We start from the raw sequence: 57,671 nt of genomic DNA, 5'->3' as shown, positions 1-57,671 counted from the left end.
GAGACGGACATCACCGGCGGACAGGATGTCGGCTCACGCGCCACCCTGGCGTACATCGATCAGTTCGAATTCGATAGCGGCGTGCGCCTCGGCATCTCCGTGGGCGCGCAGCTGCGAGACGAAGCCAACCCCGAGCAGGAATACACGACCACATCGGGTCAAGGTCGACTGGAGGCCTGCCAGCTGACCTCCTTCGACGCCAACGCTCTGCCCACGGATACGGACGGGCGCTGCGACGATGGCATCGCCGACGTCAGCAACGACGCCTTGCAGGACTTGATCGACGCCAACCCCGACTTCAACTCCGTGAGCGATGTTCCCTTCGCCTACATTCCCCGGGATCATCGCTATCGCCAAAACTCGACCAGCGATGAGCGAGAGGCCATCTTTGGCGTCCTGCAGTTCCAGCCGGTCGATCGCGTAGACATCACCTTCGACTACCAATACTCCGAGCGTGATCAGCGAGAGCTGCGCCGGGACCTGCAGTGGGGCAGCACGCAGGAAGACCTCTCCTTCCTCCTCTCCGACCCGACCACCGGCGTCGTCTCCTCCTCCGTGTCAGAAACGGTGATCCACTCCTTCACCACCGACTTCCAGCGCCTGGAGGAGTACGAGGGGTACGGCATCAACCTGGACTTCAGCATCACCGATCGGCTGAACCTGCGCCTGGACTACGGCCTGTCCGAGACCACGCGCACGGAGACGGACTTTGAACTTCGCCTGGGCGCCACGGACAACAACCTCCTCGGCGGCAATCGCGACGATTTCACCGTTCAGCTGGACACTAACCAAGGCGGATCTGCCGCCATCGCCACCATCCTCGATGACGGGGGCAACGGCTTCGAGGTAACGGACCCGAGCTACTTCAACGCACGCGACCGAGCACGACTGCGGGCCCGTCAAATCACGCGCAACAACAAGCTCGACGCCTTCCGCGCCGATCTCTCCTGGGATGCCTTCGCCGGCCCCATCCGCACGGTAAAGGCAGGCGCGCGCTTCTCTACGCAGACCTATCTGGAACTCGGCGGCTTACGCAATGCGCCGGGCGAGAGCCTGTTCGAGGATGAGGACCTCACCACGCCTAACGGCGGCGCGGACAATGCCATCACCGACGCGGTCCTCGCCAACGTGCTGGGCTGCGCGAACGGCAGCTTCCCCGAATCGAACTTCCTGTCGAACGTTCGCGACGGCAACCTCATCACCAACGCCAGCAGCGGCACCTCCGTCAACGAGTTCGCCACCTTCAACTTCGACTGTGCCGCGAACGCCTTCTTGGTCAACTACGGAGGCTTGGCCGGTGTCCAGCTGCAGGACGGCATCACCTCCGGCACTAACGATGTCACGGAAGACACGCTCGCCGTGTATCTGCAGGCGGACTTCGAAACGGAGATTGGCAGTCTGCCCGTGCGAGGCAATCTCGGCGCGCGTCTGGTCAACACGGACATTACCTCCGTCGGCTACCGCGCGCCAATCACCGTCGAGGAGATCGATGGCGTTGGCTTTGTGATCACCCAGGCGGATCCTGGTGAGGCTGGTTTTGAAACCGACGTGCAGACCAACAGCTACACGGAGATTCTCCCCAGCCTGACCATGATCGCGGATCTCAACGACAACCTGGTCCTGCGCAGCGGGATCTTCCGCGGCATGTCGCGCCCAGATCCCAATGCCTTTGGCAATGGCCGTGCGATCCAGGACAACGATGTGGGTAACGCTTTCTCCTCGCTGTCGGAGGCCGTGAACGGCATCAGTGCGACCGGTAACCCGCAGCTGCGGCCCATCCTGTCGACCAACGTGGACCTGGGCGTGGAGTGGTATCCGAACGAGAACTCCATGGTGGCTGCCCTGGCCTACTGGAAGCGCTTCAACGGCGCCTTCGAGAACGTGGCTCAGCTCGAGACCTTCAACCTCGATGGCAACCAGGTGCAGGGCTTCGTTGAGACGACGCAGATCAGTGATGAGAAGAGCACCATCCGAGGCTTCGAACTGACGCTCGTGCACTCCTTTGATTACCTGCCGGGATTCTTGAGCGGCTTCGGCGGCCGATTCAGCTACAACTACGCCGATTCCGGCTTCGAATTCGAAGACCAGAACGGCGGCGACGGGGTCGAGATCACGGTGGATCAGGATACCGGTGAGGTCACCGAGAGCGCCTTGGTCGGCATCATCCCTCCAGCCAATCTCTTCGGTCTGTCCAACCATGTGACGTCTACGCAGCTGTTCTGGAGCAATGATCGCTGGTTCGTCCAGGCGCTTTACAACACGCGCTCGGGCTACTTCCAGCAGTTCATCCGCGACGCCTTTGGTCGGGTCCGCTACACCCAGGCCAACCAACGGCTGGACCTACGCCTGCGCTACAACCTGACGGACAACCTCAGGGTGAGCGTGGAGGCAAAAAACATCCTCGATGAGGCGCGCTTCGACGATCGCGCCATCGAGGGCAACACGTTCCAGGCGCTCAGCTACGGGCCGCGACTATTCTTCGGCCTGCGCGGCAAGTTCTAAGCGCCGTCCATCTATGCCGAGGCGAGAGCACACGCTCAACGTTAGCTTTGGCACCGAGCAGCAGCCGACGCTGCTCGGTGCCCTCTTTCGGGAAACACAAATGCGTTACTTGCTTGCTAGCCTGGCGCTGGCGTTCGTGATTCCGTCGGTCGCTCATGCGGAACATCCATCGGATCGCTTCGACCTACGGTTTTGGAAGCTGACCCTGCCCCTAGACGACAACCAGGACGGCAAGGTAGACGAGATCGGCGTCAGGTCCCTGCAAAAGTTCTCCCATGCAAACTTTTTCTATCTCGATGCAAACGGTCATCTGGTGTTCACTGCGCCGAACAAGGCGATCACGACATCCGGCTCCACCAACACGCGCAGCGAGCTACGCCAGATGTTTCGAGGACGCAACACGAGCATCGGCACCCATGACCCGAAGAACAACTTCGCGCTAAAGGCTCACCGCAACTCGAGGTCCTTCGCTGATATCGGTGGTCAGTTGGAAGCCACCTTGAAAGTGCTGCACGTGGCCAAGAACGCCGGGCACAGGGGTAAGCGCCCCGCCTACTCCGTAGTCGTCGGCCAAATCCACGCCGACAAGGACCGGGAGGTCATCAGCAAGGGCAAGGGCTTCGGGTGGGGCAACGAGCCGATCAAGATCTACTACAAGAAGTGGCCTCACCACGAGACCGGTTCCGTGTTCTGGACTTACGAACGCAACCTGGCGAAGGACAACCCCGACCGGACGGACATCGCCTACCCCGTGTGGGGCAACACGTGGGAGAACCCCGAGGACCCTGTTGAGGCGGGCATCGCCCTGGGGCAATGGTTCAACTACAACATCAATGTGCACCGTAACGTCATGCACCTGACCTTCAGGACGGCCGATCCGTCACAAACGGTCACCTACAAGATCGACCTCTCAAATAATGTCGATGCCTACGGTGAAGTCGACGAGAAAGACAACCCCAAAGGCTACTCAGGCGACGCCTTGTACTTCAAAGCCGGCGCCTACAACCAGTGCAGCACGGTGGACGATACCGCCATGTGGTACGCGGCTTGCGCCGGCACGGGCGACTGGGACACCGATAGGGCGAACGGCGACTACGCCTCGGTGGCGTTTCGTCGCATTCAAATCACCGGCTCAGTCGACCCGAAGCGACTGGCCAGCAGGCAGTAGTGGCGACCTGATGAAACGCCTAGTCTTGCGCGGCAGCGCGATCGCCGGCTTACTCGCACTCGCAGGATGCGGTGGCGGTGGGTTGTCGGACGCGGGCGGAGAAATCGTGACCGCACCGGTAACGCCCGCCCCGACGCCCATCGCCAGCTCGTGCGCCGGCACCCATCTAATCAATGTCGCCGCCGCCACGGACGATGGACAAAGCCTGCCCGGCAACGGCCCCGAGCACGCGATAGACGATGATCTCGACCCAGCCTCGCGCTGGGTATCGCCCGGTGATGCCAAGTCGATCACGCTGGATTTGGGCGCGCAGCACTTGGTCAGGGAGATCGGCATTGCCTGGTTCGAGGGCGACCAACGCTCGGCTTCCTTCAGCGTCTCCGCCTCGCAGGACGGCGCCGATTTCGAGCCACTCCTAGCGGATCAGCAATCCACCGGCACCACGCAGCGCTTCGAACGGTACGACACCCCAGACACCCCGGCGCGATACCTGCGGATCGAGAATTTCGGCAACTCCCTGAACACGGACAACGCGATCATCGAGGGCACCGCCTTTGGCTGCACCCTAGAGACACCGACGGCCGCGTTCGAGGCGAGCAACGTGACGGCCGCCGACTTTGCACTCGATCCGATGCATCCGCCAGGCACAAACTTCGCTTTGCTGAGCTGGAAGCTAGATACGCCAGCGGATCTCGACGGCAACGGCATCGGCGACACAGCGAGCGAAAGGGATCTGGACAACGGCTTCTCAGATGGGTTTCTCTTCACCGGCCCCGATGGCGGGATGGTCTTCCGCTCGACGATCGAAGGTGAGAAGACCTCCGCCAACACGCGTTTCACTCGCTCGGAACTACGGGAGATGCTCCGCCGGGGAAACGCGGGCATCAGCACCCGCGGCGTGAACCGCAACAACTGGCTACTGGGGTACCAGCCCGACCCGGGCCTGGCCGTGGGCGGTCGTAACGGTGTCCTGCGGGCCACGCTGGCCGTGAATCACGTGACGGAGACGGGCGACCGCAACCAGGTGGGCCGCGTGATCATCGGGCAGATCCACGCCGAGGATGATGAGCCCCTGCGTCTCTACTATCGCAAGTTCCCAGAGAACGAACGCGGCTTCGTCTACTTCGCGCACGAGATCCGCAGCGCCGACGACATCTACTTTGCGGTACTTGGCCCTATCAATGGTGACCTCGACGAGGCGCCATCCGACGATGAGAATCCCGACAACGGCATTGCGTTAGACGAAATCTTCTCTTACGAGGTCGTGCAGCGCGGCGCACGGATCGATGTCTTGCTGAGGCGTGGTGACCTCGCCGGGCCGATCATAGGCCACAACGTCGTCGATATGCGGGAACAGTCAAGCGGCTATGACGTTCCGCAGGAGTGGATGTACTTCAAGGCCGGGGCTTACACGCAGAACAGCACAGGAGATGGAGCCGACTTTGATCAGGTGACGTTCTACGAACTCGAGAACTCCCACGACTAAAAAGCAGGGAGTTTGTGAGGGTCGCTCTCGCGCCTACCCCCTTCCTGCTACCAGCAGCGAATCAAGCGCTGTCCTATCAGCATCTCGCCTCGATCGCGGCCGCTAGGCAGCGCCTACACACCTAGCGCTTCGACGCGCGCTGGCGCGAGGTCTTGCGCTTTCGCAGCGCACTACTAGCCTTCTTGGGCCGGGTCTTCTCCAGCGCATTCAGCAATGGCAGATCGATGATCTCCAGACGACCATCGAGCTCCTTTGCGCTCTCCACGAAAGAGGCCGTTCCGCCGAGGCCGTCCGCTTCGCTAGTGCTATCCCAGACTGCGAGGTAAGCGAGCTGCACCGGTTTGTGCATCGTCGTCTTATCACCGTCCCGGACACGATCAGGTGCTTCGGCGCGGGCGCTATCGAGACGCCAGTCGTTACTGCGCAGGTATACGTGCGCATGCGCCGGTGGCTCGCCCAACGCATCGCTTTGCACGCGTAGTTCCGTCCTCTCATGCCGGCGTACGCGATCGAACAGCGCTGGCCAGCCAGCCTCGCCGGGCAACCTCACGGAATCCTTCAAGAAGGGGCCGACGTCCTTTGGAATTAGCAGCTGGACGTGGCCTCCCAGCTTGAGACAGTGATCGGCGAACAGCAAATCGCAGCCCGCCGCGCCGCCGCAGATACCGAGGCTCCCGGGGCCGAATTTCCAGTCGTTGAGCTGCTCGAGAATCGACGCAGACACTGGCTCGACGAGACTCTCGGGAAATCGCGGCTTCCTACGCGTGGGGCGGTCGATCATATGCCCGGCAAACGCGACTACCTGCGCTCGCTTGACCGCAGCGGGCGGACGCCGTTCCTCGAGGAGCATTATCAGCTTCCTCGCGAGTTCCCCGTTCAGATTGAGAGACTCGTACAAGCGCAGCTGCGTCACCATCGACTCGACCATGAACCAGGTCAGCTCCGAACCGGTGCTAGCTTCCTGGTACTCGGTAATGGCCTCATCCTCGTCGCCCTCGAGCAGGGCGCACTCTCCGAGCGTCGAGTGCGCCCACAGGCCAGCTTGGTCGGCACGGTGGAGATCGCGGCGCGCTGCCGTCCGCACCGCACCGAGCACATCCGTTCGCTCAAGAGGAGATGGTTTGGATCCTACCAGCCCAATCAAATCGTGCAGCGACACGACGTTCAAGCCACACCAGTGCTGCTGCATATCTTGCTCGTAAGCCTTGTGGTACGCACGGTAGGCTTGCCGAGCGAGGCCCACATGCTTGCATGCCGTCACCCTGCGATCTTCCACGCTATCCTTGCGAGCTTCCCCGTCGGCACGTGCTTCAGGTTCCCACTCACGGCGCCAAAGGTCTTTGTAGATGCGACCGAAACGAATGCCCGCGGACGTCGAGATATCCGGGTCGAGTTCGACCGCGATCTTCAGGTGTTCCACCGCCCGTTGAGGCTGATGCAGCCGGTTGAGCACCTGGGCAAGCTCGACGCGTGCATCGAAGTGTGAGGAGTCTTCACTTACTACCGTCTCGAACAAGTTGCGGGCCGCATCGTTGCGCCCCAGTGCCACCAGTTCGCGACCCGCCGCGCAGGTCTGTTCGAGAAAGCTCCGCCGATCCGGTGCATCACGAGCAAGGGTCAAGATATCTCCTACGCGTCCCTCCTTGCCTGCAATGCGAACGCGGCTGCGCCAATCGTTCATCACCATGCCGAAGTGCTTGCCACGCGCGCTCGTTATCTTGGACCAATCGACGGGGCCGAGACCCGGGAGCTATTTGTAGACGGGACTGCCGATGCCGTTGTCGTCGGCGCTCATCGCGCCGTGCAGTGCCACCGAGAGTTTGTCCAGTTCCTCGTTGATAGCCCGCGTGCGCCCCCTGCGACTCCATCGCTCGGTCTCACCGGCCAGCCCAAAGAGGGTGCCGTCGTAGGTGAAGGTGCGATCGGGGGCCTGGGTTGCGGCGCGAGGACGAGCGTGGCAAGTCCCACGGGAGGAGGAGCAACGTGTTCAGGGGCGAAAAGGTGCCGCGAATTCATCAACGAACTTCTAACTCAGGACACTAGAGCGCCGGTGCAACCGGTTGCGCCATTACTTCCAGCATCGCCATGTCGCGTCGCAACAAGGGGCGTAGTGCCAATCGGTGACACATCCGGCGACCGATCCTCGCCATGTTCGAACAGTGGCCCGAAACCGCCGGCCAACCGCCCGTATCCGACTGCTCTGGAGATACCGATGTCGATGCTCACTCTGCCCATCACCTGGTTTGCTCGCCTAACGCTCGCCCTGCTCGGCTGGAAGCTACTCGAGATCCCTGCCGAACGACCTCGGACCTACGTCGCGATCATGGGACACCACACCTCACACTGGGACGTGGCCATCGGCCTTCTCGGCTATTGGGCCCTCCGCGTCCCGTTCCGCGTACTGGTGAAGAAGGAGATGATCGACGCGCCAGTGTTGGGACCGCTGGTACGCGCCCTGGGCGGTATTCCGGTCGATCGCGCCAACCCTGGCAGTTTGGTCAACCACTGCGTAAACGCGCTGCATAGCGGCGAGATGGAGGCGCTAGTGTTAGCGCCCTCCGGCACGCGATCGCACCGTCCCGGATGGAAGATGGGATTTTACGCCATGGCACGCCGCGCCAAGGTGCCGCTGATGCTCAACTATTTGGACTACGAAAAGCGTGAGGTAGGCCTTGGAGAGCCCATCTGGCTGAGCGGCGATGTGGATAGGGACATGGCGCGTATTCGATGCTTCTACGCTCAGCAGACACCCAAGTTCCCCGAGCGATTCACACCAATTCGCCCGCTCGCGACCTCCTTTGATACTCAGCCCGCCGCCCAAGACGAGCAGGACGTGACCGCAGGCACTGTGCCGGCGCTCTAGGCGCGCCATCAATTGCAGCCCCACGACCCGCAGACACACCATGTCGACGCCTCGCCCCACCAACGCTTCGTCCCAGCAGATCCTCGCGGCGTCAACGCTCGCGATCATCCTCAGCACCGTTGGGCAAAACAGCGTGCTCGGCGTATTCCTGGAGCAGCAGTCCAACGCCCTCGGCATCACGGAGCTGCACTTCTGTCTCCTACTCGCGGCGAGCACCCTTCTCGCGGCCGCTGGCATGCGCTGGCTACAGCCCTACATCGCCAGCTGGCGCACGTCCACCCTGGCAGCACTCACTGCGCTGGCGAGTGCGGGCTCGTTGATGCTGTGGGGGGTGATCGCCGCCGCGAAGCTCGCGCTCGGGATCTGGGGGGCACTGCTGCTACTAACCTTGTGCTTCACGGGGATCCGATTGTTCCTGAGGGGCATGTTCAAGATCCTCGGCGCCACGGTGGTCAACGAGCAGGCAGCCAGCACGAAAAGAGCCAAGACCATGGCGCTCAGCAATGCGCTTGCCGGTATCGTCTTCGCCGCCCTGCCGCTGCTGACGCACGGCTTGCTCGAACGCGTCGGCTTCGAGCTCACTATGGTCGTCTTTGCGGTGGCAAGCGTGGTGGTGGGGGTGCTGATCTTCCGCGTGACCTCTATGCCACGCGAAGAGGCAGCTGAAGCGCTGACTGACGTTGCTGCCGAGCAAGGGCCGTCGATTCCCTTGGATGCCGCAAAGCGTTCACCCCAGTTCTGGATCTACGCCTTCGGGGTACCTCTCAGTACCCTCATTACGAGCTCCGCCTCGTTGATGATCTTGCCAATCGCCCACTACGCCGGCGTGAGCCCACCCTACGCATACGCCATCTACCTACCGGCCATGTTCGTGGGATTTCCGTGCGTCTACTTCGCCACTCGCACAATGCACCATCACCGGGTCATTTTCATTGCCCACCAGCTGGCGCTCGTCATCACAACGCTCGGTTTCTTGTTCATCGCCACTCCCCTGGGGTTTTGGGCGACCAGCATCGGATTCGGCGCCGCCGCCGGGCTATACACGGCCATGGCGAGCAACCTGTGGCCAACGGTGTACGGTACGCACTACGCCAAGGCCTACTACGGCTACGCCACTGCGATCGATCTGGGGGCGTCCGCGCTTGGGCCGGTGTTGTTTGGCGTGGTGCACCACTTCTGGGGCGTCCAAGTGGCACTTCTCCTCGTGCTTCCCCTGCCCCTGCTGGGGGTTCTCCTGATGGGAGTCACCCACCTTACGGCGACTCGCGCTCGCCAAGTGTCCACGGGCACGGTTGGCGCCCGGCGCCCTGTCGACGCGCCAGGCTGAGGGCGGGCCGCGCGACCGTTCGTCGCCCCGCAGCGCCCACGCCTGAACCGTCCGCGCTGCACAACACGACCAAGGAGACAACCCAGGCACCGCGGACGCCTGACTAGCGTGATGCAAACCACGCGCAACTTACGCACTAGACCGGCGAACCTGCTCTGGGCCGCGTGTCAGCACCCGGCACCTCGCCGGTCACGCAACCCCAAGCGGTGACTCAGCCGCCAAGCGCTCGGGTCAAGCGAGACCCCGGGATGCCGTACCAGCTCGCTCGCCAAAAGGAGACCGACATGCTACTTCCAAGACCTCTATCCGCCGGCCTGCTTAGCGCCGTTTTGGCCCTGTCCTCCCAGGCCTTCGCAACGGACCCCGTCGTGTGCATCGATGAGAACGACTTTGCGGGCCCACCCGTAGCGCCGGCGCCGCAAGCGCTCAATACGGGTTTACCGCGCACAGTCTACGAAGGTGGGACACCACCGGGCCTCGATCCCAACCGACCGGTACTCGTGTTCGTGCATGGCCTCAACGGTAGTGGCAACGGTTGGTACGGCGAGACCAACTACTACGGACGTAACGACATGTACGACACAGTCTACGCCGCCGGCTACAAGGCCTTTATCGTCGATCTCTACGACGTTGGCGCACAGGCAGAGACCTCCATCACCAACGGCAGCCTGCTGAAGAGCCAAATCGACTTCATCCGCAACTACTGGGGCGTCTCGGAAGTTAACGTCATCGGCCATAGCAAAGGTGGGCCAGACGCCAACTTCGCCGCCATACAAGGCGCCGCCATCGACACCATCGTCAGTCTCAGCGCCCCCCACTACGGCTCGCCCCTCGCCGATCTCGCTCAGACCGACTGGCTGGAATGGCTATCGGATCTCATCGGCTTTAATGATGCTGGCACCAAGTTTCTGCAAACCGGCTGCATGAGTCTCGCCCGCAGCTACCTAGATCGAAGCCCAGTGAACAATGATCTCCACCTCTACACGGTAGCGGGCACCGGCTGGGGGCCGTTCCTGAGCGCCCAAGAGTTCGGCGGTCTCTACCTGTACACCGTCTGCCCAGGAGGCGAGAACGACGGCGTGGTGTGCGTAGAGCACGCTCGCCACCCCCTGTCCCGCGACGCCAACGGTGCCACCTCCGGTCAACATCGCCTAGTGTGGGATCTCAGCGGCCCGGACTACGAGGTGGACCACGACAAGATCCGCCGGGGCAGCGGTTTCTTCGACTTCTTTTGGTTCTGGGAGCCGAATGACTGTTACGTGCCGATCTTCGACTCGATCGAGCCGTACGCAGGCGTCTTCCACGGATTCGGTCCGGACGACCCCGAGCGGGCGCTGAATGCCAAGGCGCCAAGCGCTGACCTCGTCGCCACGCCCCCAACAGCCCCCCCGTTCAATGCAGATGGGGAGCTATCAACCCTGATCCGCGGTGGCGCACTCGAAGCTGGCGTCACTGAGATCGAGTTCCCGGTCGAAACCGACGTTCGCGCCATGGACGTGCGCGTGCTTTCCGGTCGTGGCAGCACACGCATGGAGCTCATCGCACCGAACGGAGACGTACACCGCCTCTCGGCCGCTCGCGCCAGTAACGATGCCCTGTTCAACCATGCCTTGGTCAGCGGCACGCGCCTCGCCGCCAATGCCATGGCGAGAGCCGCAGGGACCTGGCGTCTGCGCTTTACCGCAAACGAACGCGATGCCTACGCCCTACTGGCGCGTCTCGACAGCCCGCTACAACTCGCCCTGAGCGCGCCCAAGGAGGCATCCTTCAACGTACCCACAGAAGTGGCTGTTTCCCTCTCCGGGCAGATCCGCAACGTCGATGTAGCCGCTCGCGTGCGACGCACCTCGACCGCAGGCGCCGCCGAAGAAGTGGGGCGCTTTGGCGCCAGCACGGCACAGCCCCTCGCGCTACCCCTTCGCGAGCCTGGCGTGTACAACGTGGCGTTGACTATCACCGGCACGACGATCGACGGTAAGCCGTTCGAACGCTCTCGCGTGCTGAGCTACGCGGTACAAGACCCACAGCGCCCACTCCCCCAAGCTTGCCAGTAGGACAGATCCCGGCCATCAGCGGCTGCCCGTCAGCGGGCAGCCGCTCTACCCGCCGCCTCGCAACTACTGACCCACTTCGGTGTCGCGGAAGGGTATCGCTGCGGTGCTTACGCTCCTGCGTCCGCTACCGCTGTTGAGCGTTCTGCTAGTGGCCGTGACGAACCCTACGGCCACACGCCCTGGGCGCTGGGGACGACCCCACGCGAACGATCGCTGGCTTGAGCTGGCACGCTGCTCCGGGACGGATCCTGCCCCCTGAAAGGAGGACGGGTACCGCGCCCACTGAGCCGCACATGCTCTCCGGCTGGACCGCAGTGCTAGAATTGCAGACCTTCTCCCGAACAGGAGCTTCTCGCCCCCCAGCGCGCCCTAGCGGCACCGTGGGTGGGGTACAGGCAGCAGCACTAGCACAGGCGCTACTACGTATGAGAAACAGCCAAGCAAGAGCCTCTCAGTTGCGGGCCGCCGGCCTGCCGGCGGGCCTTTTCGCCTTGATCATTGCCACTCCAGCGCAGGCCTACATCGGCCCAGGGGCCGGCCTAGGGGCCGTGGCGATCGTCATTGCGTTGCTGCTCGGGTGCGTATTTCTGGTCGCGGGACTTGTCTGGTATCCGCTGAAGCGCTTCATTCGCGGGCGGCGGGGCCCGCAGGGCGAGCCGAGTCCGGCGAAGCGAGTCGAATGACCCTGGAAGCCAGCGTATTGCTACCCTCGTCGATCGTGCGACGCGGCCTCCGGCGCTGGCACATCATGACCTTCGCCCAGACCGTTACTCCCACTCCCCGCCGGACACGCCACTTAACGAAAAATGACACTGTCTCTCTCGAAGAAGCTCAAGCGCTCCACGCCGAGCGGGAAACACGGTCAATTACGGAGGGCATAGCCTCTTGAGCAAGGACAGCACGCGCGACGACAAGTCGAACCGCTTTGCCAAGTACTACTTTCTGGTGTCAGCCACGGTAATCGGGCTGGGGGCGTCGTATCTGTATGGCGCCCTTTCCTATCGACTCGATCTGTTTCCGACGCCGCTCGTCAGGTCGGTATTCCGCGAAACCAGAAACTTGATAGCTCCCGGATACAACATCCTGGAGATGAGGAGCCGTCACGCAACGCCCATCGACACACCCCACCCCGATCGGCTCGCGCCCGGGCTGCTACTGATCGTTGCAGCCGTCGCCGACGAGAGAGATGCGTCGGTGCGGGTGATCGATCGCGACGGCAACACGATTCACGAGTGGATGCCCCGCTGGCAAGAGGTCTGGGGCGACCGCGATGAGGTGTTCCCGGAAGAGCGACGACCGCGAGGGAGCAATGGCATGAACATACACGGCATCGAGATGCTCCCCGATGCAAGCTTCGTGGCGAACTTCGAACACCTCAGCACCTTTCGCATGGACATTTGCGGGAAGGTCAGCTGGGCGCTGGACAACCTCGGCCATCACTCCGTCTCGTACTCGCCGCAGGGGCACGTCTGGGTAGGAGCCGAGCGTTACATCGCAGAGGGTGACACCGGATATCCGAACCATAGCGCTCCCCTGAACTCCTACAAGATCGAGAAGATCAGCCTCGACGGGGAGATTCTCGAGCAGATCGAGATCATTGACGTGCTGCGCCAAAACGGCCTTGATGGTTTGCTGTACCTCTCCAATCTGCACAATGTGCAAACAACGGTAGAGGGCGATACGCTGCACGCCAACGATGTTGAGGAGTTTCCACAAGGATGGCAGAGCGCGACGTTTGTCCCAGGAGACCTCATGGTGTCCTTGCGCAACATCAACGCAGTGATGGTCTTCGATCCCGACACGCTGAAGATCAAGTTCCTCTCCATCGGCCAGTTGCTCCGCCAACACGATCCTGACTTCTTGCCAGGAGACCGAATCTCGGTGTTCGACAATCGGAACCTCAGCCCGTCGCAGGGCTCGTCACCGGCTGCCAGTCGCATCGTCGAACTCAATACGCGAGACGGCACGAGCAAGGTCGTGCTGGAGGGGGAAGGCGATGGCCGATTCTTCACCGCAATCATGGGCGTCCATCAGCGCCTGGCCAACGGCAACATCCTGGTCACCGCCAGTGGAGAAGGTCGCGTCATAGAGTTTGCCGCAGACGGCACCATGGTCTGGCGCTTCAGCAACCGAATCGCCGATGAGACCAATGGTCGCGTCTACACGGCCATTGCGCTCCCCGAGCACATGGACGCGGAGTTCTTCAGGAAACGGCACGCGACGTGCCAGGACTGAGCAGGAGTGACGGTCGCCATGAGGTCAGCCCCGGTTACACCCACGCCCGGCTCTGCCCTCGCTGCGCTGACCCAGCGCGATTGCGCGCCGGCTCGATAGCGGTTAGCAGCATGGCCGGCGCAGTCACGTGCGCTGGCCCGCCGCCGTGCTGACAATGCTCGAGCTCAACTCACGGCATTCACCGCGTCGGATTCTAATCGCCTCAATGATTGGCAAACGGCATGGCACCCACCGTCGACCTACTTAAGTCTCGCCTAATGTCGGCGCTGGTTCGAGGGGGTGGCGCCGGGCTCGCCGTTCTTATCTCTATCGTCCTCGCTAGGTTAATGGGTGCAGAAGGTTTCGGTGAGTACTCCGTGGCCTTCGCTCTCGCAACCGTATTGTCCGCGTTCTCGCTGCTGGGGGTACCAACGCTCCTGGTACGTGAAACTGCCACCTATGCAACGGGCGAGCGATGGGGTGACCTCCAGGGCCTCTGGTACCTCGCGCCGGCCGTCACCTTGGCTGCATCGCTCGCGCTCGCCGGCATCGTCTTGGGCGTGATCAGTTGGAAGCCAGCACTGTTCCCTGGCGCGGCGCCAGCGACCGTTGCACTGGCGATGCTCCTCGTGCCTGTCATGGCATCGCTCGCCCTCTTGTCCGCCTCTATTCGCGGCATGGGTCAGGTGGTGCTGGGTATGATTCCGGAGCAGCTGGTGCGGCCGATCTGCATGCTTCTGGGGGTAAGTGCTATTGCTATGCTGTCGGGCAGTAGCGAACTGACACCAACGACGAGCCTCACGATGTACGTGATGGCCACCGCGCTTGCCATCATCATCAGCCTTGGAATTCTCATACACATCACCCCGCGAGCTGCTTTCCATGGTCAAGCGAGCTATATCGAGTCAAGACGCTGGTTAGGGAGCCTCGGCCCGCTCGGATTCCTAACCGTTTGCCAGGTGCTACTCGGGCAGACTGATATCCTGATCCTCAGCGCCTTCGTGGAGCCGAAGCAACTGGGCTTGTACCGCGTTGCCTGGCAAGGTGCCGCCATCGTGAGCCTCATCCTGTTGGCGGTAGGGCTGGCCGTGGAGCCTGAAGTCGCAAGGCTGCACGCGCAAGGAAAACGGGCCGAGGTGCAGCGCCTGGTGCTGAGGACCGGGCGGCTGACGGCGGCGATCGCGGCCGCCGTTCTGCTCGTTTTCGTCCTGTTCGGAAAGTGGTTGCTGAGTACGGTCTTCGGCGCGGAGTACGTTGCCGCGCATCCGCTGCTGGTCATACTCGCTGCTGGCCAGTTCGCGTTCACACTGGCGCCCTTTTCCGCCATCGTTCTCAACATGACGAGGAACGAACGTAAGACCGCGAAGATCACAGGGGTGGCAACGGTGCTGAGTATCCTGCTAAGTGTTGCTCTAACCTCCCAGTTCGGGGCCTACGGCGCAGCGGTCAGCACCAGCGTCTCAAGATTTCTATGGAAGCTTGCCCTGGCGCGGGCGGCTAAGCGTCACGCGGACATCTCAACAATCATACTCACGCCGCTGCGTGAGCGGTGAAACGCGCTGCGGGCGTTGCTGGCGGCAACCTTGGGCCGACGACGCTGACCGTGTGTCCGTGGCGCCGCAGCCTGCGACGTGATGCAAAGCCAACGCTGATTTCGCCGAAACGACCAGCCAGGCGCAGGTCCACCATCCTCTTGTGCGAAGGCGAATCCCGCTGGCGCGGGCTGACGGGACACTTGCCTGCCACCAAGGCCCGGTTTTGCCGTTGAGTGGGGATCCGCTCAAGCGAGTAACGTCGCTGCTCTATCGCTTCGGGTTCGTCTCCCTTTCGCTGCGACTGTCGATCCTCTTTCAGGGCTGCGCTAGTCCGCCACCGCGCGCCGCGGCATTGTCTCTCGCAATAGCGACGAGCCGATCAAAGTCACCACTGTGCAACGACTCGAGTCCAGGGTCGTTGCGCAATCGCCGCTCATCGGCGAAACCCGCTTCGACGGCTTGGCCAAGAAGCGTCTTCGCGCTTTCCTCTTGCCCCATCGCAACCCGCGTCAACGCGTGGTCAAACAGCATTTTCGCCGTGTCGGGATGGCGCGCACCGTTAACCCGTCGACTACGCAACACCGCCTCCTCGTAAAGCAGATCCGCGTCGTAGAGACGGCCTAGGCCAGCGTATGCATTCGCCAAACCATGCCTAGCACGCAGGGTGGTTGGGTGCTCTTCGCCCAATGCATCTAGGAGCGTCGTGGACACCTGTCGGAACAGCGACCGGGCGGCGCCGAAGCGCTTCTGTGCCAGGTACACCTGACCGAGGCCCACCAACGATGCCAGGGTCTTAGGGTGGTCTGCGCCGAGCGCTGTTTCTTGCGACCTCACGACTCTGTCGTAACCGGCTAACGCCTCGTCGAGGCGCCCCTGTAATCGGTAAAGGCGCGATAGCCACCCCTGCGTGGTGATGGTGTTCGGATGCTCCCCACCGAGCACCCGCCGGCGTGCCTCTAAGGTGGCGGTCAGCATGGGCTCAGCATCCGCGTATCGGCCTAGCTCAACGCGCACCTCGGCAACGCTTTGCAAGGACTCGAGCGTACTCGGATGTTCGTCGCCGAGAATCCGCCGAGTCCCCTCGTAGGCCTCGAGGTAGTAGCGCTCCGAATCCACTAGGCGCCCCTGCAGGGCGTAGTTGTAGGCCAGTCCGTGCGCATCAAACGTGCGCAGGTCATTGTCGCCGCGCACCCGACGCAACCTCCCAAGCACCTCGGCAGAGAGCGCCCCCGCCTCCTCGAGGCGCCCTTGGCTGCGGTACAAGCGTGACAAGCGGTCCATGTCCGCAAGGGTTTCGGGCGCATCTTCCCCTAGCTGTCGTTGATAGATCGCGAGGTTGCGCTGATACAGACCCTCCGCCTCCTCGAGGCGACCGAGCTGGTGGTAGATCACGGCCAGGTTTCCCGTCGCCCGCAGCGTTTGCAGATGCTGCGGACCTAGCAGTTGGGCTCGCGTTTCCATGATCTCACGCATCAGCCCTTGGGCATCCTGGTAGCGGCCCTGATCCACGTACAGGGCGGCTAGCACGTTGACCACCTCCAAGGTCTCTACGTGCACATCGCCGTACAGGGCCCGGCGGGCTGTGAGCGCTTGCTCGATCAGCTTGCCGGCCTCCGGGTATACGCCGAGCGCGCGGTACGCCTCCCCCATGGTGGCTAACAGCTCCGCCCGTACCTCGGGCTGGTCTTCGAGCGCACCATCGATGTTGGCGGCCCCCCGATCCAGTACCTGCCTGAGTGTGATGGGACCGCCACCCGTTGACTCGTAGGGGTCGGCGCCGGCGAATAGTTCGCTCAGGAACTCAGCGACGAAACCCTTCGCTTGCGCCTCTCGGTTCGCGCGATCTCGCTCGGTGGCGATGCGCCCGGCTTGAACCGTCATGGTCACCGCAAATCCCACGAGGGCGATAAACGCCAGCGACACCACCGCCACGGTCCCGAGGTTTCGACGCACGAATCGGCGGGCGAAATAGGCCCACGCTGGCGGGCGCGCCTCGATCGGCTCGTGGCGCAGGTGCCGATCGAGGTCCTTTGCAAGCTCGCGTGGGGAAGGATAGCGCTCGCCGCGCTCGTAGGAGATCGCCTTGAGGACGATTGCGTCGAGATCCCCCTCCACGGCTCGCTGCAAGCTCGCCGCTGAGATCCCTCTCGCGGCGGCAATCGCCTGCACGTGCGCTGCACTCTGTCGAGCCAGCCAATTCGCAGGCCCAATGGTCCGATCGCTGCGCAAGCGCTCTACCAACGTGTGTAAAGACTCATCCGGGGGAAAGGGAAGATCACCGGCGATCAGCTGGCACAGCAGCAAGCCTAGCGAGTAGACGTCGCTTCGCGTATCCAAATCCCTCTTGCCGGTGGCACCGATGGCTTCCGGACTCATGTACACGGGGGAGCCCGCGACCGAGGCCTGGGAGACGGCGCCTCTCTCACCGCCCGCACTGAACGCGCGCGCGATACCAAAGTCGATGACCTTGACCACCGGCTGCCCATCTACGAGCGTCACCAACACGTTGGCCGGCTTCAGATCACGGTGCAGTAGGCCCTTCTCGTGAGCGTGCGCCACGCCGGCGCAAACCTGCTGGAACAGTCCGAGGCGCTGCTCCACGCCGGCCGTGGTGCGGTCGCACCACGCGAGAATGGTCTGCGCTTGCTCGACCAGCTCCATGACCACGAACGGCGTGCCGTCGGGCGTGGTCCCGTTGTCGTACATGGTCGCAACGTTCGGGTGCTGCATGCGCGCAAGCGCCTGCGCCTCGAGCGCAAAGCGGGCGCGATCGCGCTCGGACTGAAAGGCGTGGGTGACCTTGAGCGCCACCTGGCGTTCGACAGGCTCTGTTTGCTCCGCCAGGTACACGGTGCCCATGCCCCCGGCGCCGAGCTGACGCACCACGCGGTAGCGTCCGATCGCACTCGGCACAGGCTCCGCGGCATCGGCCCCAGTCTGATCGACCGTCTCTTCGATGGTCACCTGTTCGAGGGCGGGTTCGGCCATGAAGGACGTGCCCTCCAGACGCGCATCGGCAGCGATCAGCTCCCGCAGACGGTCGATGAGCGTGGGGTGCTCGCTGGCCAGTTCATCGAGGCGCACCGCTCTGTGCTCTGGTGCGAGCTCGAGAAGCTCATCTACCAATGCGTCAATCGTGGCGTAGTCGTCCGAGCTTGCAGTCATGTCAGCCCCGTACTCAGGTCGCAGTGTCGTCGGCCCCACCGGAGGTGGCGCGGCTCGACATCAGCGCAGTTGCCAGGCACCCCACTCTTTAGTCCGCCTGGCGCGATCGACGGCTGCTTTGTGTCATGGAGACTCGCGAGCACTAGCAGGCACCCCCAACAAAACCGATGCGAGGGCACACGTGGTATCCAACGCGCCGGCGGTAGCTCGCTCGCGTCACGGATGCAACAAACCGATCCACCAGTGTCGGCACATCCAGTACACCCAAGCGGTGCGCTACATCGATCTTGCCGGTCATTTCCATCACCGCAATGGCCATCTCTGGCGTGGCTGAGCGGCGCTGAAGTTCGGCGAACCAGTGGAGTTGTTCACCGCTTCCATCTGGTAGATACATTGAGCAGACGGCTTGGCGGTATGTTGGCGGGTCCTGTGCCCAGCCGTAGCGGATCAGCTCCATCATGGCACGCTGTTGGCTCCTTGCCGCCTGATCGCGCTCCTGGCGGCCCTGGGCGAAAGCCCCCGCCAGGATGAGGTGGCTGACGCGCTCCGGATGGCGGGCAGCGTACTCGACCGCAAAAGGCCCCCTGAGAGATACCGATTAGCGGGAAGCGTTCTAGCTCCAAAGCGTCCACGACGGTTTCGAGATCCTCGACGCAATCCTCCAAGCTAAGCGCCTCGATATCACGCTGAGACAGGCCGCAGCCGCGCTCGTCGTAGCGGACCAGTGTGCGCTGCGCCGAAACCAGGGCGAACCAATGGCGCCACACCGGACTCTCCCAGTCGTATTCCAGGTGATTCAGTCAATTGGCCGCCTTGACGATCAGTGCTCCCTCGCCCGACGTCGCATAAGCCTGGCGTATCCCGCTCGGCGTACGCACGTAGCGTGTCTTCTGCTCGATGAGCGTCTGGTTGATCTCGATGAAAGCTCTGGTCCAATCATGGGCACGCAGCAGCGTGGATCTCCAGCGCGACGCTGTATCGCCTCTGCCATGCCCACCGCCTGTGCGAATTGAGAGCGACTCGCTGCCTCACACTTGTCACAGAAGCGACACCGCGTTGTAAGCCATGAGCCGTATGTTGGCGCGTTGCCGTGACTGGCGTTGTAGTCGATTGCGCCGAACCGCTGCCTTTTCGACGGCTGCACCCACGACGCGCGCCCTACGCCGGTCACTTCGCTCAATGCAAACACGGGAGAACCCTATGCGTAGGCAACGCTTCATCGGCGCAGCTTTGCTCCTCGCGAGCGCGCTTGGCGCTGAGCACGCGGCAGCACAAACGCTGTCCGACCTGCTCATCAACGAGGTGGTCGTCACGCCCACCGCTGGCGAGTTCGTCGAGATCATCAACACCGGATCGGTCAGCTTGGACCTTACCGACGTCTACCTGACCGACGCGACCTTCGCCGGTGACAGCGTCTTTTACTTCAAGATCGTTACGGGCGATCTGGCGCAGGCTGGCGGTGGCGGCTTCTCGGACTGGCATGCACGTTTCCCCACCGGTGCCACCATCGCCCCGGGTGAGCTGCAAACCGTCTCCCTTGCTGGCGCCACAGAGTTTTTCGGTGAGTATGGCGCCCTGCCAACCTACGAGATGTGCGACACGGACAGGGCCGTGCCCGACATGCTCGAAGCCCTCGTCGGCTCGATCGACTGCGCCGCCAACAGTCCCGGCTTCACCAACGGCGGCGAGTTCCTCGTCCTCTACACTTGGGACGGCGCGTCGGACCTGGTGGCGGACATCGACTACCTCGTGTGGGGTGACAAGGACGAGGCGGTGGACAAGAGCGGAGCGTCTATCGATGGCCCCGATGGCGACATGGACCCGAGCACCTACCAGTCCGACACGGCCATCGCCACCCAGGCTGTGGTGGCAGCGGGCGGACACGCAGGTGGTGACGCCTTCGCTCGCGCTGACCCAAGCGAGGGAGCTGAAGTCCAGGACGGCGGCAACGGAGTGAGTGGCGCGGACGAGACCTCCGAAGACCTCTTCAGCACCTATTGCCAGGCCGCCGCCACGCCAGGCGTAAGCAACGACTGCGAGCCGCCCCCACCGCCAGTCGATGCGACCCTAGTGCTGAACGAATTCCAGTACGATCCTGCCTCGGACACTGCGGGCGACGCTAACGGTGACGGCATTCGCGACGGCTCTGAGGATGAGTTCATCGAGCTGGTCAACGCGGGCACCGACGTCCTCGACATCTCCGACTGGACCATCGCCGACCAGGTAGATGTGCGCCATGAGTTCGCGCCAGGTACCCTACTCGCACCGAACTGCGGAATCGTGGTCTTCGGCGGAGGCGCCCCAACGGGCGAATTCGGCGGCTTCACCGTCGCTACCGCCTCCAGCGGCCTACTGGGCCTCAACAACGGCGGAGACACCATCTTCATTGCCGATGGGTCCGGCGCACTGGTGACCGAGTTTACCTACGATGGTAGCTTGGCGGCTGATCAGTCCGCGACGCGCGACCCTGACCTGCTCGGCGCCTTCGTGCCCCATACCACGGCCATCGGCGGCGAGGGTGCGTTGTTCTCGCCGGGCAAGCGGGTCGACGAGAGCGAGTTCGGCGACTGCAGCGGGCCGGTCCTCACGCTGATCCACGATATCCAGGGCGCACAGCACCGCTCGCCCTTGGAAGGACAGGTAGTGAGCGTCGAGGCCCTTGTCACGGTGGTCACGGCGGATGGGTTCTATCTTCAGGAAGAGGACATCGATGCAGACGGTGACCCTGCCACGTCCGAAGGCATCTTCGTGTTCAACGGCAGCAACGCCAAGCCCACCGTCGGCGATCTGGTGCAAATCACCGACGAGGTCGAGGAGTTCCGCCCGGGCGATAACCGCACCACTATCACGCAGTTCGTGTTCCCGAACTTCACCATCATGTCCTCCGCTAACCCTCTCCCCACGCCGGTGGTACTCGGCGTCGATCGGGTGCAGCCTACGCAGATCATCGACAACGACAGCGTCGACACGATCAACATCGAGATCGACGGCAGCTTCGACGCAAACGAGGACGGCATCGACTTCTATGAGAGTCTCGAGGGCATGCTCGTGCAGGCCAACGACCTGTTCGTCTCCGGTGGCACCACGGTCTTCGGCAGCACCGCACCGGGCAACGTCGAGCTCTACACCCTCGTAGACAACGGCGCCAACGCAGGACCGCGCACGATCAACGGCGGCGTCTACATCGCGCCCAGCGACTTCAATCCCGAGAACCTCGTACTCAACAATGAGATCGTGCAGCTACCGCTGGACGCCAAGGCAGGCGACCTGATCCCGGGCGCCGTTACCGGCATCATCACATCCAACTTCGGCAAGTACTTCCTGCAGCCCACAAGCGCGCTCGGCACGGTGATCGACGGCGCCTTGCCCCCCGAGAGCACCACCTTGATCGGCGATGCCGAGCGCCTAACGGTGGCAAGCTACAACGTCGAGAACCTCGATCCGCAAGACGGTGATGGGGATGCCGATGTGGCCGACGGCAAGTTCATCGCTATCGCCAGCAGTATCGTCAATCAGCTTGGCTCACCCGACATCATCGGCCTGCAGGAGATGCAGGACAGCAGCGGATCCCTGGACGACGGCATCGTGGATGCCGAGCTCACGGCGGCAGAGCTGATCGTGCACATCGAGGCCGAGGGCGGACCCACCTACGAGTACGTAGAAGTGGCTCCCTTCGATCGCGACAACGGCGGCCAGCCAGGCGGCAACATCCGCACGGCGCTGCTCTACAACCCAGCGCGCGTGCGCTTCGTGGAAAGCGGCAATGCGGGCGCAGGTGATGCCGTGGACGCTATCGACGGCCCCGGCGTGCCCGATCTCACCCTGAGCCCAGGACTCATCGATCCGAGCCAATTCGTCGATAGCCGCAAGCCCATCGTGGGCGAGTTTCTGTTCAACGGTCAAACCGTCTACGTGGTATCCAACCACTGGAACTCGAAGTCTGGCGATAGCGGTCTGTTCGATGTCCTACAGCCGCCGGTACTATTCTCTGAGACGGAGCGTCTCGTGCAGAGCGACGCGGTCACCGCCTTCGTCCAGGACCTCCTCACCTTGAACCCAAGCGTCAAGCTCGTCGTATTAGGTGATCTGAACGACTTCGAATTCTCCTCGCCTGTGCAGCAGCTGGTGGATGCGGGGCTTACCAATCTCGTGGAGACGATTCCCCCAAGTGAACGGTATTCGTTCGTTTTCAACGGAAACTCACAGGTGCTCGACCATGTGCTGGTCAGTCCGTCCTTGGCGGGCGATGCGCTCTTGGACATGGTGCACGTGAACGCTGATTTCGCCGAAACGCAGAACCGCGCATCGGACCACGACCCCTTGGCGGCTAGCCTGTTCTTGCCAACGCGTGCTGATGAGACGTTCGCCTACTACCGAGATTCGGTGGGTGCGGGCAGCATCGTGGGCGAAGGCGTGGATGAGGCCCAGACCCGGAGGCGCCTCGCGCGCGTCGGTGGGCTCATCGTGCGCCTGGATCTGCGCCTGGACGGCGGCCAAAACGCGGCTTCCTGCGCACTCTTGGACGCGCTCAACAGCCTCACCGACGGGGTGGGCGACGACTTTGTGAGCGGCGACGGCGTTGCCGAGCTGCGCACCCGTTTCGAAAGCATCGCGGCGGGGGCGGGCTGCCAGTAGCTGCACAGCTGCCATCCCTGATGGCCTTCGCTGATCGTACCCCGCCCAGGGGAGCACAACCCCGTCGGCGCCGCGTCGACACACGCTGGCTCCAGGGCGCTGTTCGCGAACGAGGCGCTGAGGTTGCTGAGGGAGCCGACGTCGGGTCGGCTCCCTCTGAAGCGCCTTTAAAGCTCGCTAGCTACGCCGCCCCTGGAGAGCCCGGCGGTGTGCCCAGCAGACCCTTCAGCAGGTGCTAGTCTCGCTTGTTGACCAGCCTATCGTCATCGCAATCGGCATCGCAGCGATGGCCGAACCCGTCGCCGGCGCTATCTCGCTGCTCGGCGATGGTCGCGAGCAGGCAGTTGTCTGCGATGCTGCCATCATCGACGAGCGGTAGCGCGATCACCGTGCCGTCGCGATGGGTCACCAGGGCCATGACCTCGGCATCTGGATCAGGCCGACGCAGTTGTGTAGCTGCGCGACGATCGACCAGCCAGGCGCCCAACTCGCCACTCTCGCCGTGCTTCGGCACGACCTCAGTCTCCAGCGCCGAAGCAAGCACTCCGACCTGGAGTGCACACGTTCGCTCCAAGCACCGGCTCCATTTGGCCAGGTACGTAGGCTGACCCAAAGCGTCGGGATCGTGGCTGGGAACCCGTATCGGTCCGCCGGCGATGATCAGGTTCCGCTGAGCACAGATGTTCCTGACTCGCAGGCCCGTGCGATAATCCGGGCCGCCTGCCACCGAGACCATCCCCGAGGACCCCCATGGCCCAGTACGTCTACACCATGAACCGCGTCAGCAAAATCGTGCCGCCCAAGCGCACGATTCTGCGCGACATCAGCCTGAGCTTCTTCCCCGGCGCCAAAATCGGCGTGCTCGGCCTAAACGGTGCGGGGAAATCGACGCTCCTGCGAATCATGGCCGGCGTGGACAAGGAGATCGACGGTGAGGCTCGCCCGCAACCCAACCTCTACGTGGGCTACCTAGAGCAGGAGCCTCATCTCAATCCGGAGAAGGACGTGCGCGGCAACGTCGAAGACGGCCTCGGCGAGATCAAGCGCCAACTCGACCGCTTCGACGAGATCTCCATGAAGATGGCCGAGCCCATGTCGGATGACGAAATGAATGCGCTTCTCGAAGAGCAGGGCACGCTACAGGACGCCATCGACTCCGCCGGCGGCTGGGAGATCGACCGCAAGCTCGAGATCGCCGCTGACGCTCTGCGCCTGCCGCCCTGGGATGGCGACGTGACCAAACTCTCGGGCGGTGAGCGTCGTCGTGTGGCCCTGTGCCGCCTGCTGCTGTCCGAGCCCGACATGCTGCTCCTCGACGAGCCCACCAACCACCTCGACGCCGAGTCCGTAGGCTGGCTGGAGCGCTTCCTCGAGCGCTACGAGGGCACCGTGGTGGCGGTGACCCACGATCGCTACTTCCTCGACAACGTCGCTGGCTGGATCCTGGAGCTCGACCGCGGCCACGGCATCCCCTGGGAGGGCAATTACTCTACCTGGCTCGACCAGAAGGAAAAGCGCCTGGCGCAGGAAGAGAAGGAGAACGACGCCCGGCGCAAGGCCATGGAGAAGGAGCTCGAGTGGGTGCGCTCGAATCCGAAGGCGCGCCAGGCCAAAAGCAAGGCTCGCCTCGCGCGTTTCGACGAGCTGCAGAAGCAGGATTTCCAAAAGCGCAACGAGACCCAGGAGATCTACATCCCACCCGGCGAGCGCCTCGGTGATCAGGTGATCGAGGTGGAGAACCTCCGAAAGGGCTTCGGCGACAAGTTGCTGGTGGACGATGTGAGCTTCTCGATCCCACCGGGCGCGATCGTCGGTATCATCGGCCCCAACGGCGCCGGCAAGACCACCCTCTTCCGCATGCTCACGGGCGTTGAGCAGCCGGACGGCGGCGAGGTGCGCCTTGGCAGCACGGTAAAGCTCGCCTACGTGGATCAATCCCGCGACGATCTGCCGGACGACAAGACCGTGTGGGAGACGATCTCCGATGGCCTCGACCTGATTAAGGTGGGCACCTACGAGACGCCCTCGCGCGCCTACTGCGGCCGCTTCAACTTCAAGGGCTCCCAGCAGCAGCAGCTGGTGGGCGACCTCTCTGGCGGTGAGCGCAACCGCCTCCACCTCGCGCGCCTGCTGAAGTCTGGCGGCAACGTCCTGCTGCTCGACGAGCCGACCAACGACCTCGACGTGGAGACGCTTCGTGCCCTCGAAGAGGCGCTGCTCGCGTTCCCGGGCTGCGCGGTGGTGATCAGCCACGATCGCTGGTTCCTCGATCGTATAGCCACTCACATTCTCGCCTTCGAGGGCAACTCCAAGGTGACGTTCTTCAACGGCAATTATACGGAGTACGAGGAGGACCGTAAGGCACGGCTCGGCGATGAGGCGAAGCAGCCTCACCGGGTGCAGTACAAGTCGCTCACTGGCTAGCGGTGTGTGGCGGGGACTGCTTAGCGCGGCCCCCCAACCCTTGCGCTGCTCGATCTCCCGCCGTCGCATAGGCATGCCGTCGATGAGACCGAACACGGCCTTGAGATCGAGGGAACGCGCGCGCAGTTTCACGCCGCCGTCCTTGCCGATCAGCACTACGCGGTGGCCTTGCGCAAGATAGATCAGCCCGCGTTCACCGAATCCGTCCGCTAGCGGACCTGGATAGTTGCTTAGCACGTCACCATCCTGAAAGACGAACCATAAGGTGTCGCGATCGCGAAGCTCGGCGTCCTGTTCCCTCAAAAGCACCGTCTCGCGGTCACTGGGGCGATTCGCGACGACCAATAGCACCCGGTACTCCCACCGCAGCTGACTCAAGGCACCCAGTACCGGCGCAGCTTTCGGTGGCTCCTCCTGGCACAGCGCAGGCACCCCCTGCATCGCCATAAGCCCGCCGAGCACGACGGCGATCCACTGCCGCGCACGAACCGATTTCTCCGCTCTGGGAAATGCGGGTCCGGGTAGGGTCAAGGGTGGGGTCGATACGCTCACGTACTCTCGCTCAGTCTGTTGATGTAGCTGCCTGCGCCGCCCAGTGCTGCAGCGTCTGCTGGATTTGCTCTACAACGGGCTTCGCTGCCTGGGTGCTACCGGCGAGGCGCACCTGGCTCAACGCCCCCCACCACATCGCCAACAAAAACTCCGCCCTGCCGGAGGGGTCGTCGACACCGCTCGCCGCCAGCGCGGCCTGGAAGTGATGAATGAACAGGGCGCGATAGGACGCTATTCGCTCGCGTATCGGCTCGGTGGAGGGCCCGAGTTCGAACACCGTGTTCACGACCAGACAGCCACTGCGGCGCGGATCGCCAACGTCCGCCGGGTCGGCGACGAAGGCTTGGAACAACACGCCGATGGCCTCGATGCTCGGCGTAGCAAACACCTGTTCCAGGGTCTGCGACGCCATCTGCGTGTACGTGTCCAGGGCTCGCAGGAACAGCTGCTCCTTGTCGCCGAACACATTCGCTAGCCCCTTGCCATCCACACCGGTCGCTTCCTGGAGCGAGCGAATCGTCGTGCTCTCATAGCCACACTGCCAAAACGCCAGCATCGCCTGTTGCACGACGTTCGCTTCGTCAAACTTCCGTGGTCTGCCCATATTTACATCAGTTGTTGTAATTCAGAACCGAAACGGCTATTTTTACATCGTAAGAAGTAAAACCTCGCATCGGAGACAACCCTAATGCGCATAGCCAAGCAGCTCACCGTGCACGCCCCCTTGGCGCGAGTGTGGAAGATCATTGCAGAAGACTACGACCAGGTCGGTGCCTGGGCCAGCGCCGTCGCAACATCCCGCGAGAACACGCAGGCGACGTCGGTCAACGGCTCGCCGGTTGGCGGGCGCATTTGCGAGACCACCCTTGGCCCCTTCAAGGAGACCATCCGCCGATACTCGCCGGCGGAGAAACTGCTCGAATACTCGGCCACAGGCGAGAAGATGCCCTTCTTCGTCCGCGGCTTGCGCGGTCGCTGGCAGCTCACGGACGCCGGTGCTCACGCCACTCGGGTCAGCCTCGAGTTCAACGCCTCCCTGATGTTCCCGTTCTCATTGCTCATGGGGTGGATGATGCGGATACAATTCTCCAAGGCGATCAACACCACCCTGGAGGAGCTGGTGCACTACGCGCAGACAGGCAAGATCCACGCGCGTAAGGTGGCACTACTAGCCGCCGCCACGCGACGCTGAGCGGGGACGGAGGCAACGGCGCCTACGTCCACCCTCGCTCAAAACGACGGCGTTGCGAAGTCGGTGGCCGCGTGTACCTGCCACTCGAAGGCTTGCTCAGCCGCAAAACGCACCTCGCTATAGAGCTGGTGGCCGTTGCGCCCGTTGGTGAGCATGACGATACCATCGCCGCTGTCGAGGTGGCCTTCAATCCACGCGCGGTAACTGTCGTTGGCACCTCCGTGATGGAACACCCGGTTGGAACCCTCACCGTTTAGGCGCGGGCCGAGGCCGTGCCAACTCTGCGGCACCCGCTGCATCATGTCCGCGATGATCTGCGGCGGTAGGAAGTCGTCGTCACCGCGTGCTGAGTTGATGAGCGTGGCGACGAAGGCGCCTAGGTCGTTGGCGCTGGTCCACAAGCCGGACGCGGCCATCTCCGGCATCGCCTCCCAGCCGCGCGGCAGCGCCGTGGGCTCGCCGTCGGCATTGTGGGCACGGGCGATGTTGCCGTGGCTCGCCGGCAGGGGATTGGCGAAGGTGCTGCGCGCCATGCCGACGGGGTCGAACACGTAGCGCGTCGAGGCCTCGAGGTAGTCGAGCCTAGTGACATCCTCCACGAGCACTTGGCTGACCGTGGTGCCGCCGCCCGAGTAATCCATGCGCGTGCCCGGCTTGAAGGTGACCCGCACCGCGCGGTGCTTGGCCGGTGGCTCACCGTTCAAGGTTTGCAGGGCTGTTGGCAAGGCCTCGCCAGGTTGGAAGTCGCCGAAACCGTGCTGACTGAAGCCTGCCGTATGCGAGAGGATCGCTCGCAAGGTGACGGGCTGCTGCCGCGTGTGTCGACTCGTCTTCACGGACCATGAGCGCAGGTACTCGTTTACGTCCGTATCGACATCCAGTTCGCCCTGCGCTTGCAGGCGTAGCACGAGAGCCGCGTTCACCATCTTGCTAACGGAACCGACGGAGAACACCGTGTCCGCATCCACCGGCATCTCCTCCCCGGCAAGCTTGGTACCGTAACCTCGCGCCCACATCACCTGTCCGTCTTCCAGGATGGCCACGGCCACCGCCGGCACGCCGTGATGCGAGAGCCGTTCTTCGATCGTGTATTGCCGGGCTGCAGAGTCGCCGCGAGACGCGCGCTCCACGAGGCCCGTCTCAAAGGCTTGGATGCGGGGATGGTCCGCCGTGTACGGCTCGGCCGAACAGCAGAAGGGGGCGCACAGGATCAACACGCCAACGTGGGCAGCGATTCTAGAAAGCACAGCTCAACTCCTCAACACAGCATCCCATTGCGATGCAGGGAAGCTCCGATCGGTCGCTGAATGGTGCTCTAGTGTCCTGTCCGGTTAGTTCGTTGAAGAATTCGCACGGGGCTTTTTGCTCCTGAGCGCGGCGCGACGACGAGCGTGGCAGGCCCCACGGGAGGAGGAGCAACGTGCTCAGGGGGGAAAAGAACCCGCAAATTCTTCAACGAACTAACCGGACAGGACACTAGCGTTCACCCCAAACTGCGCGCGATCGCCGGTTAGCCGCAGTCGCTTCGACGAGTGCTACCCACCACGCGGGATCTATGCGCCAGAACCGCAAGGGGCAGTGAAGCTCACCGCCCCTACGGCTAGGCGAGCGGGCAGCGCTCGCCAATCAATCGATCATTCGAGTCGCCTACTGACCGGCAGAGGAGCTGCTGGGCCCCACAACGCCTGGGTTCAGCGCGCACGCACCCGCGGTGATCGCAATAGGCGTATCGTCCTGCAGGAACGTCGGGATGCCCGCGTCGATAGCGATCAGATCACCGGTCGCGCCACTGAAGTTGAACAACCACACCCAGGCGTCACGGCCCAGGGCAATCGCCACCTCACAGCCAGCCTGGGCTGAGCACGCGGACAGCCAGTTGCCATCACCACGATTGCGGGTCACGTTCATCGCGCTGTCAGAACCCCCACAGTCGTAGTTCTTCCAGGTGCCTTCCACGCCCACGCCCTGAGTGATGTTGATTTCGAAACCATCGCAGAAGTTGACGAAATCCACACACAGGGTTTGAGCGTTCGCGCCCGCTGCACTCAGCAGCAAGGCTGCCATCAAAGCGATCTTCTTCATGGGTGTCACCTATTCTAGTTGTTGTTCGGCGCAAGCCTGCGCCGCAGGAAAGCGCTCGGGATCGTGTTGTTACTTGTATTCATCGAATCCGTGCGCTCCTCAACCGTACCTAGACACCTAGATGCCATGTCAACTGATCAGGGATTCTGGGCATAAGATCAGCCATCCTTCGCCGACACCCGTTCACGGGTACGTGCGCTGAAGGCCTCAATCGCTTGGATTACATGGAGATACACGCAAGGGAGTGTCGCGGCGACCTGCGCACCGTGAGCTCAAGCTAGAGTCTTTCGGTAACGTACAGGAGGCGCTTGCGCTTGAGGATCGTGCAAACTTTACGGAACGGGGCTTGGGCGGGCGACCGGAAGAGGCGGCTGGGTGACCCGCAGTTCTCCCCGGGCGGATGCACGCCGATCACCTGTCGATGGCGACCGCGCTTGGTCCGTTCAAGGCGCGCGAGACCGCCGACGCATGCACCAAAGGCTAATCAGCCCACTTGCTGTCAAAGGCAACCCTGCGGGCACAGGCACCGGCGAGGGCTGTCCATCCGGCAACGCCACCACGATCCGCGAGCCGGAGTTCACCCCACCGTTGATCCATGAGATGTCCAGGGAAGATGCGCCTGCAACGAGGCTGCACAGGACGATGGAAGCGCCGAGACGCAATAGCAGCGTTGGCATGGCCGACTACTGCCGAGACGATTCGAGGCGTTCGTTTGTGGACAACATGAGACTCTGGGAGATTCAATCCTGCATCGCACAGGGAATGGTCGTTCGTTGATACGAGTTCCCGACGCGCTCTCCCGTCTTTGTAGGAAGCGACAGCGACAGCATGCACGCCTCAGCAGCTTGGTGGATGGGACGAGCGGCATCTCCCTACGCCTCCACGCCAATTGCAATCCAGCTCAGGGTCACCGACCATTTCCGCCATGAGAAGACCCACTCCCATGCTGGCGGCGTGCGAGGCCGCGCGGGTAGCGTTTGCCCTCGCGCTATTTGCGATCCCGGCGGCGCAAGCCGCTGACGTCGAGGCGCCTACGCAATGCCCCGCGCAAGTCGACTCGATCGCCCTGACGCCGCAAAGCGCCGTGCGCGAACTCAACAAGGCGCCCCGCTACACCCAGGGTCTCCTGGTGCACGACGGCCGCCTGTACGAAAGCGCAGGCATGTTCGGACACTCGGGTGTCTACGCGCTGGCCATGGATGGGAAGGACCTGTCCCGCTTGACCACCCTCGACGACTCACGCTTCGGCGAGGGACTCGCGATCCTGGACGGCAAGGCCTACAACCTGACCTGGCGCTCGCAACAGGCGTACGTGTACGACATTCAGGCGGATGGCAACTTCGAGGCAACGGACCCCGCAACCCTCAGCTACGATGGCGAGGGCTGGGGACTCACCCCTTACGATGGTCAGCTGCTGTTGAGCGACGGCACTGCGACTATGCGCCTGGTGGATCCATCAGATTTCTCCGTGACACGCGAGATCGCCGTGCTCGCCGGGAAACGCCCTGTAACGGGGCTCAACGAACTTGAGGCGGTCGGCGACCATGTGCTGGCCAACCTCTACGGGCCGCCGATTATCTTGGCCATCGACGTGGGCACAGGCTGCGTCACGCTAGCCATCGACGGCTCCCCCCTAGCCAAGGCCGTGCGCCCGGTGCTCTCGACCGGCCCGGACGCGATTTGCGGCAGCTTCGGCTGCACGGCGGGTGACTATGTCCTGAACGGCATCGCCTACGAGGCAGAGCGGGACGAGATATACGTCACGGGGAAGAACTGGCCGACAATCTACGTCTTCGCCAACCCTTTGGCGTCGAGGCGCTGAGTAGACCTCCAAACCTAGGTAGTTATCCGAATCTAGAGGCGAGGGGTGCTGGGGCTCAGCGCAGTCCGGCCCCAGCACCTGTTCCGATTCACAGCACCTACAACTGGCGCGCGGCCGTATCGATCGCAAAGTCGACGGGAGCCGCAGTGGATATCACGACGACGCCATGGTGCGGACTCCCCTGCTGGGCCAGTACGTAATCCTGAATCGTCACCGGTGCGAGCGGTGCGCCAGCCGGCGCCAGGTCGAAGGGCGTAGCATCGCCTAGGTGTGGGGCGGCCGAGGCGACGTCATCAGCGATGGCAGCGCCGGTGGAAACGGCGATAAGAGCAGCTGCGCGAATCAGAGTGTTCATGGAGTGTCTCCTGGATCTTCACTTGAGCACTTGCGTGCTATCGGTAGCAGTAAGTGACCGCCCGACTTCCAGTCGTTACGACGCATCCCGCACAAGGTTCCTATGGTGGCGATAGGCTCACGCTATGACGCGACGAAGGGTGTGGTGCAAACGGCTAGCGCCGCCTGCGCGCCCTACAAGCATGGGAGTTGCGGCGCCTGCAGGCGGTACTCCACCGGCTGACCGCTCACGGGGCAAGTAAAGCCCAACACATAGGCAGTGAGCTGCAAGTCCACAGCCGCCGCCACCACTCCATAGCGGCGATCCCCGATGATCGGGTGACCGAGGGCGCTCAGGTGGCGGCGAATCTGGTGCTTGCGCCCGGTCTCGATCCGCACATCCACGAGCGACCGCGTGCCATCCGCGCTGACCTCACACAGCGTTACCTCGCTGATTGCCTCCTTGCCATCGATCGGGGCGTCGATCCGCTGGGGAGATTGCTGCGACGAGAAGTCACCCAGTACCAAAGCTCGGTACCGCTTCTCCACCCGGCGCTTGCGAAAGCACTGCGCCAGCGCGCCCGCCATCGCCTTGCTGTGGGCCACAAGCATGAGACCGTTGGCCGCGCGATCGAGACGGTGCACGGTGAAGGCCGGTCGCTCCGGCGTGAGGTGGGTCTCGGCCCAACGCACTAGCGTGCAATGATCACCCCACTTCGATCCTTGGGAACGCATGCCGTAGGGCTTGCGCCACACGGAGTAGCCCTCGACGTCTGAGATCAGCGAAGGCGGTGGCGGCGTCTCGGCCAAGATGCTGGCATCGTAGTAAAGATGCAGTTCGTCGCCTTCGCGCAGGGCGCGCTTCGCACGGCGCAGGCGTTGGCCTTGTTGCCCACGCGTCATCCAGACGGCACCACAGTGCATCGCCCACTTGATACGCTGCTTAGGCAAGCCGCTCGCCTCATGAAGCAAGTCAACGGGCAAGCAATCGGCCGCCTCCACCACCAGATGGATCTCGAGGTGAGACTCAGTCGCGGGCATCGGAGTTGCCCCTAAGCCGCATAGTGCGAACTGTCGCCCTCGCCGGGGGCGGGCACCTCGCCGAGGAAACCACCCGACTGGTGAGCCCACAGGCGCGAGTAGATGCCACCCGCTTCAACCAACTCGCTATGCGTCCCTTGTTCCACTACGTGCCCCTCCTCCATCACCAATAGCCTGTCCAGGGCTGCGATCGTCGACAGGCGATGGGCTATCGCGATCACCGTCTTCCCCTCCATCAACTCGCCCAACGCGCCCTGGATCGCCGCCTCGACCTCGGAGTCTAGGGCGGAGGTCGCCTCGTCGAGCACGAGTATGGGCGCATCCTTCAACAGCACGCGCGCGATGGCGATGCGCTGGCGCTGGCCGCCCGAGAGGCGCACACCGCGATCGCCGACGTGGGCGTCCAGACCGCTACGGCCATCGGGATCGCGAACGGCGCGAATGAAGTCCCAGGCCTGCGCACGCTTGGCAGCGCGGATGATCTGCTCCTGCGTGGCATCGGGGCGGCCGTAGGCGATGTTGTCGCGGATCGAGCGGTGCATCAGAGAAGTGTCTTGCGTGACCATACCGATGCTGGCGCGCAGGCTCTGTTGGGTCACATCGACGAGCGACTGGCCGTCGATGAGGATCTCGCCCCCATGCACGTCGTAGAACCGGAGCAGAAGGCTGACAAGCGACGACTTGCCCGCGCCGGAGCGCCCCACCAAACCGACCTTCTCCCCAGCACGGATGTGAAGGTTCAGCGCCTCGAACACCGCCTCCTGCTCATCGTAGGCGAAGCGCACATCACGCATTCGGATCTCACCCCGCTGCACACGTAGAGGCTTCGCATCGGGCTTGTCGACCACCTGCACTTCCCGCGACAGGGTGTTGATCCCGTCGCGCACCGTGCCGATGTTCTCTGAAAGGCTGGACACCTCCCACATGATCCACTGGGACATCCCGTTCAGGCGCAAGGACAAGGCGATCGCCACGGCGATGGCTCCGGGCGAGACCGCTTGCTGCGTCCATAGGGTGATCGACAGGGCCGACACGGCGAAGATGAGCAGCGCCCCAAGGGTCCAAACAGACACGCTGAGCTGCGTCACCAAGCGCATCTGGGGGTACACAGTGTCCAGGAACCCCTGCATGCCCTCCTGCGCGTAGCGCGACTCACGCTCGCCTTGGGAGAACAGTTTCACAGTACTGATGTGACTGTACGTGTCGGTGACCCGGCCGGTCATCACTGAGCGCGCGTCGGCCTGACGCTCAGACACCTTGCGCAGCTTCGGCAACAGATGACGCAGCGTGGCTATGTAGAGCGATAGCCAACCGACTAGTGGCAACATAAGGCGCCAGTCCGCTGACGCGACCAGGACCACCATGCTTAGGAAATACACGCTGACATACACGATGATGTCGAGCATCTTCATCACCGACTCTCTGACGGCCAGAGAGGTCTGCATGAGCTTGGTCGCCACACCGCCGGCTAGCTGCTCCTGAAAGAAGCCGAGGCTCTGCCCTAGTAGGTAGCGGTGCGCTTGCCAGCGGATGCGCATCGCGAAGTTGCCCATTAGCGCTTGGTGCACCAGGGTCGAGCGAAAGAGGACCGTGAGCGGCATCACGATCAACACCAGCGACCCGTACACCACCAGCATGGGCCAGCCCGTGGCCAAGAACTCAGCCGGTGAGCTCGCGGACAGCCGATCCACGAGCTTGCCGGTGAATCCGAATAGCGAGACCTCCACCGCCGCCATCAGAGTGCTGAGCAGTGTCATTGCAAGCAGGGGCACTTCCAACCCGCTCACGCTTCGTCGGAAAAAGCGATAAAGATCCTTCGGGGCGGGGCCAGGTTGCGCCATCGGGAAGGGGTTGACGAGGCGCTCGAAGCGCTCAAAGAAAGCACGCATGGTGGGTCTCGGCTGGGATCGGCGACGGGCAAGGCATGCCGGGCTAGGGATCCTCGCACACTAGCAGCTACGGGCAACACTCTCGTGACGGTGCAGTATTCGCACTCGCGGCTGCCGGTGGATGCGTACCCTACGGCGCCCACAGCGTACGCCGGCCGCAAGCAATCGCTATACTCTCGCGCAATCCTGCGTCGCATCGGGCAAACGAACCGTGAGATCACTCACGGGAACAGCGCGCGATCGCCAACATCCGGGGCGAGTGACGCACCCGAGACCACCACGCCACACGTGCCATGGCAGCACCACGCTGACGCGCCACCCTATGCCTGACCGCCTGAGTCCCCAAGCAAATCGCTCTTCCCTGCTCGACGCCCTGCGCGGCTTCGCGCTGATCGGCGTGCTCCTCGCCAACCTGCGAATGCTGTCCCTGTACGACCTGCTGCCGTCCGCGCAGAAGCAGGCCCTGCCAACTGCCGCGGTGGATCGTGTGATCAACGAACTGATGTCCATGTTCGTGAACGGCACGTCCATCACCCTATTTACCCTACTGTTCGGCGTGGGGTTCTCACTGCAAATGGGCAAGGCCAAGGGCAGCGCCCCGGCGATGCGGACCTATCTGCGGCGCCTGCTCGTGCTGTTGGTCATTGGCTTGGCTCACGCGTACCTGCTCTGGTGGGGTGACATCCTGCGCTACTACGCCGTGCTGGGGTTGCTGCTCATCCCCCTGGCCCGCCTCCCGGCGACGGTACTGGTGACCGTTGGCGGCTTCGTCGTTTTGGTCGCGCCGCTTCTGCTCCAGCCGGTGATCCCCAACCTCCTCCCGACACAGATCAGCTCAGGGGAATCAGCGGCACGCGCGCTAGCTGCCTTTTCCGGTGAACACCTCGGCGCGATGCTCGAGGGGAACTTGGCCCGCGACCTGCGGATGCGGATCGCCGTGTGGATCCTGCCGACTTACATCTTCGGCCGCATGCTCATCGGCGTCGCCCTCGGCAACGCCGGCATGCTGACTCACCCCCTGGAGCACCAGTCACGCTGGCGACGCCTGTGGTGGGGATCGCTCGTGGGGGCGCTGCTCATCACCGCGCTGGTGAGCACGCGACGCTACGACATCGTCGAGCTCCCGCTGGGGTTTTTAGGAGAAGAGCGCGAGCGGAGCCTCTGGCGCGTGTTGTACAACGCGGCGCCGCTGGGGCTTGGGGTGTTCTACATGGCGAGCTTCGTGCTGCTGTACGTGCAAAGCAGCCGCTGGCGCGCCGTTCTCCAGGGGCCCGCCCCCCTTGGGCGCATGGCCCTTACAAACTACATGGCCCAGTCGATCGTTGGCGTCGCCATCTTCTACGGAGTGGGCCTGGGCGTGGGCCCGCGCTTTGGTGCCGTCGGTGTGCTGCTCGCCGCACTGTTGATACTGACCGCTCAGGCCTACGGCTCGCGATGGTGGCTCGCCCGCTATCGCTTCGGGCCCATGGAGTGGCTATGGCGCAGCGCGAGCTACGGGAAGTGGCAGCCGATGACGCTGGGCCCCCAAGCGCGAGGAGCGGGGCCGGACGCCTAGTGCAATCACCCGCTGGGGTGGGAAGGGCGCGCCGCCTCGCGCCCCTGCGCCTCGGCGACGTGGTTACTGCGAATTGTAGGCGGTGACCAACCACGCGCTCGAGCGCGCCCAGATCGACCCGTCCTGCCGTGCGTAAGGTGCGATCAGCCCGGCTAGCTCGCGCCTCACGGTAGGCCGCAACCGTATCAGCCGCGGCACCGCGGCTGGCGGCGATGAAGCTGGCAGCGCAGTCGACGCCCGTCGCAGACCCCTGCTCGCCGAGGCCACGGGCGATCTCGACGCCATCGATCAGATCCGACTCGCTGATCTTCTTGGCCCGCACGCACGCGGGGCAGCGCCAGATCTCGCCGCCGTTGGCGAGCAAGTCGTGCACCAGACCGGCGATGGGCTCGTACCCCTCAGCCACGCGGCCATCGAGGGCGCCCTTGCAGCACAACTCGCCCGCATCGGAGGAGACAAACACAGCCGTCTCGGCCGTCTTCGAGGCGTGCTCGTGCTGCCCCTCGCCAACCTGTCGGGGCAAATCGGCCAGGAGTACCGGGCGGACGGCAACAGCACGGACATCAATCGAACTCAGCCCAACTCTCGCCGTGGCCCACTGCGCCCTGGGCGACTCCCTCGCCAACGGCGGACGATACGAGGAGTCGATCGCCTGCTTCGAGAGGTCCATCGCCTTGAGCCCCAGCGACCCGCAGCTCTGGGCCTTCTACACCTACAGCGCCCTCACCACGCTCTTCATGGGCAACTACGACCGCGCCTTGCGTTGGCTGGACCAAGCGCGCAGCAATCCGAACCATCAGTACTGGATCCACGGGCCACCGCGTCGTCGCCCTCGCCCACCTCGATCGCCTCGCCGAGGCCAGCGCCCTGGCCGAGCGCCTGCGCCGCGAGGTGCCCGGCTTCTCCCTGGCCTTCGTGCGCGAGAAGTTGTTTTACCTAAAGGACCCTGCGCAGATTGAGCTGTGCCTCGATGGCCTGTCGCGCGGCGGCGTGACCTATGCGCGGGTGGCCAGCCCTAGCGCCTCGCTCATCGGGTCGTCAACACGCCAACCCCTAGGGCTCCCAGCACGCCGGCACACGCCCGATCCACTGTCGACTTCGCTCGCCCGTAGGCGCTAGCGACGCGCGACTGCGAAAACGCAGCAGCCATAAGTGCATACCAGCAAAACTCGATCCATGTCACCAGCGCGATTGCTGCGGCAGATAGCAGCAGGGAGCGATTGGGCGGCAGAATCGCTACGAAGATAGAACCGAAGAAGACGGCCACCTTGGGGTTGGAGAGCTGGACCCAGAGCCCCGTGCGTGCCGCACGCCAGCCATCTTCCTGCTCACCCGCTGCGTCAACAGGCACCAGGGAAAGCGGCGTGGATGCGCTGGTCCAGAGCTTGTAAGCCAAAAAGAGCAGGAACACGCCGCCAGCGATCTTGATCGTTAGGTATAGCCACGGCGCCACTTGAAACAGCAGATCCAAACCGAACAGAGCTGAGGTGGCCCATACAAAAGTGCCAAAGGCGATACCGCCGGCGGCAGCGGTCGCCGTAGAGCGCGACTTCCCGGCAGCGGTTTGCGCCACGAGCACCAGCGTAGGGCCGGGGCTGACGACGGCGACCGTGTGCACTAGGGCGAGCATCGCCAGTGATAAGAGCAACTCCATCCGGTGGGTCTCCGACGCGCGTTGTCCACTAGGCCCCGTGGCCGGCAGATCGGCGGTCACTATACACACGATCGCAAGATTGCTTGAGAACGCTCAGCTCGGGGGGTACCGCTGCCCGCTCACGGGCCATGCCGATCCCACTGCGCCGCAACCGCTGGCCGCTCACCTCAACCGCGACCCCGCTCGCGATTTCTGCCTTGTGCCCCCTAGGGGCCGCCGCGAGAGTGCCCTCGAGCCAGACGCTCACCGTGAATGCCAAGGAGATCAATATGTTCACACTCTCGCCTCGCACCCTCGCCACCACGACGGTGGCCGGCCTCCTGCTGGCCGCCGCCATGAACCCCGCCCTCGCCGAGAATCGTCGCAGCCTGCCCCTAAAAGCACTCGTCATGGATGGCGTGCACGTCTCGGACAGCGGCGACATCTACACCGCCGAGGGCTTCAGCGGCGATCGCCTCTTCATTATCACTCCCGAAGGCAACACCTTCTTCATCACCGATGCCCTCAGCGGGCCAATCGACGTGACCGAAGACTCCATGGGCAACCTCTTCGTCACCAATTTCAACTCAGCCTCGGTGAGCAAGGTCTCTCCGTCTGGCGAAGTCACGCATTTTGCAGACACGCTGCCGTTCCCAGCCGGCATCACGATCGACGCGCAGGACAACCTGTACGTCTCTCAATTCGGCGAGTCGGATCCGCAGACTGGACTCGGTCAGGGCACGGCGGTGCAGAAGATCACCCCCGCCGGCGAGGTGAGCACGTTTAGCGAAGGCGGTGCGCTGCTGGCACCTGTTGGCATCACCCTGGGCAACAACGGCACGCTGTACACTGCCAACTTCCACGATGGCACGATCATCGCGTTCGACCCCGAAGGTCAGCAGACCGTGGTCACCCAAGTCGAACGCCCGGGCTTCTTCGCCACTATCGGCCACCTGGAGTTCGTCAACGGATTGCTCTACGCCACAGGAGTTCAGGGCGCCGAGTTGCTGCGCGTGAACCCGGCGACGGGCCAGACCGTCTCCCGCGATCTCAGCCGAGACATCGAGTTTCCGAACGGGGTCGGCTTTGACCGAAGCAGCGGCACGCTGCTGATCTCCGAAGCGTTCGTGCAGCTCTCGCGCCTACTCAAGGTGCGCGTGGCGAATCCCGCCGACTAGGCTCGATCCCCTCGCCGGCGGGTCCCTTCCCCACTCGACTCGGGGATCTGCCGGCTTCTAACTCCATGCCCCACCCTGCCTTGCGCCCCACGCGGACCGTATCGACAGCGCTCGCCGCGGTGAGCCGCTATGCTGCGCGCATGTCCAATTCCGACACCCCAGCGCTGGCCCCACCGGTCAGCGAGCGCGCACCCATCAACGCCATTCCGCGCGGCTTCGCCCCCTGGCGTTCCCTGTGGTTGGTGGGTTTCGTCTGGTCCGTTACCAGCCTTGGCTTCATGGCCTACTGGGCCGCCTGGTACGCCAACGCTCAGGTGCCCCTGCCCTGGTACAGGCTGGTCGCCCTCGGCGTGTTGGACTGGTCCTTTTGGTTGCTCGCCACGCCGGCCATCCTGGCCGTGGCCCACCGCTTCCCCCCCGTGCGCCTGCGCAACGTGCTTTCCGTGCACCTGCCGCTGAGCCTGTTCTGCGCCGCAGCGGCCATCATCCTCTCCGTGATCATCCGCCTACACATAGAACCAGTTGATCAGCTGCCCTACGCGCAGCCCCCCTTTCAGCAGCAGGTCCTCACCCGTTGGGTGAGCGAGGGCGCCTGGTACAACCTTTTCTACTGGTTCGTAATCGGCGCCTACTTCGCCGTGGACTACCACACGGCGCTACGCCGAAGTGAACACGAAGGGCTTACCCTTCAGCTCCACAACGAGACGCTCCAGCGGGGCCTCGTAGAAGCGCGCCTAGGCGTGCTTCGGGCGCAACTACAACCGCACTTCCTGTTCAACGCGCTGCATTCCGTCTCATCCCTCATGGACGTGAACGTGCCGCAGGCGCGCGAGATGCTGATCGACCTAGCCGATATCCTGCGTCGCGCCCTACACATGAGCGAGCAGCAAACCCACACGCTCGCCGATGAATTCGATTGGCTGGAAGCCTACCTTCGCCTCGAGGCGGTGCGCTTTGGTGATGGCCTGAAGTGGGACACGACCTTGGCGCAGAGTGTTTCCGGCATCAGTGTGCCGTGCTTGATCACGCAGCCGCTGGTGGAGAACGCTCTCAAGCACGGGCGAAGGCGGGGCGGCGAAGCCGCGCAGGAGCTGATCGTGCAGGTAACTGCCGAACAGACTGGGGAGGAAGTCACCGTGCGCGTGACGGACAACGGGCCGGGCATCACGTCCGATTCAAACGGCAGCGGCCACGGCCTGCGCTTCGTCCGCGAGCTCTTGAACGCCTACCCCCACCGCCACGGCTCGCTCACGCTGGAGAGGGCCGCTCCGCAGGGCACCTGCGCCACGGTCCACTGGCGGATTGACCCGGATGCTTGAGGTGCTGTTGATCGACGACGAGCCTCTGGCCCGCGATCTGCTGATGCGCTGGCTACGGGAGGTAGACGGGCTCACCGTCGTGGGCGCAGCGAGTACGCTCGATCAAGCGCAACGCATGGTCACGGAGCGCTCTCCCAACGTGGTCCTTCTCGATGTAAACCTCGCCGGCGAGAACGGATTTGGGCTCCTCGACGCCATCGACGAGGCGCGTCCGCCAGCGATCATCTTCGTCACCGCCTACAGCGACTACGCCATCGACGCATTCCGCGTGGGCGCGGTCGACTACCTCAAGAAGCCCTTCAACCGGGAACACTTGGAGCGCGCACTGGACCGAGCCCGTCACTGGCTGGCCGCACCGCGGTCAAACGATGCACCCGCCGAGCACGATCATGAACAAGCCAAACGTCTGCAGATTCGCGACGGCGGGGTCATCACCTACGTGCCCGCTGAGGGTATTCAGTGGATTGAGAGCGCCGGTGGCTACTGCGTCATCCACACGGGGGATCGACGCTACGTCTTGCGCGAAGCGTTGCAACAGTTAGAGCAACGTCTCGGGGATCAATTCGTGCGCGTACATCGCTCAGCGGTGGTCAACGTGAGCTTTCTGCGCAGTATCGAACCGATCAAGCGTGGCGATGCCATGCTCAGCCTCTCGTGCGGCGCTCAGATCCGCATGAGCCGTCGCTATCGAGATGCCCTCGTGGCGCAAATGGAAGCGCGCGAGTAGCATCCCATCCTGCACACCGCCCGGCTAGATCTACCCGCACCGCCGCTTATCAAGTACGCTGCTTACCCAACAGCCGCGCTTAAGCTACCAGGAGCCCACAGGGTCACCACTCGCACCCGCCCGCTCGCCGTCTTCCTTGCGGCCCTCGTATTCGCCTTCGATGGGGACGCGTCGGAGTGCGAGCCGGCGCACGACGGCACCGAGTGCCCGAAGGGCGCAACGGCCGGCGAGGACAAGTCCGGCGATACCTGGGAGGAGCTAGTGTCCTGAGTTAGAAGTTCGTTGATGAATTCGCGGCACCTTTTCGCCCCTGAACACGTTGCTCCTCCTCCCGTGGGACCTGTCACGCTCGTCGTCGCACCGCGCTCAGGGACAAAAACTCGCCTGCGAATTCATCAACGAACTTCCAACTCAGGACACTAGTGGGCCGCTTGGTAAATGAGGTGACGCTCAGCGAGTAGCACGGGCGCCAGGGCTCTCGCGAGCGCCGGCAAACCCAATCGATGTATTGGGTAAGTGCCTCCTAGCAAGTCTAACGCTCGAAGAACACCTCGTAGAGCTGTAGTCGTTCCGCTCGGTCTACGAGAAACTCGTCATCTTCCGGGTAGTACTTGGCAATCTCCGGGTCAGGCCCGGCGAAGGCCTTCACCGCATCCATCGACTCCCAGTGGGTCACGAGCAAGAAGTGGGCAAACTTCCCTTGTTCGCGCCTCAGGAACGCCACCCTGCGCAATCCAGGCACCGCGCCGTAGTCGGGCACGGCCCGCTGCTTGAGAAACTCCGCGTAGGCATCTGCCCGGGCGATTGGCACCTTGCCGTGCCAGGTACGAACGATCATTCAGGTTGACTCGTGTTATGAGAGCTGCTCCAGCCTAGCGCGCCACACGCGAGCCCACTAGCCCTTTACGTACACCACCTGCTTGAGCGTACGCAGAGTCTCCACTAGATCACATGCCCGTGAATGAAGGGCAAGCAAGCGGTTCGACGCAGCAGCTCGACCGCACGCGCATCCACGCGCACCTCGTGCACCCACGCTTTGACGCGGCCATCGTTACTGGCTTCATCAGCCTCGAAGGAGCTATTCATGTCCGTGTCCTGAAGCGCCATGGGGACTGCAGCGCCTGACACGGGCTGCGTTGTCATCTCTCGCAGGTGGCTTGGCCGCGCCGAAGAGGCTAGTGCCGAATGATTTCAATTACTGGTGCTGCCGTCACACGCGTCGGCGCGAAACTGGACAGCCTCGTGGCATCGATAAGAATACCCATCAGCCCGTCACGCTCCCCACGCGGACCGGGAGTTCAAAGCGAGGCAACGCAGTTGCGTCGGCCGCGTATTCCCCCCACCATCGCGAGTACGCAAACACCTTGCCTCGCGCACCGAATGAGACCCGAACCCGATGGCCGCTCCTGCCGACTCCAGCCTCACGCACTGGCGACATGCACTCGCTGAGCACTGGCCCGTAGACGGCCCCCTCCAGCGGCTGCACGGAGAGCACGATCTCAACCTTGCGACGACATCGCGGGTCTATAAGGTCATGCGCAGTGGTTTAGGGGAGGCCGACATCGCGCCCCAGATCGCGTGCCATCGACATCTAGCGGCCACGGGAATCCTGGTGCCCGCCCCCGTCGCGACCTACGGCGGCGATCTGTCGGCCCAGCTCCAGGACGAACGCGGAGAGCCTCGTAGCGCATGGGTGCTGCAGCGCCTCCCGGGCGTGGCGCTGGCGCAGCTGACGCCCTGGACCGAGACCCTTGCGCAAGCGATCGGCGAGCAGACTGCGCGCCTGCATACGGCGCTGATGGACTTCAACCACCCCGCGATTGCGCAGACCCACGCGTGGGACATCCGCGCCTTGGCGACGAGGACGGATAGCGCTGAGGCCGTCGCCGCCCATCCGCTCGGCGCCACCCTACGGCGAATAATCGATGAGCACACAGCACCGGCCTGCCACGCCCTGGAGCAAATGCCTTGCTACCCGATCCACAACGACCTCAATGAACACAACCTGCTCGTGCGCGCCACTTCTTGCGGCGAGGCCACGCTGACGGGCTTGATTGACTTCGGCGACATGCTCCGGGCCCCCACGATTGTGGACCTCGCCATCGCGGCCGCCTACCTCGCCGTTGGCACAGCGCATCCTTGGCCTCTGCTCAGGGGCTTGGTTCGCGGGTACTGCAAGCACCGCCCGTTGCGGGCGCGCGAGCGAGCTCTGCTGTGGCCACTGCTCCTGAGCCGCCTAGCGCAAAGTGCGATCAACGCGACCCACGCGCGCTTGGTCGGGCGCGATGACCCGTACCTGCAGATCTCTCAGCAACGGGTGTCCCGGTTCCTTGAGAAGCACGCTGATGAGCATGCGGCGTTCGTCCACGCCCTGGTGGCCCGCGCGAGCGGTGCTCCAGCACCGATGCACGGGCTAACGTCGTGGATCGCCTCGCCACAGCGAGAGTTGGCACCTGTGTTCAAAGCGACGATGGTCGGGGCACCGGTGTTGGACCTGTCGGTAACCGGTGAGCACGCCTGCGATAATCCGGTACACCCGGATCTAACGCAGATCGCCAGCGCGGTGACCCGATTGGGGGGGCAAGACTCTGCCGTCCTCGGTCGCTACGCAGAGCCGCGGCTGATCTACGGAGCTCCGTTCTACCTGAGCGCCAGCCACGGGGCGAGCGCCAGGCGTACTGTGCACATCGCCGTCGATGTATTTCTGCCCGCTGGCACGCCAGTCCACAGTCCTCTGCCCGCCACCGTGCACAGTGCGGAGATTTGCGATGCCGCCTACGACTATGGGGGGCTGGTTACCCTGCGCCACGAAGGCCACGGTGGCAGTTCGTTCTTCACCTTGTACGGCCACCTTTCCCACGCCAGCGTGAGCGCCCTAGTGCCAGGTCAGGCCGTGGCCGCAGGTGAGGCCTTCGCCGTACTCGGCCAGGCCCATGAGAACGGAGGCTGGCCGCCGCACGTGCACCTGCAACTTGGGCTAACGGACCTGCCGGGCAGTCGTTGGCCCGGCGTCGTCGATCCGGACGATGCTCTCGACTGGCGGGACGTGTTCCCAGACCCTGCTCCCTTGTTGGGTCTGCCTGCCGGTCAGCTCACCTACACAGTGGGCGGTGAGGACGCGCTGCATGCCCTGCGCGAGACGCACTCACCCCCAAGCCTGCGCACGAGCTATAACGAACCGCTCACGATCGTCCGCGGCTGGCAGAGCCTACTGTTCGATCGCGAGGGTCGCACCTACCTCGATGCCTACAACAACGTCCCCCACATCGGCCACGCCCACCCGGCCGTGCGAGCCGCCATCGATCGCCAGCTCCGCTTAGTCAACACCAATACTCGCTACCTGCAACCGATCCACGCCGAGTACACGGCTGCCCTGGCCGCCCGCATGCCAAGCGCGCTCGACGTGGTGTTCCTTCTGAGTTCCGGCAGCGAAGCGAACGAACTCGCCCTACGCCTCGCCCGCACCGCTACGGGGGCGACAGACACGGTGGTGTTGGCTGCTGGCTACCACGGCCATACGGTCGCCGCGATCGATATATCGGACTACAAATTCTCTGGCCCCGGCGGCGACGGCGCGCCCGACTGGGTACATGTCGTGCCGAACCCAGATGCCTATCGCGCCGGCCTCGAGCCACAGGACCCACTGACCGGTACCTACTTTGCCGCCGAGGTAATCCATCGGATCGAGGCGCTTGTCAACGCTGGGCGCCCACCCGCGTGTCTTATCGCCGAGACCTTCCCAAGTGTCGGTGGCCAGCTCATTCCCCCACCCGGTTACCTAGCCCAGGTGTACGGTGCCATCCGAAACGCTGGCGGGCTGTGCATCGCCGACGAGGTGCAAACAGGGCTCGGGCGCTTGGGAGAGTATTTCTGGGGCTTCGAACAGCAGCAGGTCATCCCGGACATCGTGGTGCTCGGCAAGCCGATGGGCAACGGGTACCCCCTGGCGGCGGTTGTGACCAGCAAAGCAATCGCCGAGCGCTTCGATACGGGGATGGAGTTCTTCGCCACCTTCGGTGGCTCCAGCGCTGCCTGTGCGGCCGGCCTCGCCGTGCTCAACGTTATCGATGAAGAGGCGTTGGCGCAGCGCGCACGAACGGTGGGCAATCACCTTCTCTCGGGGCTGCGAGAGTTGGCTCGCCGCCAACCACTGCTCGCAGACGTGCGAGGGCTTGGCCTGTTCATCGGCGTCGAGATCGCCGACGAGAATCGCCAGCCGCTGGCCGCACACGCCGCCTGGATCGTCGAGCGCCTGCGCCAGGAGCGCGTGCTCATCGGGCGCGACGGGCCGGACCACAACGTATTGAAGATTCGGCCACCGCTCGCGTTCGGTAAGGCTGATGCAGACTACTTGCTCGCACGCCTCGATCAGGTGCTGAGCGAGGGTGCTCTGGCTTCGGGACACGAACGGAGCACGGTCGGATAGGGCGTTGGCCAGCGAAAACGCGAGCCAGTAGACGCTTCCCACCACCGCGGCAAGCGTTCGAACGGGAAACTCCAAGCCGGTCGTTTATCGCGAGCGAGCGCGTGCTTTACTCGCGAGCTCTCCTTATCGCACTTGGGGCGACAGCCCGTGAACCTCGCGCGCCGCATTCTGTTAACGCTCTTAGCCTGCTCCGTATGGCTGGCAGCAGCAGCCGAACAGCACCCGGGCAAACCCGTTTCACCCTTCCGCTTGTACACCAGCGGCGATGGCATGACCCAAACGCGCGCCCACGCCATCACCCAAGACCAGCGCGGCTACCTCTGGATAGCGACCGTGCGCGGGCTCAACCGCTTTGACGGCAAGGTGTTCACTCCGCTGACGATTCGCCACGGGCTCCGCGTCAACACCCAGTTCAGCCTCCATGTTGACAGCAAAGGCGATCTCTGGTCAGGCGATGTTACCGGTGGCGTCACCCGGGTCCGCGACGGCAGAGTCGTCGAGACCTTAGATCCCCCTGGAGAGATACGAGGTAGGGCCCAGAGCATCGCCGTCCTGGCGGGAAAACTCTATCGGTCAGTCGCTGGCCACGGCCTGTATGAAACCGACCTGAGCACTGGCCAGACCCGTCCCATCGCGCTCGATGCACCCGCACCTAGTAAGCTGCTTACATCGGATGGCCGCCTACTGTTCATCGCTGCGGACCGCCTCTACGCCTGGCGCCCAGGTGCGGCTATCGCAGATGCGGTACTGCGAGGACGCTACCAGGCGCTCGATGCACGCGCTGATGGGCGTGCCTTCGCAGTCGACATCGATGGCAACGTGCTTGCCTTGACCGGTGCACAGCTCGCTCCCATCGCGCAGCGCGTGCCAGAGGCTATCGTGGCCATTGCGCTCGACGCAAAGGACGGCGCATGGCATGCGACAGCAAACACCCTGATCGCCCCCGACGGCGATCAACTGCCGCTGCCCGTTGGGGAGGTCATCGACGTGTTCACCGACCGCGACGATGTGGTGTGGGTCGCCGGCAGCAACGGACTGGTCAGGTATCTCGGCGGCCGTTTCCAACACCTACCCTTAGGCCCCTCGGCGCCAGCGCGCGTCGTCTTTGGCGGGGTCCAGGACCGCAGCGGCGCACTATGGTTCTGCACGGAGGCGGGCCTTCTTGTGCGCTACCCGAACGGTCGTGTACTGGCAGTGGCAGATGTCCTGGAGCTCCCTCCCGGCCGCGCCGTTGCCGCTGAGCTTGACGGTCAAGACCACCTCCTGGTGTCCTTCCCTCCGACGGGCGTTTATCGCATCCCCGTAGACCTGGGCCAGAAGGCGGTACGACTTCCGGCGACGGAAGGCTGGTTGGTCACGGACATCACCCACACAACAGACGCTGCTACCTGGGTGCTGGGGGCTCGTCGCGGACTGCTGCGCTTCGACGACGCGCAGAGCGTACCGACGCACCTGCAGCTCCCTGACGGTGGCCTGGCCATGTCGATGGCTGCCGTGGATGAGGGGGGCTCGTCGTGGCCGTGCGCGATGTCGGCGTTGCTCGCGTACGGGATGGTACAGTGGAGATCTTGCCGCCGACGCAGCGTATCGAGTCGCGCGTCATCCACCTACACGCACAGTCAGAGCGCTCGATTTGGCTCACCAGCACCGACGGCGGCGTGTTCCATTTGAACGAGGGCACGCTTGAGCGGCACGCGCTGAACACCGAGCTCAGCGATCAATCCGTCTACATCGTTGAGCCCCTCGATGATCGCACCGTAGTGCTCGGGGCCGAGCGCGGCCTCTACCAACTGAATCCGATTACTGGGCGCTTGTTCCGCTACGGCCCTCTGGAGGGATTCATAGGTCAGGAAACCAACGCTCGGGCCATCTTCCGAGGTCTCGACGAGAAGCTCTGGATCGGCACCGTCCAGGGGGCCACCCGCATGGACACGCTGTTCCCGATGCCCAGCATTCCACCGCTCACCCCCCAGATCTCGCGCCTGGCAACGGACTTGAAGCAAGCAAGCTTGGATGGTGATAACGGCGTAATCCCACCTGATGATCGCGGCTTGCAGGTGGACTACATCGCCGTATCGCCGAAGAACCCCGAGGGCATCGAGTACAGCTACCGCCTGCGGGGCGTCGACGAGGCGTGGAGCCCGCCGACGCAACTGACCAATGTGCGCTTTGCCTCCTTGGGGCATGGAAGCTACACCTTTGAGGTGCGAGCCCGCCATAGCGGCGATGGCTGGAGTAAGCCGGTCGCGCGCAGCATCGTGGTAGAACCTCCTGTTTGGCAGACCGCCTGGTTCCGCGCCTTGGCCCTTGCCAGCCTCATGTTCGCGGTCATCCTGATCATCCAGCTGCGCATCCGCCAGGAAAAGGCCGTGAGCACCACGCTGCGTAGTCTGGTGGCCGAGCGAACCCAGCACCTTGAGGCAGAAATCGCCGAGCGCAGGCGATCGGAGGCTGCCCTAGTCAAGGCACAGGCGAAGTCGCGCGAGGCCCAACGCGAGCTCGAAGCACTTAACGTGAGGCTGCGCGACCTTGCCCTCACCGATCCACTCACCGATCTGCCCAACCGGCGGGCCTTCGAACAGTCGCTGGCGATGTCTGTAGCAGAGGCGAGCGAGGCGGTGTCCGTGTTGTTCCTAGACTTAAACGGCTTCAAGAGCGTCAACGACACCTACGGCCATGAGGCAGGCGATGAGCTCATTCGCATCATCGGCAAGCGCCTGGCGTCATGGGCGCGCACGAGCGATTTCGTCGCACGTCTCGGTGGGGATGAGTTCGTGATCATCGCCACTGCCTGCCCGCCGGCGGCGGCGCGTGAAGTAGCAGAACGCGTCGGCGTGGTCATCGCAGAGCCTGTGGCGCTCGCACATGTCACCGTGCAAGTCGGTGCCAGCATCGGCATTGCATGCAGCCCCACGCATGCAAACACGGCGAACGAACTCATCCGCAAGGCCGATCTGGCGATGTACCACGCCAAACGCGTGATCAAGGCGCCGTTGGCCTTCTTTGACGAGTTACCGAGTGAAGGATCCACCGTTCGGGTGGTGTGACGCGCGCAGCATCGCCTGATACGGCCCTTCTAGATGCCGAGTTGACGCATCTGCTCAGCGAGTCGCCCAACGCCAGCCTCGATCTCTGCCACGGGGTAGTGAGCGAAGGAAAGGCGCAGGGCGGCGCGCTGTTGTCCCGCAGCGGAAAATAGTCTCCCGGGGTGAAACCCCACACCTGCATCGCGCGCCCTCAACAAGAGCTCATCCGCTTCAAACCCTGCCGGCATGTGCAGCCAGTAGAAGTACCCGCCCGTCGCTTGGCGCCACCGCACCGCCGAGTCTGCGAGGTCTCGGGCGAGGGCAGCGCCCATCACCCGCGCCCGAGATGCTAACGTTGGCACTAGGCTTTCCAGCAAATGGGCTTCCAGCACACCGCTGTCTATGGCTGCTCCCACCAGCAGGGATCCCACCTGGTTCATCGCTCCGCCGCTGCGGATAACGCCCAGCGCAGACAGGCGCGCGATCGTCGCGCGATCACTCTGGATCCAGCCCACGCGCATGGCGGGGGCCAACAACTTGCTGAAGGACCCCACGGAGATTACGCCGCCTTCGTCCACCTGTGCCGCGAAAGGCGAGGGCGGCTCCTCCTGCGCATCGAAGTGCAGCAGCTGGTAGACCTCATCCGCTAGCACGGTGACACCAGCGGCACGGGTCAAGGCCAGTACGTCACGGCGCCGCTGCGCGTTCATCGTCACCGATGTCGGGTTGTGGTGCGCAGGTATCGTGTAAAAGACCTTCGCCATCGAGTGGGTGGCGAGGGCCTCGCGCAGAGCGTCGACGCGCACGCCATGCTCATCCATCGCCACCGCAATGGCACGCAAGCCCTGGCTCGCGAAGATCTCCAGCGCCAGGAAGTAGGTAGGCTCTTCCACCAATACCACGTCACCGCGTGTGCAAAGCAGGCGACAGGCCGTGTCGATGCCGTGCGACGCCCCAGCGGTCACGAAAAGCGACGAGGGATCTACCGCAAAGCGATAGTAACCGCTCAAGAACCGCGCTAGAGAGGTTAGGAAGGCAGGGTCGCCCGCGTAGTCACCGTAGTTGAGCTGAGCCGGCTCGATTCGGGCGGAACACTCTCGCGCCATACGCTCAAACAGGGCAACTGGCAGCAGGTCGGGCGATGGTTGCCCGATCGCGAAGTTGATGATGCCCTTCTTCGCGCTCAGCGCTGCGTCCCGCTGCGGCGCCGTGCCGCTAGCCTATCGCCACGCGGGCGTTACGGAACAGGCGCATCCAAGGACTGTCCTCACCCGCCTGCGCGGGGCGCCAACTCTGCTGCACACTGCGGAACACGCGCTCCGGATGGGGCATCATGATACTGACTCGCCCATCAGCACTGGTCACGCCTGCCACGGCTGCCTGGGATCCGTTCGGGTTCAGCGGGAAGCGCTGGGTAGGCTCGCCCTCAGCGTTCACGTAGCGCAGGGACACCTGGCCCTGCCCGAGCGCCGACTCGAGCAAACCCGTATCCGCGAAGGTCGCTCGGCCTTCGCCGTGGCTGACCACCACGGGCACCTGCGACCCGGCCATGTCGGCGAACCACGGAGACTCGGACCTACCCACCTCCACCATCGACAGGCGCGCCTCGAACTGCTCCGAGCGATTGCGCTCGAAGGTCGGCCAGTGATCAGTGCCGGGAATCAGCTCGCGCAGCAGCGAGAGCATCTGGCAACCGTTGCACACGCCGAGCGTGAGGCCATCCTCGCGGGCAAACCACTGCGTGAACACCTCTCGGGTCCGCTGGTCGAAGAGGATCCCCCGGGCCCAGCCGTTACCAGCACCGAGTACGTCGCCATAGGAGAAACCGCCACACGCGGCGAGCACCTGCACGTCCTGCAGGTCCCTTCGTCGCGGGGCGTCGCCGACGAAGTCGCTCATATGCACGTCCACCGCCTCAAAGCCAGCGCGATCGAAGGCAGCAGCCATCTCCAGGTGGCCGTTGACTCCCTGCTCGCGCAGGATCGCCACCTTCGGACGCATGCCGCGCGCGATGTACGTTGCCGCCGTGTTCTGCGCGGGATCGAAGGACGGCTTTGAGTAGAGCGCCGGCGGCTGCGACAGCTTGAGCAGTTCGTAGGCCTCTTGGGCGCATGCCGGATCATCGCGCAAACGCTGCATCTCGTAGCTGGTCTGGGACCATACGGCGCGCAGCTCCATTCGGGAGCGATCAAAGCGCTCGACTCCCCCCTGCGACACGCGGATCCGCTCACCGTCGGTGGCTACGGCGACCCGCGAGACTACCTCCTCCAGCCCTCGCGCACGGACCACGGCGAGGAACTTCTCTCGCAGCTCGACGGGCACCTGTACGACCGCGCCCGCCTCTTCGCTGAACAGCCGCGGCAGCAGCCCCACGCCCTCCTCCAACGCGATGTCTAAACCCGCATTGCCCGCAAAGGCCATCTCGACCAGCGTCGTGAACAGGCCGCCGTCCGAACGATCGTGATAGGCGAGGAGCAAGCCCCCACGTCGCGCCTCGACGATGGCTCCGAAGAAGGCACGCACCAGGGAGGGATCTTCCACATCTGGAGGTTCAGCGCCCGTCGCCGCCCATGCCTGCAGTAGGGAGGATCCACCGAGGCGGTCCTGGCCGCGCCCGAGATCGAACAACCAAAGCTCCGTTGCTCCCGCGTCTAGGCGCAATTGCGGCGTCAGCGTACGGCGCACGTCGATCACCGGCGCGAAGGCGGAGACTATCAGCGACAAGGGGGCAACCACCTGATGCTCATCACCGCTCGTCGAGGGCCACCGCGTCTGCAACGACAAAGAATCCTTGCCCACTGGGATCGTAAGGCCCAGCGCAGGACAGAAGCCCATGCCGACGGCCTCCACCGTATCCCATAGGGCAGCATCCTCACCCGGCGCGCCACAGGCAGCCATCCAATTCGCGGACAGGCGTACCTGATCGATGCGCTCGATATCCGCCGCCACGATGTTGGTCAGGGCCTCAGTGACCGCCAGCCGCCCTGACGCGGCAGGCGAGAGCAAAGCGATCGGCGTGCGCTCGCCCATGGCGGCGGCCTCGCCGGTGTAGCCCAGGAAATCAGCGCAAGTCACCGCGACATCGCTTACGGGGACCTGCCAGGGTCCTACGAGTTGATCGCGCGAGCTCATCCCACCGACCGTGCGATCGCCGATGTGGATCAGGAAGCTCTTGTCCGCAACGGAGGGCACGGCGAGGACGCGATCGACGGCCTCATCGAGACTGATCGCCGCCAGTTCAACGAGTCGCTGCGGTGCCACCTCCCGCTCGGCCGTGCGCTCCATACGCGGCGTATGGCCGAGTAGCGCTTGCATCGGCATATCGACCGGCGCGTCGCCGAAGTGCGTGTCCTGCACGTTCAGTACACGGCGCTGGGTAGCGTGCCCAAGCACGGCAACGGGGCAGCGCTCCCGTTCGCATATCGCCGTAAACTCGCGCAGGTCGCCCTCGGCGATGGCCAGTACGTAGCGCTCCTGGGATTCATTGCACCAGATCGCCATCGGCGTCATGCCGGGCTCGTCGTTCGGAATGGCGCGCAAGGAGAGCACGCCACCGCAGTCGCTTTGATCCAACAGCTCCGGAATGGCGTTGGACAATCCTCCGGCGCCGACATCATGTATCGATAGGATCGGGTTGCCCTCGGCCATCGACCAGCAGCGGTCGATGACTTCCTGGCAACGCCGCTGCATCTCCGGGTTACCCCGTTGCACCGAGGCGAAGTCCAACTCCGCACTGCTCGCACCGCTGGCGACCGATGAGGCGGCGCCGCCACCGAGGCCAATCTGCATGGCCGGACCACCGATCACGACCACGGCCGCACCCTGGCCAAAGCCTCGCTTTTCCACGTGCTCGCCGAAGATGTTGCCCATGCCACCGGCGATCATGATGGGCTTGTGGTAGCCGCGACGATGCACAGCCTCCCCGCCAGGCGGCGCGTGCAAGGCGCCATCGCCTTGCGGCTGCTCGAAGGCACGGAAGTAGCCGAGCAGGTTGGGCCGACCGAACTCGTTGTTGAAGGACGCGCCGCCGATTGGCCCTTCGAGCATGATGTCCAAGGGACTCGCGATATGGGAGGGCGAAACCGCCTCACCCTCCCACGGTTGCACGTAGCCCGGAATGCGCAGGTTGGACACACTGAAACCCGTGAGGCCCGCCTTTGGCTTTGCGCCACGACCGGTGGCTCCCTCGTCGCGGATCTCCCCCCCCGCCCCGGTGGCCGCGCCGGGAAAGGGCGAGATTGCCGTGGGGTGATTGTGAGTTTCGACCTTGATCACTACGTGAGCGCGGGTCTCGCGGGCGCGGTAGGCGCCTGTGTGGGCATCCAGATACCAGCGCTGGGCCGGCTCGCCTTCGAAGACGGCGGCGTTATCGCGATAAGCGGACAACACGCCGGCCGAATTTGCCCGGTAGGTGTTGCGAATCATGTCGAACAGGGAGCGAGGCATGACCTCACCGCCGAGGGTCCACTCGGCGTTGAAGATCTTGTGCCGGCAGTGCTCTGAGTTCGCCTGGGCGAACATCATGAGCTCCGTGTCCGTGGGGTCACGCTCTAGGTTGCTGAAGGTCTCGAGCAGGTAGTCAATCTCGTGTGGCGCCAGGGCGAGCCCCAGGGTCCGGTTCGCCTCCACGATAGCTTCGCGCCCCACCTGCACCAAGGGAACGGCGCTGCCCCGGGCCGGGGAGTGGTGGGCAAACAGCAGCGCGGCCTGTGCCAGCGTTGCAAACACGAACTCAGTCATCCGGTCGTGCAGGTGGGGGACGATTGCGCAAAGCGCGTCCCCACCGAGATCGTCCACCCCATCGAAGTGCCAGGCCAAGACGCGCTCGACCCGCGTGACCGCATCGAACCCGCAGCGATGCACGATATCGGTGGCTTTGCTCGACCAAGGGGAGATGGTGCCGATGCGCGGCGCCACCACCAGCTGAGGTGCGGTCGCCTCATCGTCGAGCACCTCTTCTCCCAATAAATTTCTTAGGCGCTGCTGCTGATCGTCAGTTAGGCCATTACCGTCCTGCGTGGTTTGCGCTAGGTACCACCACCGGGTGCGAAGCCCCTTCAGGCCCGGCAGGTCGCTTTGCAGCGCCTGGCGTACGCGCTGAAGACGAAAGGACGAGAGCGCTGGGGCGCCGGGAACGCGTAGTACGCGTGACTCAGCCATCGGCGGGTATCTCCGCGACAAACAAGAAGTTCGGTAAGCCGAAGGTCAGCGCGCCATCCTCTTGCACGCAGTGGGTACGCACGTGTATGCCTGGGTGCTCAGCCCTTCGGCGGCTCGCCGCCGCCAGGGGGAAGATAGGTCACGGGGAACTGGGCAACATTGCTGGCCTTAGCGTCGGTGATCTTGCTGATCCCGCGCTTGTCCACCTGGTCGATTCGCACGATCGAGTGCATGGGCAGCCAGGTGCGTTTGACCCCCTCGAACTCCGAGCGGATGCGGTCTTCCGTGGGGTCGACGACGATCTCCGTGCGCCGACCGAAGTCGAGCTCCGCTACCTCCACGAAACCGAGCATTGCACCGTGGCTCACCTCGTTAGCAAAGATCTCGTAGAGCTTGCCCTGCGACTGGAACAGGATTTTGTAAACGACGCGCTCCGACATGGCGCGAAGCATACCACGCGGTACGGGCGATCCTGGGCGGAACGTGCGACACTTCGCCGCCCCAAAACGCCGTGCCCGCGCTTGAACGCTCACCATGCCCGCCCCCCGTGTAGACACTTTGCTCAACGAACTGGAGCTGACCGCCATCCACAGCTCAGGTCCTGGGGGCCAGAACGTCAATAAGGTCGCCACTGCGATCCAACTGCGTTTCGATGTGAACAGTTCGCCGTCCCTTGAGGGGGACGTAAAAGCGAGGCTCGCCGAACTCGCCGGCCGACGCATGACGAGCGAGGGCGAGCTCGTGCTCACGGCCCGCCGTCAACGCACACAAGAGGGCAATCGGCGAGATGCGCTCGCCCGGCTACAGGCGCTGCTGGATGCCGCCGCCGAACCGCCCCGACCCCGCTTAGCCACCAGGACGCCAGCGAGCGTGAGGCGCAAGCGATTGCAGGACAAGCGCAACCGCGCGGCGGTGAAGCAGTCCCGCCGGCGCCCGCCTGCTGGCGAGGACTAACCCCGTGAGCGAGTCGCGCCTCAGAACCCTTCGATGGCGGCAGAAGTGCGGGGCCACCTCAGGAAAAATTCCTAGGTCTGCGCCCGCGGAGCCTCGGATCGACGCGATAGGATTTGGGGTGCTTGGAATGCAAAAACGGGTTCCCCTCCCGTGACCAGGCTCGGCACCCTCCCCTCAGGGTGTCGAGCCAGCGCCAACCGGCAGCGCAAGCCCCCAGCACCCAACTGCACCCATCGCGCCGTCACCACCTGACCACCCTCGCGCACCACCCGCGGCAAGACAGCGGAAGTACACCGCACCCATCGCGCGCGGGAGCGCACGTCGATCTCAGCTTTCGGTGTGCCCCCTTGTGCGTGCCCCAAAACGGCCCAGAGGAGAAGCCTGCCGTGAGCCTGGAGCCACAGTCTCGCGCGCAGACGACGATAGGTGCGTTTGGGCCCCGTGACCGAGCTCGCGGGCCGCTGCGACGAAGGCAGACGAATCACGGTCTTCCATTTCGTACATCTCCAACGCTCCACGCAGGGTGGGGCGCAGAGCTCCAATCGGTCCGCACCCATAGACTAAACATAACCGGTCTAAAGCTGGCTCCGCGCTGCAGGCGCAGAGCCAGCTTGGCGACTGCGCACGCGCACCCTCGCCAGCCAGCTGTTTGACATGCGGCACCGATGCGCCATGCTGTGTGGTTGAGTGGATGATGGAGCGGCGGCAATAGTTTCGTGCGGAAGCTGATCGCAGAGTTGAGAAGACGCCGGGTGTTCGGCACCAGCGCCATCTACTTGGCCGGCGCTTGGGGGCTGCTCGAAGTCTGCGACACGGTGTTCCCGATCGTCGGGCTGCCAGACAACGCCATCACCTTCGTGTTCTACGGGGCCATCGTCGGCTTTCCCATCGTGCTCGGCCTATCCTGGGTGTTCGACCTCGATCTGAAGCGCACCAGCACCGAGCCGACCGCCGATGATGCGCCGGCGAAGGCTACGATGGCCGAGGCTTCGGTGGTGGTGCCCCTTAAGGAAGCACCGCCCGGGTCCATCGCGGTACTGCCTTTCCGCAACATCGGCGCCAACCCTGAGCATGAGTACTTCAGCGACGGCCTCGCAGAAGAGCTGCTGCACACCCTGTCCTCGGTACCGGGCATACGCGTGGCTGCCCGCACATCCTGCTTCATGTACAAGGATCACCACACGGACGTGCGCACCATCGGCGCGCAGCTCGGTGTGAGCAACGTGCTCGAGGGGAGCGTGCGTTGGGCGGGGGACCGCATTCGCATCAGCACCAAGCTGATCGAAGCAGGCTCGGGCTATCAGCTCATGTCGCAGAAGTTCGACGAGGAGTTCAAGGACGTCTTCACCCTGCAGGAGAAGCTGGCGAACAGCATCGTCGAAGTGTTAAGACAATCACTAGGCGACGGGCTGCCCGCGCACGCAAGCCCTGTACTGCGCACGGATACGAACGTAGAGGCCTACCAATTCTACCTGCGCGGCCGCCACCTCTGGCAACGTCGCGGAAAGGAAGCGATTGAAGCGGCCGTGGAACTCTACAAACAAGCCTTGGCCCTAGATCCCACCTTCGCCCGCGCCAAGTCCGCCCTCGCCGCGGCGAGGGCCGTCATGCACGAGTACGCGGGCGAGTCACGCCAGGCCTCGCTCGCCGCTGCCACCGCCCTCGCCCGCGAGGCAGCGGCCCTGGATCCAACCCTGGCGGAGCCGCACGGCGTACTGGGTTACATCCACCTTCGCAGCTGGCAGTGGCAAGAGGCCGAATCCCGCCTACTCGATGCCATCGAGCGCGACCCGAACGATCCCCTGCTGCGCCAGTGGTACTCGAACGTCTTGAATGACCTCGGTCAGCAGCAGGCGGCAACGGAGCAGGCCGCAAAGGCCTACGAACTCGACCCGGTATCGCCGATGGCCAACAACGTGCTGGCGGTGTCCTACATGCTTCGCGGCGATGATCGAAAGGCGCTGAAGCACACGCGCATCGCCCGTGAGTTCGGGGTCAGCGGACTGGTGCCTGCCTTTGTGGAGTACCTGGCGAACCTGCGTGGCGGCGCCTGGGATACAGCTCTCGGCGATTGGACCGCTGCGCTCGACGGCGCTGGGATCGCCCGTGAGTGGGCACCGTCAGTGATCGCGGCGATCGCCGATCCGGCCGCGCGTGAAGCTGCAGTCAATGCGGTTGCCCGAGCCGTGCGCCAACAGGCCCTGCCGCCGAACATCGCATTTTTGCAGTACGTGCTTCTCGGCGCCGCCGAGGCGACCTTCTCGCAAGCGCACGACCTGCTGGATCAGCAACGGCTCAACCATACCTGGCTCATGCTGCCGGAAGCGTCAACGTTGCGGGCCGATCCCCGCTTCCGAACCCTGTGCGACAAGATTGGCGTGAGTAAGTACTGGCAGCGCCATGGTGAACCTGCGCTGATCGCCGGTTCCTTCGAGCGCGCCCGCGCCGCCGCCCTCACCAGAACGATCGGCGCGGCTTAAGCAGGCGGTAGCCTCAGCGCCGACGCCCGCGCCATCCCGCTACGGCCAGGCCGCTGAGCATCAACCACACGGCCCCTGGCACCGGTATCGCTTGCCCGACCAGGGTGATGCCATCTCCGTCGTTCACCCAGTCGTTGGCAAAGCTGCCGAGGAAGCCGGTGTTAGTGAAGCGCACGGCGATCTGACCGTCCCACAGCCCCGCAGCATCGCCCCCGGTAATCGTGAATACGAGCTGCAGCTCATCCGTATCCTCACCGCCTCGCGTCTCGCCGGCCTCGAAGAAACCGAAGTCGGTCGCTTCGCCGGTCAGCAGCACGCCCGACTCGAAGCCGAGTTCATCGACGGAGCCACTCACCTGTAGCGAGCCGCCCGACAGGATGCCCGTGCCGTCAATACTCAACACGACGAACAAGCCGGTGCCATCGATGCTGAGCGGCGTACCCTCCTCGTCGGTCAGCGTGGCCGTGCTGTTGCCGAGACCGGTGACGAAAAGAGAGTCGGAATCGTTGTCGTACGCAACCAGTAGAGCATCCGCATCGAGCAGCGCACCGTCGCCGATGCCGAAGCCGTCGATAGGCGCAGCGCCCGCGGGCACGGACAACAGGGCCGCGAGCAGACAGGAACCGGTCAGGGTCGCCAGCGTTGAGGAAGTGTCTTTTGTGTACATCAGGGCCAACGCTTATGTCGTTACTTACGCGGCAATTTTGACCGAATCTCGAGGGGTGGGCAACTTACGCGAGCGTTATGTCTCATACGCACCGCCGCACGAGAATGCTCAACGATGACTAGTGGGCCGCGTGGTAAATAGGGTAACGCTCAGTCTGCGTAGGGGCAGCGTCAGCAAGGCGCGTCGCGCAGCCAATGGCATCGCCATTGGCAAGCGATGCAACGCCGCGGACGCTGCCCCTGGGCCGACCCGAAGGGCGAGT

Annotated in this window: 40 protein-coding genes (1 of these 40 running past the window's edge); 22 read left to right on the top strand and 18 right to left on the bottom strand. The window is 63.8% G+C overall.

Going from position 1 to position 57,671, the window contains the following annotated elements; all coding sequences use genetic code 11:
• The 3 genes from AAGA68_17740 to AAGA68_17730 all read left to right on the top strand — a co-directional run.
• Positions 1–2,502, top strand: partial view of a TonB-dependent receptor gene (locus tag AAGA68_17740; protein MEM9386908.1) — the 3' portion only. The gene continues 603 nt to the left of window position 1, outside the view; the window shows 2,502 of its 3,105 coding nt (coding positions 604–3,105); its start codon lies off the left edge, out of view; its stop codon occupies positions 2,500–2,502.
• Between the two features lie 100 nt (positions 2,503–2,602).
• On the top strand, positions 2,603–3,670 hold the full coding sequence (locus AAGA68_17735) for a polysaccharide lyase family 7 protein (GenBank protein ID MEM9386907.1): 1,068 nt from the start codon (positions 2,603–2,605) through the stop codon (positions 3,668–3,670).
• 10 nt (positions 3,671–3,680) lie between these two features.
• Positions 3,681–5,156 (top strand): polysaccharide lyase family 7 protein, encoded by a 1,476-nt coding sequence (locus tag AAGA68_17730; GenBank protein ID MEM9386906.1) that lies wholly within the window; start codon positions 3,681–3,683, stop codon positions 5,154–5,156.
• Positions 5,157–5,277: 121 nt separating this feature from the next.
• On the opposite strand, the gene AAGA68_17725 is transcribed toward AAGA68_17730, so the two are convergent.
• Positions 5,278–6,777 carry a tetratricopeptide repeat-containing protein gene (locus AAGA68_17725; protein MEM9386905.1) on the bottom strand — a complete coding sequence of 500 codons (1,500 nt, stop codon included), beginning with the start codon at positions 6,775–6,777 and terminating at the stop codon, positions 5,278–5,280.
• A 591-nt stretch (positions 6,778–7,368) separates the two neighbouring features.
• Between AAGA68_17725 and AAGA68_17720 the strand changes: the two genes are divergently transcribed.
• From AAGA68_17720 to AAGA68_17695, 6 genes are all read left to right on the top strand, one after another.
• Complete coding sequence (locus tag AAGA68_17720; GenBank protein ID MEM9386904.1) at positions 7,369–8,019, top strand: 1-acyl-sn-glycerol-3-phosphate acyltransferase; 651 nt, start codon at positions 7,369–7,371, stop codon at positions 8,017–8,019.
• A gap of 40 nt (positions 8,020–8,059) precedes the next feature.
• The gene (locus AAGA68_17715) at positions 8,060–9,346 is read left to right on the top strand and encodes an MFS transporter (protein ID MEM9386903.1); all 1,287 of its coding nucleotides are present in this window, start codon (positions 8,060–8,062) and stop codon (positions 9,344–9,346) included.
• A 284-nt stretch (positions 9,347–9,630) separates the two neighbouring features.
• Complete coding sequence (locus AAGA68_17710) at positions 9,631–11,400, top strand: alpha/beta fold hydrolase (GenBank protein MEM9386902.1); 1,770 nt, start codon at positions 9,631–9,633, stop codon at positions 11,398–11,400.
• Between the two features lie 425 nt (positions 11,401–11,825).
• Entirely contained in the window at positions 11,826–12,083 is a 258-nt protein-coding gene (locus AAGA68_17705) for a hypothetical protein (GenBank protein ID MEM9386901.1), read from the top strand.
• A gap of 202 nt (positions 12,084–12,285) precedes the next feature.
• Positions 12,286–13,635 carry an arylsulfotransferase family protein gene (locus AAGA68_17700; protein MEM9386900.1) on the top strand — a complete coding sequence of 450 codons (1,350 nt, stop codon included), beginning with the start codon at positions 12,286–12,288 and terminating at the stop codon, positions 13,633–13,635.
• A gap of 221 nt (positions 13,636–13,856) precedes the next feature.
• Positions 13,857–15,167 carry an oligosaccharide flippase family protein gene (locus AAGA68_17695; protein MEM9386899.1) on the top strand — a complete coding sequence of 437 codons (1,311 nt, stop codon included), beginning with the start codon at positions 13,857–13,859 and terminating at the stop codon, positions 15,165–15,167.
• A gap of 297 nt (positions 15,168–15,464) precedes the next feature.
• Here AAGA68_17695 and AAGA68_17690 read toward each other — a convergent pair whose 3' ends face one another.
• Together AAGA68_17690 and AAGA68_17685 are read right to left on the bottom strand one after the other, a co-directional pair.
• Positions 15,465–18,314: a serine/threonine-protein kinase gene (locus tag AAGA68_17690; protein MEM9386898.1), complete on the bottom strand. Its 2,850-nt coding sequence runs from the start codon at positions 18,312–18,314 to the stop codon at positions 15,465–15,467.
• A 142-nt stretch (positions 18,315–18,456) separates the two neighbouring features.
• Entirely contained in the window at positions 18,457–18,774 is a 318-nt protein-coding gene (locus AAGA68_17685) for a hypothetical protein (GenBank protein ID MEM9386897.1), read from the bottom strand.
• 740 nt (positions 18,775–19,514) lie between these two features.
• Between AAGA68_17685 and AAGA68_17680 the strand changes: the two genes are divergently transcribed.
• A complete protein-coding gene (locus AAGA68_17680; GenBank protein ID MEM9386896.1) occupies positions 19,515–22,949 on the top strand; it encodes a lamin tail domain-containing protein in 3,435 nt (1,144 codons plus the stop codon).
• A gap of 235 nt (positions 22,950–23,184) precedes the next feature.
• Here AAGA68_17680 and AAGA68_17675 read toward each other — a convergent pair whose 3' ends face one another.
• On the bottom strand, positions 23,185–23,463 hold the full coding sequence (locus AAGA68_17675) for a hypothetical protein (GenBank protein MEM9386895.1): 279 nt from the start codon (positions 23,461–23,463) through the stop codon (positions 23,185–23,187).
• A gap of 236 nt (positions 23,464–23,699) precedes the next feature.
• Between AAGA68_17675 and ettA the strand changes: the two genes are divergently transcribed.
• Positions 23,700–25,373: an energy-dependent translational throttle protein EttA gene (ettA, locus tag AAGA68_17670; protein ID MEM9386894.1), complete on the top strand. Its 1,674-nt coding sequence runs from the start codon at positions 23,700–23,702 to the stop codon at positions 25,371–25,373.
• A 562-nt stretch (positions 25,374–25,935) separates the two neighbouring features.
• Here ettA and AAGA68_17665 read toward each other — a convergent pair.
• Positions 25,936–26,529: a TetR/AcrR family transcriptional regulator gene (locus AAGA68_17665; protein ID MEM9386893.1), complete on the bottom strand. Its 594-nt coding sequence runs from the start codon at positions 26,527–26,529 to the stop codon at positions 25,936–25,938.
• 84 nt (positions 26,530–26,613) lie between these two features.
• On the opposite strand from AAGA68_17665, the gene AAGA68_17660 reads away from it, so the two are divergent.
• On the top strand, positions 26,614–27,117 hold the full coding sequence (locus AAGA68_17660; protein ID MEM9386892.1) for an SRPBCC family protein: 504 nt from the start codon (positions 26,614–26,616) through the stop codon (positions 27,115–27,117).
• Positions 27,118–27,155: 38 nt separating this feature from the next.
• On the opposite strand, the gene AAGA68_17655 is transcribed toward AAGA68_17660, so the two are convergent.
• Both AAGA68_17655 and AAGA68_17650 read right to left on the bottom strand, forming a co-directional pair.
• Positions 27,156–28,364 carry a serine hydrolase domain-containing protein gene (locus AAGA68_17655; protein ID MEM9386891.1) on the bottom strand — a complete coding sequence of 403 codons (1,209 nt, stop codon included), beginning with the start codon at positions 28,362–28,364 and terminating at the stop codon, positions 27,156–27,158.
• Positions 28,365–28,764: 400 nt separating this feature from the next.
• Entirely contained in the window at positions 28,765–29,199 is a 435-nt protein-coding gene (locus AAGA68_17650; protein MEM9386890.1) for a hypothetical protein, read from the bottom strand.
• 925 nt (positions 29,200–30,124) lie between these two features.
• Between AAGA68_17650 and AAGA68_17645 the strand changes: the two genes are divergently transcribed.
• A complete protein-coding gene (locus tag AAGA68_17645; protein ID MEM9386889.1) occupies positions 30,125–31,021 on the top strand; it encodes a glutaminyl-peptide cyclotransferase in 897 nt (298 codons plus the stop codon).
• A 97-nt stretch (positions 31,022–31,118) separates the two neighbouring features.
• On the opposite strand, the gene AAGA68_17640 is transcribed toward AAGA68_17645, so the two are convergent.
• From AAGA68_17640 to AAGA68_17630, 3 genes are all read right to left on the bottom strand, one after another.
• On the bottom strand, positions 31,119–31,376 hold the full coding sequence (locus AAGA68_17640; GenBank protein MEM9386888.1) for a hypothetical protein: 258 nt from the start codon (positions 31,374–31,376) through the stop codon (positions 31,119–31,121).
• Between the two features lie 173 nt (positions 31,377–31,549).
• A complete protein-coding gene (locus AAGA68_17635; GenBank protein ID MEM9386887.1) occupies positions 31,550–32,395 on the bottom strand; it encodes an RNA pseudouridine synthase in 846 nt (281 codons plus the stop codon).
• Between the two features lie 11 nt (positions 32,396–32,406).
• Entirely contained in the window at positions 32,407–34,284 is a 1,878-nt protein-coding gene (locus AAGA68_17630) for an ABC transporter ATP-binding protein (GenBank protein ID MEM9386886.1), read from the bottom strand.
• 322 nt (positions 34,285–34,606) lie between these two features.
• Here AAGA68_17630 and AAGA68_17625 point away from each other — a divergent pair, with 322 nt between their 5' ends.
• Positions 34,607–35,839 (top strand): DUF418 domain-containing protein, encoded by a 1,233-nt coding sequence (locus AAGA68_17625; protein MEM9386885.1) that lies wholly within the window; start codon positions 34,607–34,609, stop codon positions 35,837–35,839.
• Positions 35,840–36,402: 563 nt separating this feature from the next.
• On the opposite strand, the gene AAGA68_17620 is transcribed toward AAGA68_17625, so the two are convergent.
• Both AAGA68_17620 and AAGA68_17615 read right to left on the bottom strand, forming a co-directional pair.
• A complete protein-coding gene (locus AAGA68_17620; protein MEM9386884.1) occupies positions 36,403–36,636 on the bottom strand; it encodes a hypothetical protein in 234 nt (77 codons plus the stop codon).
• Positions 36,637–36,866: 230 nt separating this feature from the next.
• Entirely contained in the window at positions 36,867–37,493 is a 627-nt protein-coding gene (locus AAGA68_17615) for a LysE family transporter (GenBank protein MEM9386883.1), read from the bottom strand.
• A 269-nt stretch (positions 37,494–37,762) separates the two neighbouring features.
• On the opposite strand from AAGA68_17615, the gene AAGA68_17610 reads away from it, so the two are divergent.
• The 3 genes from AAGA68_17610 (at position 37,763) to AAGA68_17600 (ending at position 40,696) form a co-directional block, all read left to right on the top strand.
• The gene (locus tag AAGA68_17610) at positions 37,763–38,650 is read left to right on the top strand and encodes a hypothetical protein (protein MEM9386882.1); all 888 of its coding nucleotides are present in this window, start codon (positions 37,763–37,765) and stop codon (positions 38,648–38,650) included.
• Between the two features lie 140 nt (positions 38,651–38,790).
• Positions 38,791–39,969, top strand: coding sequence for a histidine kinase (locus AAGA68_17605; protein MEM9386881.1), 1,179 nt, complete (start codon positions 38,791–38,793; stop codon positions 39,967–39,969).
• The gene (locus AAGA68_17600; GenBank protein ID MEM9386880.1) at positions 39,962–40,696 is read left to right on the top strand and encodes a LytTR family DNA-binding domain-containing protein; all 735 of its coding nucleotides are present in this window, start codon (positions 39,962–39,964) and stop codon (positions 40,694–40,696) included. Before AAGA68_17605 ends, AAGA68_17600 begins: the two co-directional genes overlap by 8 nt.
• A gap of 532 nt (positions 40,697–41,228) precedes the next feature.
• On the opposite strand, the gene AAGA68_17595 is transcribed toward AAGA68_17600, so the two are convergent.
• Complete coding sequence (locus AAGA68_17595; GenBank protein MEM9386879.1) at positions 41,229–41,534, bottom strand: antibiotic biosynthesis monooxygenase; 306 nt, start codon at positions 41,532–41,534, stop codon at positions 41,229–41,231.
• A gap of 104 nt (positions 41,535–41,638) precedes the next feature.
• Positions 41,639–41,782, bottom strand: coding sequence for a hypothetical protein (locus tag AAGA68_17590; protein ID MEM9386878.1), 144 nt, complete (start codon positions 41,780–41,782; stop codon positions 41,639–41,641).
• 310 nt (positions 41,783–42,092) lie between these two features.
• Here AAGA68_17590 and AAGA68_17585 point away from each other — a divergent pair, with 310 nt between their 5' ends.
• From AAGA68_17585 to AAGA68_17575, 3 genes are all read left to right on the top strand, one after another.
• Positions 42,093–45,122 (top strand): aminotransferase class III-fold pyridoxal phosphate-dependent enzyme, encoded by a 3,030-nt coding sequence (locus tag AAGA68_17585; GenBank protein MEM9386877.1) that lies wholly within the window; start codon positions 42,093–42,095, stop codon positions 45,120–45,122.
• Between the two features lie 147 nt (positions 45,123–45,269).
• On the top strand, positions 45,270–46,793 hold the full coding sequence (locus AAGA68_17580; GenBank protein MEM9386876.1) for a hypothetical protein: 1,524 nt from the start codon (positions 45,270–45,272) through the stop codon (positions 46,791–46,793).
• Positions 46,781–48,169 (top strand): GGDEF domain-containing protein, encoded by a 1,389-nt coding sequence (locus tag AAGA68_17575; GenBank protein ID MEM9386875.1) that lies wholly within the window; start codon positions 46,781–46,783, stop codon positions 48,167–48,169. Before AAGA68_17580 ends, AAGA68_17575 begins: the two co-directional genes overlap by 13 nt.
• Positions 48,170–48,198: 29 nt before the next feature.
• Here AAGA68_17575 and AAGA68_17570 read toward each other — a convergent pair whose 3' ends face one another.
• The 3 genes from AAGA68_17570 to AAGA68_17560 all read right to left on the bottom strand — a co-directional run bounded on the left by AAGA68_17570 (position 48,199) and on the right by AAGA68_17560 (position 53,748).
• On the bottom strand, positions 48,199–49,314 hold the full coding sequence (locus AAGA68_17570; GenBank protein ID MEM9386874.1) for a PLP-dependent aminotransferase family protein: 1,116 nt from the start codon (positions 49,312–49,314) through the stop codon (positions 48,199–48,201).
• A 49-nt stretch (positions 49,315–49,363) separates the two neighbouring features.
• The gene (purL, locus tag AAGA68_17565; GenBank protein MEM9386873.1) at positions 49,364–53,308 is read right to left on the bottom strand and encodes a phosphoribosylformylglycinamidine synthase; all 3,945 of its coding nucleotides are present in this window, start codon (positions 53,306–53,308) and stop codon (positions 49,364–49,366) included.
• A 98-nt stretch (positions 53,309–53,406) separates the two neighbouring features.
• Positions 53,407–53,748 carry a DUF1820 family protein gene (locus tag AAGA68_17560; GenBank protein MEM9386872.1) on the bottom strand — a complete coding sequence of 114 codons (342 nt, stop codon included), beginning with the start codon at positions 53,746–53,748 and terminating at the stop codon, positions 53,407–53,409.
• Between the two features lie 94 nt (positions 53,749–53,842).
• Here AAGA68_17560 and arfB point away from each other — a divergent pair, with 94 nt between their 5' ends.
• The gene (gene arfB, locus AAGA68_17555; protein ID MEM9386871.1) at positions 53,843–54,262 is read left to right on the top strand and encodes an alternative ribosome rescue aminoacyl-tRNA hydrolase ArfB; all 420 of its coding nucleotides are present in this window, start codon (positions 53,843–53,845) and stop codon (positions 54,260–54,262) included.
• A 737-nt stretch (positions 54,263–54,999) separates the two neighbouring features.
• Positions 55,000–56,742, top strand: a complete 1,743-nt coding sequence (locus tag AAGA68_17550; GenBank protein ID MEM9386870.1) for a hypothetical protein — start codon at positions 55,000–55,002, stop codon at positions 56,740–56,742.
• A gap of 13 nt (positions 56,743–56,755) precedes the next feature.
• Here the strand turns inward: AAGA68_17550 and AAGA68_17545 are convergent, their stop codons facing one another.
• Entirely contained in the window at positions 56,756–57,409 is a 654-nt protein-coding gene (locus tag AAGA68_17545) for a hypothetical protein (GenBank protein MEM9386869.1), read from the bottom strand.
• Positions 57,410–57,671 lie beyond the last annotated feature (262 nt).

The sequence above is a fragment of the Pseudomonadota bacterium genome, assembly GCA_039193195.1.
Classification (GTDB): Bacteria; Pseudomonadota; Gammaproteobacteria; order Steroidobacterales; family JBCBZW01; genus JBCBZW01.
The sequence above is the reverse complement of the archived record's forward strand: the minus strand, read 5'-3'. Positions and strand labels throughout refer to the sequence as shown.

What these genes read in the sequence shown, in the direction of transcription:
- AAGA68_17735 (MEM9386907.1), top strand. Translation starts at nt 2,603, where the DNA reads ATGCGTTACTTGCTTGCTAGCCTGGCGCTGGCGTTCGTGATTCCGTCG.
- AAGA68_17730 (MEM9386906.1), top strand. Translation starts at nt 3,681, where the DNA reads ATGAAACGCCTAGTCTTGCGCGGCAGCGCGATCGCCGGCTTACTCGCA.
- AAGA68_17720 (MEM9386904.1), top strand. Translation starts at nt 7,369, where the DNA reads ATGTCGATGCTCACTCTGCCCATCACCTGGTTTGCTCGCCTAACGCTC.
- AAGA68_17715 (MEM9386903.1), top strand. Translation starts at nt 8,060, where the DNA reads ATGTCGACGCCTCGCCCCACCAACGCTTCGTCCCAGCAGATCCTCGCG.
- AAGA68_17710 (MEM9386902.1), top strand. Translation starts at nt 9,631, where the DNA reads ATGCTACTTCCAAGACCTCTATCCGCCGGCCTGCTTAGCGCCGTTTTG.
- AAGA68_17705 (MEM9386901.1), top strand. Translation starts at nt 11,826, where the DNA reads ATGAGAAACAGCCAAGCAAGAGCCTCTCAGTTGCGGGCCGCCGGCCTG.
- AAGA68_17695 (MEM9386899.1), top strand. Translation starts at nt 13,857, where the DNA reads ATGGCACCCACCGTCGACCTACTTAAGTCTCGCCTAATGTCGGCGCTG.
- AAGA68_17690 (MEM9386898.1), bottom strand. Translation starts at nt 18,314, where the DNA reads ATGACTGCAAGCTCGGACGACTACGCCACGATTGACGCATTGGTAGAT.
- AAGA68_17685 (MEM9386897.1), bottom strand. Translation starts at nt 18,774, where the DNA reads ATGATGGAGCTGATCCGCTACGGCTGGGCACAGGACCCGCCAACATAC.
- AAGA68_17680 (MEM9386896.1), top strand. Translation starts at nt 19,515, where the DNA reads ATGCGTAGGCAACGCTTCATCGGCGCAGCTTTGCTCCTCGCGAGCGCG.
- ettA (MEM9386894.1), top strand. Translation starts at nt 23,700, where the DNA reads ATGGCCCAGTACGTCTACACCATGAACCGCGTCAGCAAAATCGTGCCG.
- AAGA68_17665 (MEM9386893.1), bottom strand. Translation starts at nt 26,529, where the DNA reads ATGGGCAGACCACGGAAGTTTGACGAAGCGAACGTCGTGCAACAGGCG.
- AAGA68_17660 (MEM9386892.1), top strand. Translation starts at nt 26,614, where the DNA reads ATGCGCATAGCCAAGCAGCTCACCGTGCACGCCCCCTTGGCGCGAGTG.
- AAGA68_17650 (MEM9386890.1), bottom strand. Translation starts at nt 29,199, where the DNA reads ATGAAGAAGATCGCTTTGATGGCAGCCTTGCTGCTGAGTGCAGCGGGC.
- AAGA68_17645 (MEM9386889.1), top strand. Translation starts at nt 30,125, where the DNA reads ATGAGAAGACCCACTCCCATGCTGGCGGCGTGCGAGGCCGCGCGGGTA.
- AAGA68_17640 (MEM9386888.1), bottom strand. Translation starts at nt 31,376, where the DNA reads ATGAACACTCTGATTCGCGCAGCTGCTCTTATCGCCGTTTCCACCGGC.
- AAGA68_17635 (MEM9386887.1), bottom strand. Translation starts at nt 32,395, where the DNA reads ATGCCCGCGACTGAGTCTCACCTCGAGATCCATCTGGTGGTGGAGGCG.
- AAGA68_17630 (MEM9386886.1), bottom strand. Translation starts at nt 34,284, where the DNA reads ATGCGTGCTTTCTTTGAGCGCTTCGAGCGCCTCGTCAACCCCTTCCCG.
- AAGA68_17625 (MEM9386885.1), top strand. Translation starts at nt 34,607, where the DNA reads ATGCCTGACCGCCTGAGTCCCCAAGCAAATCGCTCTTCCCTGCTCGAC.
- AAGA68_17620 (MEM9386884.1), bottom strand. Translation starts at nt 36,636, where the DNA reads ATGGTTCGGATTGCTGCGCGCTTGGTCCAGCCAACGCAAGGCGCGGTC.
- AAGA68_17615 (MEM9386883.1), bottom strand. Translation starts at nt 37,493, where the DNA reads ATGGAGTTGCTCTTATCACTGGCGATGCTCGCCCTAGTGCACACGGTC.
- AAGA68_17610 (MEM9386882.1), top strand. Translation starts at nt 37,763, where the DNA reads ATGTTCACACTCTCGCCTCGCACCCTCGCCACCACGACGGTGGCCGGC.
- AAGA68_17605 (MEM9386881.1), top strand. Translation starts at nt 38,791, where the DNA reads ATGTCCAATTCCGACACCCCAGCGCTGGCCCCACCGGTCAGCGAGCGC.
- AAGA68_17600 (MEM9386880.1), top strand. Translation starts at nt 39,962, where the DNA reads ATGCTTGAGGTGCTGTTGATCGACGACGAGCCTCTGGCCCGCGATCTG.
- AAGA68_17595 (MEM9386879.1), bottom strand. Translation starts at nt 41,534, where the DNA reads ATGATCGTTCGTACCTGGCACGGCAAGGTGCCAATCGCCCGGGCAGAT.
- AAGA68_17590 (MEM9386878.1), bottom strand. Translation starts at nt 41,782, where the DNA reads ATGAATAGCTCCTTCGAGGCTGATGAAGCCAGTAACGATGGCCGCGTC.
- AAGA68_17585 (MEM9386877.1), top strand. Translation starts at nt 42,093, where the DNA reads ATGGCCGCTCCTGCCGACTCCAGCCTCACGCACTGGCGACATGCACTC.
- purL (MEM9386873.1), bottom strand. Translation starts at nt 53,308, where the DNA reads ATGGCTGAGTCACGCGTACTACGCGTTCCCGGCGCCCCAGCGCTCTCG.
- AAGA68_17560 (MEM9386872.1), bottom strand. Translation starts at nt 53,748, where the DNA reads ATGTCGGAGCGCGTCGTTTACAAAATCCTGTTCCAGTCGCAGGGCAAG.
- arfB (MEM9386871.1), top strand. Translation starts at nt 53,843, where the DNA reads ATGCCCGCCCCCCGTGTAGACACTTTGCTCAACGAACTGGAGCTGACC.
- AAGA68_17545 (MEM9386869.1), bottom strand. Translation starts at nt 57,409, where the DNA reads ATGTACACAAAAGACACTTCCTCAACGCTGGCGACCCTGACCGGTTCC.